The sequence below is a fragment of the Pseudomonas baltica genome, from assembly GCF_031880315.1.
GTDB lineage: Bacteria > Pseudomonadota > Gammaproteobacteria > Pseudomonadales > Pseudomonadaceae > Aquipseudomonas.
In genome coordinates this window covers 6,535,212-6,592,882 of record NZ_CP134771.1, presented here as the reverse complement: position 1 = coordinate 6,592,882, position 57,671 = coordinate 6,535,212, and the positions used below count along the sequence as shown (strand labels likewise).

The following is a 57,671-nucleotide window of genomic DNA, read 5'->3' as shown; positions in this document are numbered from 1 at the left end:
CCTGCGCCTTTGCCACCCTGGCCAGATAATCCTGCAAGGCGGCACGCTTGGCTTGATCGGCCAGCGCCGTGTCGGTCGCCGCCAGGAAGCTGTTGCCGGTGGTCAGCTGGCTGCCATTGACCAGCACCCTGCCCTGTTTGGTCAGCTCCGACAGCGCGGTATAGGGTTCCCATGTCGCCCAGGCGTCCACCGAGCCATTGGCCAGGGCCATCTTCGCGTCCACCGGGCCGAGGAAACGGAAGTCCACGTCCTTTTCACTCAAGCCGACGCTGGCGAGCGCCTTGAGGGCGACGAAGTGGCCGATCGAGCCGCGTCCGGTGGCGATGCGCTTGCCCTTGAGATCGGCCGCGGATTTGAGTGGTGAGTCCGGCGCGACCAGCACGGCGGTGCCGTAGCCGTCGGATTTGTCCACCGCGATCGCCTTTACCTGCGCCCCGGCGGCCAGAGCGAAGAGCAGCGGTGCGTCGCCGATGATGCCCGCGTCCACGGCGCCGGCATTCAGCGCTTCGGCCAGTGGCGCCGCCGCAGGGAACTCGGACCAACGAATGTCATAGGGTAAGTCGCGCAATGCATCGGCAGCTTCGAGTTGCGCGCGCATATTGCCTTTCTGGTCGCCGATGCGCAGTTCGACCCGATCAGCCGCCGCGGCCTGGCCAGCCACCAGCAGAGCGGCGCCAAGCGCCAGGAATCGTATAAAGGGAGGCATGTGCAGGTCCTTTCAAGGAAGTGAAATTAGAACTAAATCGTCTTAATCCGATTTTTTTATACTATAAATGGAATTAACACATCGGTGAAATGCATTTTATTCATATCCTAATATGCAAAATATGATCATTAGCTTAGATCCATAAAGCATTTCACACGGACCCACCGGTAGGCATAGGGTCATGGCCCCTACCCTTACGGACGAGCAGGTGAACGCTTGTTACCGATTGGCCCCATGGAGACGTGCCCGATGACCCTTTCCGCCGCCCTGTTCAGCCCCGCGCCACAATCACTGGACCTGGATGCCGTGCTGGCATCGGTTACCGAAACACTCGCCGCCACTGCCGCCGAGCAGGATCGACTGGGGACGTTCCCCGCCGCCAACTTTGCCCTGTTGCACAGCCATGGCCTGTTAAGCCTTACCGTGCCCAAGGCCTTGGGCGGTAGCGGCAGTGACTTGCCGACAGCGCGCAAGGTGATTGCTGCCGTGGCCAAAGGTGAGCCTTCGACGGCGCTGATCCTGATCATGCAATACCTGCAGCATCTGCGTTTGCAGGATGACCAGCGCTGGCCCGCGCCACTGCGCCAGCGCCTGGGCCGCGATGCTGTGGAGAACGGCGCGCTGGTCAACGCGTTCCGCGTCGAGCCGGATCTCGGTACCCCTGCCCGAGGCGGTTTGCCGGCCACCATTGCGCGGCGCACCGCCGAGGGCTGGCGCCTGAGTGGCAGCAAACAATATTGCACTGGCAGCCATGGCTTGACCTGGTACCTGGTGTGGGCGCGCAGTGATGATGCCGATCCGCTGGTGGGTGGTTTTCTGGTGCACAAAGACAGCCCGGGCGTACGCATCATCGACGAATGGGATCACCTGGGCATGCGCGCCACTTGCAGCCACCGCGTCGAGTTCGACGAGGTACTGCTGCCGCTCGATCACGCGGTGTCAGTCAATCCGGCCAGCGCGCCGCAGGCGGTGCTCGATGGCGAGGGCTTGCTGTGGATGTCGGTGCTGCTGGGCAGCCTGTACGACGCCGTGGCCCATGCGGCCCGGGACTGGCTGGTGTCGTTTCTGCAAGAACGAGTGCCGACCAACCTCGGCAAGCCGCTGTCGACGCTGCCACGCTTCCAGGAAGTGGTCGGGCGTATCGATACCCTGCTGTTTACCAACCGCCACGTGCTCGACAGCGCCGCTGCCGGGCATATGGCTTCGGGGCACGCGGGCCAGCTCAAGCAACTGGTCAGTACCAACGCGATCAAGGCGGTGGAGTTGGCCATCGAGGCCGCAGGCAACCCTGGCCTGTCGCGAAAAAACCCGCTGGAACGGCACTTTCGCAATGTGTTGTGTAGCCGGGTGCATACCCCGCAGGATGATGTGGTGCTGGCTGCCGCGGGGCGCAGCGCTTTTACCCAGTAGCGCGGGTACTGCGCGTGCGGTGCCGAAAACAGGCATCAAAACCTGGTCGGTGCGAAGGCACCGACGGTCGGAAGCAAGCCTCTCGCCAGAGAGGGTTTAGAAATCAGTTAATTGCATGTTTTGTCGGCCATAGATGCGGGCCGAGAATAATATGCATATTTCTAAATAGAATTTCACTGACATCTTTTATGCAAATATCATCGAGCGCAGACGACCGCGTCACGCCCACTAACCCACTTTAACGCTATCGAACCTGCACCCCTTCCACGGGCCAGCGTCAGACGCGATGGACTACGCTCGCTATGCTCATCCCCTTCCTGCACCGTTCCCTGGCCTGCGCCACCGCGCCCCGCACCGCAATGGCTCTGACCATGCTGCTGACGGGCGCCGCGGCCTTGCCTGGCTGCTCGCCCTCGCAGGCCGATGCGCAGGCTGCCAGTACCTTGAAGATCGCCTTCTTCTCGGACAACACCCAGTTGGTGAGCCTCGATCCCTTTCAGGTCTATTGGCTCGAGCACCGCGTCGTACTGCGCAACATTGCCGAATCATTGACCGACCAGGACCCGCAAACGGGCAAGATCATTCCTTGGCTCGCCGAACGCTGGGATATCAGCGCTGATGCTCGCGAATACACCTTCCACCTGCGCAAGGGCGTGACGTTCAGTAACGGTGAAGCCTTCGATGCCCAAGCGGTAAAAACCGCCTTCGATACCGACAAAGCCTTCGCAGCCGCCCTGCCCAGCGCCTTTGGCGCCACCTATCTGGCCGGTTATGACCACGCTGAAGTGATTGATCCGCTGACCGTCAAGCTGGTGCTGGCAAAGCCCAACGCCGGATTCCTGCAGGCGACCTCGACCACCAACCTGGCGATCCTGGCCCCGGAGTCCTATCGCAAGACGGCCAAGGAGCGCTCGCTGGGTGCGATCATCGGCACTGGCCCGTTCGTCCTCGACCACTACACCCCCGAATCCGGTCTGCGCCTGACCCGGCGCAAAGGCTACGCCTGGGCGTCGGCCAACGTACAGAACCAGGGCGAAGCGCACCTGGCCGCGATCGATGTCACCTATGTACCGGAAGAAAGCGTACGCAACGGCCAATTCGTACAGGGCCAAGTGGACATTCTGTGGCCGCGCGATCCGTTTTCGGAGGTCGATCTCAAGTTGTTCCAGAGCAAGGGCGCTACCATCCAGAGCCGTTCGCTGCCCGGCCCGGCGCTGAATCTGTACCCCAACACCAGTGGCACGCGCATTCTGGCGGACATCAACGTGCGCCTGGCGCTGCTCAAGGCCATCGACCGCAAGACCTACGCCAGCACCGTGTACAGCCAGGACTTCCCGGTGGTCGATGGCGTGTTCGACGTCAGCACCCCGTATTTCCGCAGTCAAGGCGCCAAACTCGGCTACGACCCGCAAGGCGCCGAACAATTGCTCGACAAGGCCGGCTGGCTCAAAGGTGCCGACGGCTACCGCGCCAAGGATGGCAAGCGTTTGACCCTGGTCGACAACCTGGCCATCAAAGAGACCCCAGGCGACGTGCTGATCCAGGACCAGCTGCGCAAGATCGGCGTCGACCTCAAGCTGCGCGTGCAGACCAAAGCCGAATGGGCGGCGGCCAATGCCTCAGGCAACTACGACCTGACGTCCACCTACATGACGCGCGCCGATCCAATCATCCTGCAAACAATCCTCGACCCACGCAGCGCCTACAGCGCAACCGTGGCCACCAACATCTACCCACCGGCGATCCTTGGCCAGGCGACCGCATTGTTCGACGCCGGCCTCACCGCGACCACCTCCGAACAACGTGCCCAGGCCTATGACGGTTTGCAGGATCTGTTGATCGACCAAGGCTCGGCGATTCCGGTCTACGAACGCGTCTGGCAGGCCGCCACCGCCAAGCGGGTGCAGAACTTCCACTGGAGCGCCGAGGGCTTCGCGTTCCTCAACGACATCGAGATCAAGCCATGAAGCGCTACCTGCTCGGTCGGATCGCCCAAGCCGGGCTGGTGCTGTGGGGCGCCTATACGGTCACCTATTTCATCCTGTACCTGCTGCCCGGCGATCCGTTGTCGATCATGCTCAGTGCGTCCGGAATGGAGGTCGACTCACTGTCGCCCGAGCAGTTGGCCAAGGCTCGCGCCTATTACGGCCTCGACCAAGGATTGATCCAGCGCTATGTGCACTTGCTCTGGGGCGTGTTGCACGGCGATCTGGGGCAATCGCTGACGCTCAATCGGCCGGTGACCTCGATCCTCGCCGAACGCCTGCCGCAGACGCTGTCGCTGGCCGGCTTCGCGATCCTCCTGTCGTTGTTCGGTGGTATCGGCCTGGCCTACCTGGCCGCCTATGTGCGCTGGCAGCCGTTGAAAACCGCGCTTGCCCGCTTGCCGGCCTTGGGCTTTTCGGTGCCGGTGTTCTGGATGGGCTTGTTGCTGATCCAGGTATTCGCATTCGGCCTGGGCTGGTTCCCGTCCACGGGCAGCATCGGCTTTTCGAGTCTGGTCCTCCCCGCCGTGACTCTGGCGATTCCCAGCGCCGCGGTGTATGCGCAAGTGCTGCAGCGCGGCTTCGCCGATGTGTCGCGTGAACCCTACATCGTCACCGCCTACGCCAAGGGCCTGAGCCGCGCGCAAGTGCAGGCACGCCACGGTCTGCGCAACGCTGCATTGCCGCTGCTGACCCTTATCGGCCTGCAGGTCGGCAACACGGTGTCCGGCGCCGTACTGGTCGAAACCATCTTCGCGCGCAACGGTGTCGGCCGCCTGGTCCAGGAAGCCGTGATGCGTCAGGACATTCCGGTGGTACTGGGGATCGTGACGGTGTCCGCCGCGGCCTTCGTACTGGTCAATCTGCTGGTCGACCTGCTCTATCCGGTGCTCGACCCGCGTATCACTCACGCCCCCAAGGTGACTTGAACCATGACCGCCTTCGATCAATTATCCAGCCGTGGCCACACCCAACCTGCCGAGTCAGCGCTGTGGCAGCCGCGCCGTCGTTGGCAGCGCCTGCTTGATGTAGCCGCGCCCCTGCTTCGCCGTCCGGGCTTCGTGCTGGCCGCAGTGCTCATCGCCTTTACCCTGTTGGCAGGGCTGATGCCGTGGTTGTTCAGCGGCCTCGATCCCTACGCCACTGCGCCCGCCGCCAAGCTGTTGGCGCCTGGCGCTGCTCATTGGTTCGGTACCGATGAGCTGGGCAGGGATCTCTACACCCGCTTGCTGTATGGCTCGCGGCTGTCGGTGGAGGCCGCGCTACTGGCGGTCGGCCTGGCGCTGATCAGCGGCCTGGGCCTGGGTATCGTGTCGGGCTTTATCGGCGGCCGGGTGGATGCGGTGATCATGCGTTTTATCGACGTCATGCTGGCCCTGCCCGGCCTGCTGCTGGCGCTGGCGATCGTCACGGCCATAGGTTTCGGTACGCTGCCGGTGGCGATTGCGGTCGGCGTCGGCATCATCCCCGGCTTCGCCCGCACCACCCGCGCTGAAGTGTTGCGGGTCAAGACCTTGCCCTATGTCGAGGCCGCGCGCCTGGGCGGGGCCAGCTGGGGGCGCACGCTGCTGCGTCATGTGCTGCCCAACGCCTGGGGCCCGGTGGCGGTGCTCGCCACTCTGGACTTCGGCGCGGCCATCCTCGCGACCGCCGGCTTGAGCTTCCTCGGCTTTGGCGCCGAACCACCGGCAGCCGAATGGGGCACTCTGATCGCCAACGGCCGGCAGTTCCTGATCACCGCGCCCTGGGTGTCGTTGTTGCCCGGATTGTATGTGGTGCTGGTGGTGTTCAGCCTCAACCACATAGCCCGTACTTTCGAGGAGCTGGAACGATGAGCACCTCGACAACACACCCTTTGATCGAAGTCGACAACCTCAGTGTCAGCTACCACAGCGGCGGGCGCGTGACTGCCGCGGTGCGCAACCTGTCCTTCAACTTGGTGGCCGGCGAAACCCTGGCCATCGTCGGCGAGTCCGGTTCGGGCAAGACCACCCTGGCCAGTGCGCTGATGGGCCTGCTGCCGGCAAGCGCGCGCGTCGATGGCGGCAGCTTGCGCGTCGCCGGGCACGATATCAGCCATGCCAACGACAAGCTCAAGCGCCAGTTGCGCGGCCGGGTAATCGGGCTGGTGCCCCAGGACCCGATGGTCAGCCTCAACCCGACCCTGAGCATCGGCCGGCAGATTGGCGAGAGCCTGATCCAGGCCCACGGCCGCCGTTATCCGGCGCTGGACGCCGACGTGCTGCAACTGCTTGAACAGGTGGGCCTGGACAACCCTGAGCTGCGCGCGCGCCAGTATCCGCACGAATTGTCGGGGGGCATGCGCCAGCGGGTGTTGATCGCTATCGCGCTGGCCGGCAACCCGCAAGTGATCATCGCCGACGAGCCCACCAGTGCGCTGGACGTGACCGTGCAGCGGCGCATCCTCGATCACCTCGAGCAACTGGTACAGGCCCGCGGTATCTCGTTGTTGATCATTACCCATGACCTGGGCGTGGCGGCCGATCGGGCCGACCGCGTGTTGGTGATGAAGAGCGGTGAATTGGTCGAGCAGGGGCCGGCCCGCCAGGTGCTCTCCAACCCGCGCCAACCCTATACCCGTGAACTGCTGGCCGCCGCACCGGCGTTCGGCAACCGGCCACGCCCAGTGCCGGTCGGCAACACCAGTCGCCAGCCGCTGTTGAGCCTGGAGAACATCAGCAAGCACTACCGGTTGCCCGCCCGTAAAGGCCAGGCGCAAAGCTTTAATGCGCTGCAAGGCCTCAGCCTGGAAGTGTTCCCCGGACAAACCCTGGCCATCGTCGGCGAGTCTGGCTCGGGCAAAAGCACCAGTCTGCGTATCGCCCTGGGCCTCGAGGCGCCCAGCGCGGGCCGGGTGCGCTTCGATGGCCAGGACGTCACCGACTTGAGCTGGAAGCAGTTCCGGCCCGTCCGCCAGCGCATGCAGCTGGTGCAGCAGAACCCCTTCGCCGCCCTGGATCCGCGTTTCACGATTTTCCAGAGCGTGGTCGAGCCACTGCAGTCCTTCGGACTGGTCAAAGGCGAGGCGTTGTACCAGGCGGCACGCAAATTGATGGATCAGGTGCAGTTACCGGCCAGCTACCTGGATCGCTTGCCTCGCGAGCTGTCCGGCGGTCAACGCCAGCGCGTCGCCATCGCTCGTGCCCTGGCGCTGCAGCCCGAGCTGCTATTGCTCGACGAGCCGGTTTCGGCATTGGACGTCTCGGTGCAAGCGCAAATCCTCGACCTGTTGCGCAGCCTGCAAGCCGACCTGGGCATCGCCTACGTGCTGGTGTCCCACGACCTGGCCGTGGTCGCCAGCCTCGCTCACCAGGTAGTGGTGTTGCGCCAGGGCCAGGTGGTCGAGCGCGGCGCTGCCAGTGAGGTGCTCGACACCCCGCAACACCCCTATACCCGCGAACTGCTGGACGCGATCCCTGGGCGCCGCCCACCGCAGGCCGCCACCCCACTTAAACAAGGAGTCCCCGCATGAGCACACGACAACTGCACCTGGGCGCGATGATTCACGGCGTCGGTCACGGCTGGGGCGAATGGCGCCATCCCGATGCGCTGGCCGATGCCAGCACCAATTTCGCGTTCTACAAGCAGGAGGCACAAACCGCAGAGGCCGCCTTCTTCGACTTCGCCTTTATCGCCGACAGCCTGCACATTCACGCCAAGTCCAGCCCGCATTACCTCAATCGGTTCGAGCCGCTGACCATTCTTTCGGCGCTGGCGGCGGTGACGGAACACATCGGCCTGGTGGCGACCATTACCGTCAGCTACACCGAGCCCTTCCAGGTGGCCCGGCAGCTCTCGTCGCTTGACCACATCAGCGGCGGTCGCGCCGGCTGGAACGTGGTGACCTCGTGGCTTTCCGGCACCGCCGACAACTTCGGCAAGGCCGAGCATCCGCCCCACGCGCAGCGCTATCGCATCGCCCGCGAGCACGTGCAGGTGGTCAAGGGCCTATGGGATTCGTGGGAAGACGACGCCTTTGTGCGCAACAAGGCCAGCGGCGAGTTCTTCAGCCCTGACAAGCTGCACACCCTCAATCACCAGGGCGAGTTCTTCAAGGTCAAGGGCCCACTGAACATTGCGCGTTCGCGTCAGGGCCAGCCGCTGATCTTCCAGGCTGGGGTGTCTGAAGACGGGCGTAACTTCGCCGCGCAGAATGCCGATGCCATTTTCGCCAGCCCTGAGACCTTCGAAGAGGCCCATGCCTACTACAAGGACCTCAAGGCGCGCGCTCAAGGCTTCGGTCGCGATCCGCAGCAGCTGTTCCTGCTGCCTGGCATCCGCCCCATCGTCGGCCGCGATGCCGCCGACGCCGAAGCCCGCTACCAACAGGCCGTGGCGCTGGTCAGCATCGAGGACGCGATTGTTGCCCTCGGCCGTCCCTTCAACGATTACGACTTCAGCCCCCACGACCTGGACGCGCCTTTCCCTGACCTCGGCGAGCTGGGCAGTAACAGCCACAAAGGCACCAGCGATGCGATCAAGCGCCTGGCGCAGGAAGAAAGCCTCACACTGCGCCAGGTCGCGCTGCGTTTCTCGCAACCGAACCGTGATTTCACCGGCACCGCCGAGCAGGTCGCCGATGCCATCCAGCACTGGTTCGAAAATGGCGCTGCCGATGGCTTCATCATCCGCTCGCTGTTGCCGGATGGGCTGGCGCGGTTCACCGAGCTGGTCGTGCCGGTGCTGCAGGAACGTGGTTTGTGGCGCAAGGAATACTCAGGCCAAACCCTGCGGGACAACTTCGGCCTGGCGGTGCCGGTCAATCGGCATACGCAGCATCGGGTGTCCTGACTGACACTTGCCGCCTGTACCTCCAGGGGGGTGATACGTCCATTGACCCGCATGGCTCATCCGGGCTTACCGCTCCCAATGCGCCTGATACAGGCGCAATTCGTTATCACCCACCTTGCGATCCTCAAGCAATTGCCATTGGGCCGGAATCGCATAGAAGTCGTCCGGTGGCTGCGCACTGCCTACCAGCCAGATACGATGGTCCTGGCGGGGCAGCTGGGTCAGCTCATCGACATAGATATGCGGTCCCTGCGCATCCACCAAGGTGCCGAAGCCATAGGCATTGGGCCGGCCGGCACCGCCTTCGGACTTGGGCAACGTCAGCAGTTGGGGCACCACCGGTGTGGTGTTGTAGTAGACATAGGTGAAGTACCAGAACAGGTCGCTGATCACCACGGTATCGCCGGGCTGGTAATGCCGGTTGACGTAATCGACCAATTGATCGAACTGCGGCTCGTCGATCCGATAGATCTCGTTGAGCCCTACCCTGTCCACGGCCAGCGTGGTGACCAGTACTGCCATCGCCAGCAGCCTGGATTTACGCCACAGCTGCGCGATGGCCAGCGCTACCAGCATCGGCAGCCCAATGGCCGCGAACATCAGATAACGCTCGACCAGCAGCGGCGAAATCAATGACAACAGAAACACCGCGACCATGGGCGCAAAGGTGTAGAGCACCAGGAAACGCGCAGAGCGCTGGGGGCTGCGGTCGGTACGGACCACCACGCCTGCAAGGGCGATAACCGTCAACGGCAGCAGGAAATACACTGCTCTGGGCATGGACTGGCCGTCGCTCAGGGTCCAGAACTCCCACATCGATGTGGCCAGCGACCACAACGTGACCGGAGCAATCCAGCCCACATCACCGCCGGCTTCCAACTGGGGCAGATGGGTCAGTTGATCGTACAGCTTGGGCACCCACGGCATGAACAGCAGCGCAATGGCGATATTGGCCAGCCACCAGGGGGCGCGCCTTAGTGGTCTATACGTCGCTGGGCGCTGGCCCTCGTGCCGCAGGCTGAGCGCGCCTACGTGCAGCCAGTGCACCAGCGCGCAGAAGATCGTGAAGTAGTGGGTATAGAGACTCGCTGTCATCAACAGCACGTAAAGGGCGAGCCACCCCTTGCGCTCGGGGTTGCGCAGCCAGTGCATCAGCGCCAGGGTGGCACTGAGCAACAGCAAGGTGAGCCACGAGTACATGCGTACTTCCTGGCTGTAGCGCACGGCAAACGGGAACAACGCCAGTAGCAGGCCGGCCAGCAGTGCGGCTTTAGGCGACGCCACCTGACGCACCAGCAGCGCCCCGACCAGGACGGTGGCTATACCGGGAATCGCACTGAGCAGGCGGATCGAGAACAGTCCCTCGCCGAACATCGCCATCCACAGGTGCAACAGCACGTAATAGAACGGCGGGTGAACATCGTGGGCAGCGTGGAACCACAGGTCCGGCAGCGGGTAGCGGCTGGTGATGATGCTGGAAGCCTCGTCGCACCAGATGGCCACCGCCGTCAAACCGTGCAAGCGCACTATCGTGGCCAAGATCAGTACGGCGCCCAAGGCGAGAATGAAAGCCAGGCGCGAACGCCGCGTCCGGTCAACGGTCGGCGACGGAGGTAGAGATTTCATTGCAGTCAATTCAGCTTCCCGGTCGACCCGTCCAGAGGGCATCGATGTCGCCAAGATTCCAGTCCTTGGCCGATTCGATGCGGATGATCTTGTCTTCCTCACCAAAGCGCGACAGGTCGACCACCTTGCGCTCCAGCGGCATTTTCGTGCGCGCGGACAATAGCATCATTACCTTGGGTTTGAGCAGGGATTTGTCGTCCTGATCGACGACCACCCCGATCCGCTGGCTTTGCAGGCGGACCAGCGCGCCGATCGGATAAATGCCCACTGTGCGGACGAACGCCTGGAAGACGTGTTCATCGAAATGCCCCCCCCAACTGGCCATCTCGCGGATCGAGTGCGCTGGGCCCCAGGCTTTCTTGTAAGGCCGCTCAGAGGTGATGGCGTCATACACATCGCAGATCGCCGCCATCCGCGACATGACGCTGATCTGCTCCCCTTGCAGCCCGAACGGATAACCGCTGCCATCAAACTTTTCGTGGTGATGCAGGCACACGTCGTACGCCGAGGCATGCTGCACCCCGCCTTGCTGCAGAATCCTGACGCCGCCCTCGGGGTGCAGGCGCATGGCGGCGAACTCGGGATCAGTCAGACGGCCGGGCTTGTTGAGGATGTCTGAGCCAATGGTCATCTTGCCGATGTCGTGCATCAGGCCGGCAATGCCGGCTTCACGCACCCAGTCCTGGGGCAGGTCCATCTGGCGCGCCAGGGCCATCATAAAGGCGCAGACCGCCACCGAATGCATGTAGGTGTATTCGTCACTGCTCTTGAGCCGCGACAGGCTGATCAGCGCATGGGGATTGCGAATCACCGAGTTGGCGATCTCTTCGACCAGCGCCTCGGATTCTTCGGTATTGATGGCGTGTCCCATGCGCGCATCGTTGAACATGCTGGCGACGGCTGCCTTGGCGCGATTGCACAGGATGAATGCCTTGGACATCTCCATGTCCATGGACACGCGCTTGAGCGGCGCGGGGCCGGTCTCCACGAGGGGCGCAGGTGCTTCGATGGACGATTGCACAGTGACATCGCGGCCTTTGTCGGTGTCGATCATCACCGCCTCGATTGCCGATTGCCTGATGCGCGCGATGTCCTGGGGGTCGCTCAACAGAAAGCGTTCCTTCCAGAACGGGTGGTCAATCCAGTTACCGCACAATGCATGGATGTACATGCCGACAATCAAGTCTGATGTCGCAATTTTCTTGATCATTCAACCGCCCCGCCACGCTACTCGCGCACGATTCCATCTTGCCACTATTCCCGCCAACCTCGATAACAAAATTAGGTGTATCTACGCTTAAAAGCCCGGTTTGTGCGACCGGTGGCCGGGCTGTGACCGAAATATGGACCGGTCCTGATATTTCGGTCACTCCCCGATCGGCTCAAGGCAGTGAAGTACTCACCACCCGCAGTGCTAAGCCTTCATATGGGTCCAGGGTAATGGTGAATTCGCCCTGCTCGGTCAGATCGCCTTCAACCCGTTCATTAATGATATCGACCACCGGCCCCGGTGCTACACCCGGCAATTGCAACGTCTCGACCAAAGGCTCGGCCGAAAAATTGAGTGCGGTGATCTGGGTGCCCTTGCCCGCCGGGAGTTCATGCACCATCACCAGCAGCCCAGGATGCTGAACGTCGGGGATCAGGATCTGCTTGCTCGCGGCGATATCGTAGGCGCGGCGCACCGCGAGGATCTTCTTCAACTGCGAAGCGAACGAGTCGGGACGCTGCAACTGCTCGGGCAAGCTGCCATACAGGGCGCGGGCCTTGGGCATCTGCCCGGTCGAGATCTCGGCGCTCGGATCGAGGTCGACCAGGTCGTAGGCGCCCCGGTGGATCCAGCGCGTGTCACCATCGGCCATCAAGTGCGCAACCTGCTCGGCGGGCAGTGGCAACGCCCCCACCAGGTCCCAGCCAGACAGCGCGAACACCCCGGGCTGCATGGCGTTGTACATGGCCAGCAGCAAGTGGATGTGCTGGATGCGCGCGATATCCTCGGCGGTCAGGCTATCGAGCTCACGAATACCCAGCGCTGCGGTGATGATGCTGGCGGTGGTGCACGACACGCCGTTAGTGACGAACTTGAGGTTGTAGGGCGCGTGTTCACCGGCCAGGCGTTCGTACATTTCCTCGCGAATGTGCTCGCGCAGAATATTGCCGGGGAAGGTCTGGCCTTGGTACAGGTAGGTGTCGTGGGCGTGCAGTGTCCAGAAGTGCACCAGCTCGAGGGTCAATTCGTCGTGATTCTGCAGGGCATGGATCAACGAGGCCGGGTCGATGCCAAACTGGTGTGTCTGGCGCAGCATCAGGCGCAGGAACTCGGTGTTACCGGTGAGCAGCGCGTGTTGATAGGCCGGACGCGTGATGAAGTCGTAGGACAGATCAGCACCACCATGGGACATGCTGGCGATGTCGTCGATGGTCAGGTTCAGCTCCTGGAAGCTGAAACCGCCGGCCTTGCGAATGGCACCGCCAAGCAGCTGGTTGCCGACCACCGACAACGGGTGGCTCTCGGACCAGGCGTTACCTTCGGGGCGGCGTTCGACGCCCAGAAAACCGTTGGCGTCCAGGCGCAGAATCCGCGCGCCGACCACGTCGATCGCATGCAGGGCGTCGCCGATGATCATCTGCTGGGCGGCGAAGCTGGGGTCGAGCCAGTTGAGCGACGGCTGGCCTTCCTTGAAATAGTGCAGGTACACCCAGCGCCGCGGTTTACCGTCGACGCCAACCACCACTGGCGTGGTACTCCAGTCGGTTTCCTTGACTCCGGGCTCGAAGAAGATCACCCGTTGCAATTGGCCGACGATGTAGTGCTTGTCGCGCAATTGGTCGACCACGTCGGGCGTCAGGTTGCAGGCATCGCGCCCGGCCCCCACGTCGGGCAGCAGTGGCCAGTCTTCTTCCTTGATTTCGACCATGTGATACAGGCCGGGATACTGCCCGTAGGCCATTTCCGCCAGGCGAAAGTCCGCGCCCTTGCCGGTGTGCGAGGGGATCGTGTCTTCGATGACCACGGCGTTGTGGGCGGCGGCGATACGGCTGAGTGCGCTGAGTTCGGCCTCGGTGCCCAGGCTCGGGTCGATGTCGAAGCTGATGCGGTCGAAGTTGCCGTCGATCGTTGGCGTGTAGTTCGTACCTTGCAAGCCGCCGGAGCGTTTCAGCGGGCCGTTGTGGATGCCCTGGATGCCGATCTCCGAGAGCGCGTGCCACAGCGCCTCATCGCCCAGCGCCTGGAGCACCGAGCCGCCTTCGCGGGTGATGATCGAGGCAGGATAGGCGGTGAACCAGACCGAGGCGATAGCCGAGGCGTCGCGCGGTCGGGCCTGGGCGAAGGGCCGTTGCCACAGTCGGGCCTGGCCTGAGTACAAGGTGGCGCGCTGTTGCGCGGCATGCAGCATCGACTGGTCGACCAGCCATTGCACGTGTTCCGGTGTCGGTTTGCTCATGGGGCAAGTTCGTCCATCTGGGTGGCTGCTGTCCCCCTTTATGATTGCCGTGGACGCTAACAGTTGCATCGCGCCTGCGGATTGCGCCGGTTACTTCGGCCTGTCAGGCGCAAGCGATGGGCGCGGGCCACCAGTTGGGCAGCAACGCCTGCACCTTGGCCTCGGCGAAACGATCGTCGATCAGCACGACCACGCCTTGGTCGTGCACGCCGCGGATCACCCGCCCGGCGGCCTGCACGACCTTTTGCAAGCCGGGGTACAGATAGGTGTAGTCGTAACCCGCGCCAAAGCGCAGTTGCAGGCGCTGCTTGAGTTGTTCGTTGACCGGGTTGACTTGCGCCAGCCCCAAGGTCGCCACAAAGGCGCCGATCAGGCGACTGCCAGGCAGATCGATACCCTCGCCAAAGGCCCCGCCCAGTACGGCAAAGCCGATGCCCTGGCCGCCAGCCTGGAAGCGCTCGATAAAAGCCCCGCGCCGCGCCTCGTCCATTTGCCGTTCCTGCAACCACAGCGCCAGCTGTGGATAGCGTTCGGCGACCAGTGCCGCGACCTGTTGCAGATAGTCGAAGCTGCTGAAAAACGCCAGGTAGTTGCCGGGCCGCTGGGCGAACTGCCGGGCGATCAGCTCGGCAATCGGTACCAGGGAGGCCTGGCGATGGCTGTAGCGCGTGGAGATATGCGCCGCCAGCTGGACCTCCAACTGCTCGGCGGCAAACGGCGATTGCACGTCGAGCCAGGCATAGTCGGCCGGCATGCCCAGCAGATCGGCGAAGTAGTGCCGCGGGCTCAGCGTGGCCGAGAACAGCACGCAACTGCGTGTTGCCGCCAGCCGCGGGCCTAGCAGGCGCGCGGGTACCGCGTTGCGCAGGCACAGGCGCGAATGGCTGCTCTGCCTGGGGCCCTGCTGCAGGCTGATATCGAAGACATAGCCATCGTCGAACAACTCGGCCACCTTGGTGAACTGCAGCGCCGTGAAGTAAAAGTCCATCAGTTCGGGGGCCAGGCCTTCGGGCTGTTCGTTGAGCAGGTCGCCGATCTTGGCGACGCAACGCTGCAACGCCAGTAACAGCAGGGTCGGCGGCGTGTCATAGGCCTGATACACCGCGATCTGGGCCTTGTGCAGCGCGTTCCACTCGCGATTAACCCGCTGCAGCACAGTCTTCAGCACCGCCGGGGCCTGCTTGCGCAGTGTCTGCAGGGTGCGCTGGTCGAGGCTGGCGCTGTACATCTGACGCCCGCGCTCGACCAGGTTATGGGCTTCGTCCACCAGCACCGCCAGGCGCCATTGATGTTCCTGGGCCAGGCCGAACAACAAGGCGCTCTGGTCGAAGTAATAGTTGTAATCGCCCACTACCACGTCGACCCAGCGCGCCATTTCCTGGGACAGGTAATAAGGGCACACGTCATGGCTCAGGGCGATGTCGCGCAGGTGGGCGCGGTCGAGCAGCGGCGCCTTGGCAGCCTCGGCTCTGGCCGCCGGCAGTCGGTCATAAAAGCCCTTGGCCAAGGGGCAGGCATCGCCATGACAGGCCTTGTCGGGGTGTTCGCACGCCTTGTCGCGGGCCACCAGTTCGAGCACTCGCAAGGGCAAGTCCGGTTGTGCGCTGTGCACTTGACGCAGGGCATCGAGCGCCAGCTGCCGGCCTGGGGTCTTGGCGGTAAGGAAAAAAATCTTGTCCAGTTGCTGCGGGACCATGGCCTTGAGCATCGGGAACAGCGTGCCCAGGGTCTTGCCGATGCCCGTGGTGGCTTGCGCCATCAGGCAGCGCCCGGTGCTGACCGCCTTGTAGACGGTTTCGGCCAACTGCCGCTGGCCGCTGCGAAAGCTGCCATGGGGGAACGCCAGCGCTTGCAGGCCGGTATTGCGCAGTGCCGTGCGCAGCATCTCCTGCCGTGCCCAGCCGAGGAACTGCCGGCACAAGCGCTCGAAATACTCGCGCAGATCCTCCGCCTGCCAGGTCTGTTCGAAGCGGGTCTGGCGATCGCTGTCGACATCCAGATAAACCAGCGCCAACTCGATCTGCGCCAGCTGGCGCTGTTCGCATAGCATCCATCCGTAAAGGCGCGCCTGGGCCCAGTGCAATTGCCGGTGGTTGTCGGGCTGGCGGCTCAGGTCGCCGCGGTGAGTCTTGATCTCTTCCAGGCAATGGGTGCTGGCGTCATAACCGTCAGCGCGCCCACGCACCTGCAGGTCTTCGAAATCGAGGCTGAGGCTGACTTCCCGTTCATAACCGGCCGGGCGCCCGGCGGTTACCCGCAGATGCCCCTGGATGCCTTCCAGCGCCGTCGGCGAAGGGGTGAAGCGCAAGTCAAGGTCACCGACCTTGGCGGTGAATTCGCACAGCGCGCGAACCGAAATACGGTAGCTCACGCATCGGCCTGCTGCGCCATGGCTGCGATCGCGGAGTCGATCATTGTGTCATCGGCGGTGGATTGCCAAGTCACATAGCAGACCTCCACGGGCATACGATGCTCGGCGCAGAAGGCCAGCCAGCGCACCTGGTTGTCCTGCAGCCGATCACCCGGCCCCTTGACCTCGATCATCCGGTAGCTGCCGCGCTCGGGCCAGAACTGGATGAGGTCAGGCATGCCGGCGCAGTTGGCCTTGAGGTCTTCGAGCATGCGCCGGAAACAGTGCGACAGGTGCGCAGCGGGCAGGCACTTGAGGGCCAGATCGAGCAAGGCTTCGTCCAGCATGCTCCAGTATACGAAGGGCGACTGCAGGCCGAATTTATCACGGTAGCGCTGGCGGATCGTCGCCGGGTAGCGGCCATCCTCCAGCTCCATGAGGCAGGCCTCGAACAGCGCCGCCCGGCGCGCGTGGAAGTCGGCCTGGTGCAAATCAGTGGGCCCGCTCTGGAATGGGTGAAAGAACGCTCCGGGCAATGGCGCGAAGATCGCAGGCCAACACAGCAATCCGAACAATGACGTGAACAGGGTGTTCTCGACATAGAACACCGGGCCGCCCTCCTCTTGCAGATGCGCCTGGACCCAGGCCTCGACGCTGCGCGCTGGCCCATCACGCAGCAGGCACAGGTCGAGACGTTGCGGCGGTGCGGCCTTGCGCTTGGGTTGCGCAGGTAACCCCAGGCCTCGGCGCAGGCGTGGCAGCATGCGTTGCAATTGCTGACGCTCGGCAGCGTTGTGCGCAGCCTGCAATGCATTTTGCGGCGATTGCAGGGCGCTTTGCGCCAATTCCACAGCTTGCTCCAAGCGGCCCATGCGTTCGAGTACGCGTACCTGCCGCGCGCGGCTTTCGGCGAAAGTGCTGGCCTGATAGATCACCAGCGCCTGATCCAGCAGCCCTTCGCGCTCATACAGATACCCCATCTGGAACAGCAGTTTGTCGCGTCGACTGCGCAGCCACGGGTTGTCGAGCTCGAGGCTCAGCACCCCAGCTACCAAGGGCTCGCGCTCAAGCCCTGCTTCCAACGCCTGGCGGGTCTCGTGCAAGACCATGTACTGGTCGATATGGGTCGCGTGATGCAGGCTGCGTGATTCCGCGTTCAGGGGCACTTGTTCGTAACGGTAGATCCCCAGGTCGGCCAGCACGAACTCCGACCAGTCCTGATAAAGATTGCCGAAAAACAGCAAGCGCATGCGCTCGCACAGCCCGCGGATCTGCAGCGCGTAGACTGCGTCGTCCAGCTCCGGCCACCAATGGGCGAAGGGCTGCTCATCGAGGTAGTGCTCGCACAGCTGTTCGAGCCATTGCGCCTTGCGTGCTCCCGAGAGCAGGCCGTGGTGACGAAAGCGCTGATAGAGTTCGGCCTTGCCCAGCAGATCGAACAACTGCCCCAGGCTGATGGGGTGCTGATCGTCGACCCAGCCGCGCTGCAGTAACGGGGCCACGGCAAGTTCGGTAGGACCGATTTCGGCATAGACCAGTTTGCTCGCGCGATACAAGGGGCCTTTGCGCATGATCATCCGCACCAGCAGCGCCTGGGCGGCCTTGTCGAGCAAGGCGAAGCCATCGACGAACGCCAGTTCTTCGTTGCAGAGCACATCGCTGTAGCGCTCGCGCAACCAGGCCAGTACCTGGCGAAAATTGCTCAGGTAGTAGAATGGGTCTTCGAGGGAGTTGGCAGGAATGGTCACGAGACGAGATATTTCAACGGAAAAAACATGGCCTGTTTATACATACAGTCCCTGCCGATGACAATGTCTGGCGACCAATGGATCGCCTCGATCAGCGACGGCCAGACTGCAACGCCTTGCGCAACTCGGCGATCACCCGCCCCGGCAGCCCCCGTCCGTTGACCGGACAGGCGATGCGCAGGCATTGAGAATGATGGCCCTGGCTGCTGAACACCGGCCCTGGAGCGATGAGGATGTGTCGTCTCAGCAGGTGGTCGTACACCTGTCGCACATCGATGGCGTGGCGGCTACTCACCCACACCCCGCTGCCACCCGCAGGCATCGGCGCGCAGAGCAGATCGCCCAGGCTGTCATCGAGTTGCTGCACCAGCCGACCAACATTGAGTTTCAGGCCGTTGCGCAGGGAACGCAGCTGACCATCGATGGCCCTGCGCTGGTAAAGGCGCGCGATGGCCTTCTGGCGTACTGGAGGCAGATGGAAGTCACGTTGCAACAAGCGCTGACGCACCGATGCAGTCATCGGCGAGCGCGCCTCGGGTGGAACCAGCAGGTAGCCATAGCGCGCTTCGGTGCCGATGGTCCGTGCGAACGAGCCACACACGAGCAAACGCTCCGGAGCTACCCAATCTCGCAAGGGAGTCTCATTGGAAAAACACAACTCGCCATGATCATCGTCCTCAAGCACCCAAGTGCCGTGGTGATCGAGCAGTTTTGCCAACGCCTGTCGAGTGGTGTCAGGCATGAGTGCGCCTTGTGGGCCATTGAGCGTGGAACTGAGGATCACCAGCGCCACCGCACGCTCGCGCAAGTAGTGGGCGGCCCGCTCGAGATCCAGGTCGCCGCCCATATCCAGGGGCAACTCGCAGACATCCAGCCCCGCAGCGTCGAGTGCCATCAGTAACACGGGGGACGCCGGCGTCGTGATCATCACCGTGCGGCCGCTGATATCCAGCGCGGCCAGGGTGATATCGAGGGTGGCGCGCAGATCGGCCGCCAGATAGACATCATCGGCACACCAGCGGTGATGGGTAGCCTGGGTATAGCGCGCCGCCAGTTCGCGTCGCAGCGCCGGCTCGCCTAGTGGATGGCTGTCGGGGCTGCGGTGCTGGCGCCGGATCTCCCGCTCCCGTGTGGTCAGGGCCTGGCCAAAGGCGTCGCCAGGCCAGGGGGCGCTGCGGTGCAGTGCCCACATGCCCGGGGTACAGGCATGGTGGTAGAGGCTTTGCAGCAGGTCGGGTTCGGCGGTGGGCGTGGCCAGTGCAGCGAGCGGCGGGCCCGCTGGGGAGGCGACAGCATAATAGCCGGACTTGGCCACGGACATGATCCGCCCCTCGCTTTCGAGTAGCTGGTAGGCATGCTGCACGGTCGATACGGAGACGTCCAGGCGGCTGGCCAGGTCGCGCAATGACGGCAGGCGGATCTTGTGCTCGCCGGTGGCTTCGGCAATCAGGCTCGCCAGATAGGCGTACACGGTTTGATAGGCATAGCGGCGGGCCGCTGCCCTGGTCATGATTCACGCTCACGTCGGCCGGCCGGGCTCAGGGCGGGCAAACCGGTCACCGGATGCAGGCCCCGCACGCCACGGCTGTTGAGCGGCCAGTGCGGCGAATTCGCTAACAATCCCTGGTCGTCGTCGACGTGCACCCGCGCCATCCTGTACAGCTCCCGCAATCGTTTCAATGGCAACCCGCTGCTCTCGGTCAACCATTGTTGGACGGGCATGGGCACCGTCTCGCCAGCCAGTGCGCTATGCATATAGGGCAGCGCCCGCGGCATGCTGTGATGGCAATGGCGCAGATAGCGCGCAAGTCCGGCGCCCTGATCGACAAAAGGCGCGAACAGCATGCACACCAGCTGCTTTTCACCTAGGCCATAGCGTGTAGTGAGCAGCGCATTGGCCCGTTTGCGGTGGGCGGTGAGGGTTGCTTTGGTGGCATAACCGGCCAACGCTGCACGAAGCAATTCCTGGGGCAACTTGCGCTGACGCAACAAAGGGCTTGAAAGGTTCAGGTAGTGTTCGATGCCGTCGCGGTAGTCGAGCAGTGTCAGGGCTTCGGATCGCAGCCCTGCGATATGCGCCAGCAGCAATGGATGAGCAAGATCGGCCTGGCCGATCACCGCGCCCAGATCCGTCAGCCGAAAGCCGAGGAACTCGAGCAATGGCATGCAAGGTGTGTCGAGAATCTCGTCCATAAGATCGTCCAAGGCCAACGACTTGACGGTCCGTGGCGGACGAGCGCCCTGCCCGAGCCCCGCACGCAACGCGCAGAACGATTGGAGCAAAGGGTCATCGACTTCGCGCTGTTGAGCCAGCGATTGAGCACGGCGCGCGACTTGGCGGGACCAGAGTTGATACTGATGGCGTTGGCGCGGTGACTCGAGCCGCACCAGCGCATTCACCGCGCCGCCCCAGTGCAGGCCGCGCTGCAAGGCATTGGCGTAGCGCTGGTGATCGAGATGGCAGAAGGTCGCGCGGACATCGCCCCCGGTGATCTGCCCTGCCATCAACAAGTTCATGCGCCGGACGGCGGATAATGGCTCCATGCCAACTTCCGGCAGGTCGAAGGGCGATACCTGATGATCGTCGGCCAGCAGAGTCTCTACGCGTGGGTCGTCCTCGACGAACAAGGCAGCGTAGAGGCGCCGTACATTACCCGCGGTGGGTTCGGTCAGGGTTTCCTGGCGACAGGTCACGATTCGCAGGAGGAAGGTCTGCCCACAGCGTACCGTCAGGCTTAACTGCGCAGCGCGCAGAAAGGCGACGGCCTGAGCACTCTCGCGACCGCCATTATGGGCGACCATGATCCGGTACTCACCCAACCGGCCCGGGCCACCCGCCGCCAGAATGATGCGCGGTATAAGCTGCTCTAGCGCCAGGCGCTGGCGATGGGAATAGTGGCACTGCAGTTTTTGTAACACCTGCAGATAGACGTAGTTGATGGCTTGTTGATGCAGCTCGCTCAAGATCGATCCCTGTCAAAACCGTCGGGCAACGCTCCACACCGGCGGGAGGCAATTGGCAGGAAGTATTATCGGGGCATGGGAATGTATTGAAAGATACAGATCAGCGCGGAAAACCAGTGCAGATTACCGGAATTTTCCTACACCGCGATCAAGCAAACGTAAGCGGGGATGTACAGATGGAGCGAGGGGGCCTGCCCCCGATAACACGTGTCAGCACCATCACCTTGCTGACACAGTTGATCGACGGCAAGCCCCCTCGCTACAGGGCTTGGCTCAAGCGGGTTCCACTTCCAGGGCCACGCGGGCGCCGCACGGGCACTCGTCCATGTAGCGGTGGGCTTCCACGAACTGGCCGAAGGGATAGACGCGAATCTCCTGGGGCAGCAGGATGCGGTCGGCGGTCATCTGGTTGATGTCCGCCAACGCACGCTGCAAGGCCTCGTGATCCTGAACGATGCCCAGCTCCGGCTTGCCGGTGAAATTGCTGATGCAATGCACATAGAACTGAATGTTCTTCTGGAACGCCGCGCACGCCGGGAACGGCGTCTGATTGCCGCCTTGCAGGCCGTACAGGATCAGGCTGCCACGGGGCGCAAGCACATCGCCCATCAATGACATCTGCGGGCCACCCAGGCCGTCGAAGACCATATCGACACCACGGCCATCGGTGAACTTGCTGATCTGCATGACCAGGTCCTGTTCCTCGGTGACGATGACCTTTTCCGCCCCCAGCGCCAGCAGGTAGTCGCGCTGCTCCGCTGATTTGGTCGCCGCGACCACCCGTACACCGAGCGCCTTGCCCAGTTGCACGAAGGCCGGGCCGGCGCAATGACTGGCATCGGTAACCAGCGCGACCTGACCGGGCTTGGTGCGCGCCAGGTCGCGATAGGCGAAGTAAGCGATCAGCAGCGGCGTGTAATGCACACTGGCCTGAACCGGAGTGAGCAATTCGGGATAACGGGTCAGGGCGGTCACCGGCAGCACGATGACCTCACCGTAGACCGGATATTGATTGGGACTCTCGGCCGGGAAGCTGGCGACCTTGTCGCCGACCGCCAGCACTTCGACGCCCTCGCCTACTGCCACGACCACGCCGGCCATTTCATGACCCAGGCCAGCAGGCAGACGAGCGTGGGATGACGCCAGGTTCTGGCGCCACAGAATGTCGTACCAGCTGATGCCGATAGCTTCGACACGAACCTGCACTTCACCAGGCGCAGGCAAAGCGGCTGCGTGCTCTTCGCACTTGAGCACATCTGCCGGACCGAACTTGTGAAAACGGATCGTGCGGGACATCGCAAACCTCGTCAAAGTGACCTCTAATGCCATGAACTTTATCCGGGCTTTCCCGCTAAGGCTATGGCGGCCTATTAATAGTCAACATGCCTGTGATTGATCGGCGATTCAATCAACTGGCGACAATTTTCATTTTCTCGGTGCAGGTTACCAGTCTTTGCCCTTAAGATTCACCCCGCCCCCTCGTCGTCACTGAACAGAAGCACTGAAGATGAACCGTAACGACCTGCGTCGCGTCGATCTTAACCTGCTCATCGTCTTTGAAACCCTGATGCACGAACGCAGCGTGACCCGCGCCGCGGAAAAGCTGTTTCTCGGTCAACCGGCCATCAGCGCGGCGTTGTCGCGCCTGCGCAGCCTGTTCGATGATCCGCTGTTCGTGCGCACCGGGCGCAGCATGGAGCCGTCGGCACGCGCCACGGAAATCTTCGCGCTGCTGTCCCCCGCCCTGGACTCGATCTCCACGGCCGTGAGCCGCGCCTCCGAATTCGACCCGGCCACCAGCACTGCGGTCTTCCGCATCGGGCTGTCGGACGATGTCGAGTTCTCGCTGTTGCCCCAGTTGCTCAAGCGTCTGCGCGGCGAGGCACCGGGGATCGTCCTGGTGGTGCGCCGCACCAACTATATTCTGATGCCGGCCCTGCTGGCCTCCGGCGAGATATCCATCGGCGTCGCCTACACCAACGACCTGCCCGCCAACGCCAAGCGCAAAGTGCTGCGCCGGGCGCGGCCGATGTTGCTGCGCGCCGACAGCATGCCAGGGAGCATGAGCCTGGACGACTTCTGCAGCCGGCCCCACGCGCTGGTCTCCTATGCCGGCGACCTCAGCGGCTTTATCGATACAGCCTTGGAGAAGATCGACCGCAAGCGCCATGTGGTGCTGGCCGTGCCACAGTTCAACGGGCTGGGCACACTGCTGGCCGGCACCGACATCATCGCCATCGTCCCCGACTATACCGCCGATGCACTGACCGCCGCCGGTGGCCTGCGCGCGGAGGAGCTGCCGCTGGAGATTCAGAGCTTCGAGATGCACATGGCGTGGAGGGGGTCGCAGGACAATGATCCCGGTGAGCGGTGGTTGCGGTCTCGGTTGCAGATGTTTTTTGGTGACCCCGATAGCTTGTAACGGAGTTCCAATAAATTCCATAAAACTGTCTCATAACAGCTGCTTATTGGTAATCTCAGTCCACCGCCGCCTATCTACATCCAATGGATTCCACGCCTCCTGGGGGCAAAAAATGGGTGTCCGTTCATCAGAACATTACACAGGCACTCTATATACAGAACGGTTCTCGACCATTACGAATCAGTCAATGTCCGCGAGTAGATCCACTGGAAGGGCCAACCTGCCCCGGGTGGAATTATGTAGTGATAGCCAACGTCCAGAAACTGAACACTCATCCTGGCGTCCATGTCCAGTATCTGGACATGGACGCCAAGGCCTGAGCCGCTAACACCCGCTACAACCCCTGCCCGTCCGCGCCTGCGGCAAAATGGCACGCCCTCTGCTATGCCAAGACAGCGCCGCAACGCCAACTCGGCTTTGCGCATACGTCAAAACAAGAGGGACACCCACAATGAGCACCCCTGCCTCAACTGCCGAATTTCTTCCGAACGCCCTGTGGCACCAGCGCCTGTTCACCGGTTCCTGGCAACCCGGCAACGCTGCATCCAGCGCGGTGGTCGAACCGGCCACCGGCAATGCCCTGGGCGAAATCGCCAATGCCGACGCGGCGCAGATTGCCAGCAGCGCCCAGCAGGCCGCCGACGCTCAACGTGGCTGGTACCAGCTGCCTTACGACGAGCGCTCAGCGCTGTTTCGCAAGGCCGCGCAACTGGCTGAGAGCAATTTCGATAGCATCGTCGGCTGGCTGGTCCGCGAAAGCGGCTCGACCCAGGCCAAGGCTGCCTTTGAAACAAACATCACCATCAAGGCCCTGCACGAAAGCGCCGCTCTGCCGTCACGCAGCCAGGGCGAAGTGCTGCCCTCCAGCGCTGGCCGCCTGAGCCTGGCGCGGCGCCGGCCGCTGGGGGTGATCGGGGTGATCTCGCCCTTCAACTTTCCGCTGTACCTGGCCATGCGCGCGGTCGCCCCGGCCCTGGCCACCGGCAACGCTGTGGTACTCAAGCCGGACCCGCGCACCGCAGTGTGCGGCGGCCTGGTGATTGCCCGCCTGTTCGAGTTGGCCGGCTTGCCCAAGGGCGTGCTGCACGTACTCCCTGGCGGCGCTGACGCAGGCGCAGCACTGACCAGCGACCGCAACATCGCCATGATCCAGTTCACTGGCTCCACCGGCGCGGGGCGCAAGGTTGGCGAAGCCGCTGGAAAACACTTGAAGAAAGTGTCCCTGGAGCTGGGCGGCAAAAACTCACTGATCGTGCTGGACGACGCCGACCTAGACCTGGCGCTGGCCAACGCCACGTGGGGCGTGTACTTGCACCAGGGGCAGATCTGCATGTCCACCGGCCGCTTGCTGGTGCAACGCGGCATCTACGACCGGTTCCTGGAAAAACTGGTGGCCAAGGCCGACAGCCTCACGGTTGGCGATCCTGCCAGCAGCCAAGTACACCTGGGGCCGTTGATCAACGCCGCGCAGCGCGACCATGCCGCCAAGGTGGTCAAGGCCGCCGTCGATGCCGGCGCCAGCCTGGACGCCGGCGGCACCTATGAAGGCCTGTTCTTCAAGCCTACCGTGCTCAGCGGCGTGACCCGCGATAACCCGGCCTTCCATGAAGAAATCTTCGGCCCGGTGGCCGTGGTCATCCCCTTCGACACCGACGCCCAGGCCATCGAACTGGCCAACGATACCGACTACGGCCTCTCCGCCGCGGTGCTGTCGCAGAACGTCAGCCGCGCCCTGAAGCTCGGCGAGCAGCTGCGCGTGGGTCTGCTGCATATCAACGACCAGACCGTCAACGACGAGGTCATCAACCCGTTCGGCGGCGTCGGCGCCTCTGGCAACGGCACCAGCATCGGCGGCCCGGCCAACTGGGAAGAATTCACGCAATGGCAGTGGCTGACCGTCAAGGGTGACGCCCCGGCCTATCCGCTTTAAACCAGGAGAACAATAACAATGAACGCAACCGTCTACCGTCCCGTTACCGCCGCCGTCACCCGCGGCAAAGGCGCGCCCTTCGCCCTCGAAACCGCACAGATCCGCAACCCGCGCGGCGATGAAGTGTTGGTACGCATCGTTGCTACCGGCATGTGCCACACCGACATGATCGTGCGCGACCAGTACTACCCCGTGCCGCTGCCGGCGGTGCTCGGCCATGAGGGCTCGGGCATCGTCGAAGCCGTGGGCCCACTGGTGCAGGGCCTGCAGGTGGGCGACCACGTGGTGCTGACGTACGGCTACTGCGGCCACTGCCTGTCATGCGGCGGCGGCCATACCGCCTATTGCCAGGAGTTCTTCGGGCGCAACTTCAGTGGTGGCGACCCGCAGGGCGAAAGCGCCTTGCAAGACGACGCCGGGCAACGGCTCAACGATCACTTCTTCGCCCAGTCGTCTTTCGCGACCTTGGCCTTGAGCCGCGAGAACAATGCGGTCAAGGTCAGCCGCGAGGCGCCGTTGGAACTGCTCGGGCCGCTGGGCTGTGGCATCCAGACTGGCGCCGGTGCGGTGATCAACTCGCTGAAAGTCACCCCGGGCAGCAGCTTCGCCGCCTTCGGCGGTGGCGCCGTGGGCTTGAGCGCGGTACTCGCCGCGCGGGTGGCAGGGGCCACGACCATCATCGCCGTCGACGTGGTGCCCTCCCGCCTGGCCCTGGCCAGCGAGCTAGGCGCCACCCACGTGATCAACAGTCAGGACACTGACCCGGTGGCGGCCATCCGCGAAATCACCGGCGGGGGCGTCAACTTCGCCCTTGAGTCCACCGGCCGCCCGGCCGTGTTGCGCCAAGCCGTGGACGCCCTCGGTAGCCGTGGCGCTCTGGGTGTGGTCGGCGCACCCGCGCTGGGCACCACCGCCGAGTTCGACGTCAACGACCTGCTGCTAGGCGGCAAGACCATCCGCGGCATCGTCGAAGGTGACAGCGTGCCTCAGAAGTTCATCCCCGAGCTGGTCAACCTGTACCTGCAAGGCCGCTTCCCGTTCGACCGCCTGGTGAAGTTCTACAACTTCGACGAGATCAACCAGGCCGCCGCCGACAGCGAAAAGGGCGTGACCCTCAAACCCATCATCCGTATCGGCCAATAAGATCACGCCCGGGGCGCCTGCCGCCCCGGGCCCTGTGCCGACAACCACCGGCGCACACAACAATAATAAAGGACCTTCCATGCACATCAATTCCCGCTCACGCCTGGGCGCGCTGGCGCTCGCCCTCGGTTCGACCAAAGCCATGGCCGTCGACGTCAACGCGGGCGACTACACCGCCCTGCCCGCCGGCACCAACATCGCCGCCTGGTACCAGCAATACAGCCACTCAGACCGCTTCAACGCCGACGGCGGCGCCGACAGCACCCGGCAAACCAGCCTCAAATCCAACATCAGCATACTGCGGCTGATCCACTTCATGGACATCGGCGGCATCACCGTCGACCCGCAGATCCTGCTGCCCTTCGGTCACGTCTACGACGCGCGCATCGGCGGGCAATCGCTAGGCAGCGCCAGCGGCATGGCCGACCCGATCGTCGGCGCCACTTTCTGGCTGGTCAACCAGCCCAGCGCCGGGGTCAGCGGCCGCTACTTCGGCATCACCCCGCTGCTGTACCTGCCGTGGGGCAGCTACGACCGCCACGATGCCGTTAATCTGGGCGAAAACCGCTTCAAGGGCGACCTGCAACTAGGTTGGGTCGAACCGCTGTGGGGCCGTTTTTCCATGGAGCTGTACGGCGACGCCGTGGTCTACGGCCACAACGACGACGCCGGCAGCGGCCGCCAGACCCTCAAGCAGGACCCCACCTATCAGCTCCAGGGCAACCTGCGCTACGACTTCAACCCTACCCAGCGCGTGGCCTTGGGCTACAGCGCCAGCACCGGCGGCAAGCAGTACCTTGACGGCGACTACACCGGCCAGAAGACCGAAGTGCAGCAAGTGCGCCTGGAATTCCAGCAGATGGTCGGCCAGCGGGTGCAGCTGAGCGCGCAGCTGACCCACGACGTGCGCACCGTCGGCGGTTTCCAGGAAGATGCCGGCATCAATCTGCGCGCGCTGTTGGTGTTTTGAACTTGACGCTGCCGGGGGGAAGGTATATCTGAGAAAGGGTCGTGGCCGGTGCCTGTGCCGCCACGGGCCCTGTGCTTTACCCCCAATAATGATTAGAGGTATCTCCATGGATGCCCTTGCAATGGTGGACCAGCAACGGCTGAGCCACGCGCGCCATCGCTTTATCGAAGGCGCCTCCTTGCCCCTTGGGCTGTTGCCGGAACCCATCGCCCAATCCTGGGCTCGCTCGCGGGCCAGCGGCCTGCTGCCGTGGAATACCTGGCAGGCCGAGCGTGATGACCAACTGCAGATTCTCGACGCCGCCGACCTGCGCCTGGCCGATTGCGTGCGCCCGGAAATCGACCGTTTGTGGCAGCAGATCGGTGGTTCCTCATGGACGCTGTTCTGCGTAAACCCACAGGGCGTGATCGTCCATGCGCGGCAATCGCAGCAACTGGATGGGCCGCTGCTGCCGTTACAGATCGGTCGACGCATCCAGGAAGCCGACATCGGCACCACTGCCCCGGCCTGCACCTTGGCCGAGGGCGTGCCGATGGTGGTGATCGGCAACCAGCACTACCTCAGCGAGCTGGAGCATGTGTTCTGCGTGAGCGTGCCGGTGCGCGGCCTGGGCGGGGAAATCATTGGTGCGCTGGACATCACCGGCGTGGGTGAGCGCCAGGCGGGCGCTGTGCTGGAGCAACTCAGCCACGCCGCCATGGCCGCCGAGAACCGCCTGTTCGCCGGGCTGGGCGACTGTCGCATCCTCTCTCTGCAGCACGACCCGCGCCTGCTCGGCACGCCGCTGCAAGGGCTGCTGGCAATCGACCACGCCGGCCGCATCCGCAACGCCAACCGCGCGGCGCAGCGGCTGCTGGGCCTGGCACAGTATCAGCCGGATGGCCGCCACCTCGACCAGCTGTTCGAAGCCAGCACCGCCATCGATCTGCACCGCGCGCCCCAGCAATTGACCCTCAACGACGGCTCGCGGCTGTTCGCGCGGGTGCTGGAACAGCATCGCCCGGTGGTCAGCCGCAACACGCGCCTGAACCAGCCTGCGTCGCCGCTGGGCTCTGATACCGGGCTCAACCGCCAATTGCAGCAGGCTCACAAAGCCTTCGCCGCCGGCGTGCCGATTCTGTTGCAAGGCGAGACCGGCACCGGCAAGGAAGTGTTCGCCCGCGCCCTGCACGAGCACTGGAATCCACAAGCGCCGTTCGTGGCGATCAACTGTTCGGCGATTCCCGAAAGCCTGATCGAGGCCGAGCTGTTCGGCTATGCCGAAGGCACCTTCACCGGCGCGCGCAAGGGTGGCGCCAGCGGCCAGCTGGAAGCGGCCCATGGCGGTACCTTGCTGCTGGACGAGATCGGCGACATGCCGGCGGCCCTGCAGACGCGCCTGTTGCGGGTTTTGCAGGAACGGGAAATCACTCGGCTGGGTAGCAGCCAGCGCCGGCCATTGGATGTACGGGTGATCAGCGCGACGCACTGCGATCTGCCCCAGCGCATGGCCGCGCGGCAGTTTCGCGAAGACCTGTACTACCGTCTCAACGGGCTGAGCGTGTCGTTGCCGCCCCTGCGCGAGCGTGAAGACCTCGACATCCTGATTGAGCGCCTGCGGCTGCGCCACGCCGGCCCACCGCTGAACAGCCTCGCCCTGCAAGCGCTGCGCCGGCAGAACTGGCCCGGCAATGTGCGGCAGCTGGAACAGATCCTGCGCCTGGCGTCGGCACTGGCCCAGGACGAGGCCATGATTCGCCTCGAGCACTTGCCCATGGAACTCCAACAACTGCCCATGGCGGCGCCTGACGGCGACCTCGAGGCGACGCTGCGGCGCACCGTAGAAAACGCGCTTGTAGCCAATGGCGGCAACATCTCCGCCGCGGCCGCGCAATTGGGGATTTCCCGTACCACGCTTTACAAGAAGCTGGGGCGGTGACTCAGCTCAGCTGAAGTCGCCGCCCCCACCGCCCCACGGCGCTGTTTTGTGAAAACGACGAGATGGCCATCGGTGCGCTGATGCGAATCAAGCCAGCACGGCTGCGAGTGCCCACGGATGTATCAGTGGCAGGCTTCGACGAGTTCTCCATGGCCGCCTACTGCGATCCGCCGTTGACGACCCTAGAGCAACCGGCCGAAGACTTTGGCCGCCACGCCGTACACAGGCTGGTCGCCCTGATCGAAAACAAGCCGTTGGCCGAACGCCACGTACAGCTGTCATTCACGCTGAAGATTCGTGCAAGTGCCTGCGCGCCAGATGGCGCCGGTCGATAGCAGGGCAGCATGGCGTATGATTGGCGCTGCACTTTCTTTCAGCCACAGGACCTCCATGGCCACTCCCAATTCCGGGCTGCGCAGCCAACAAGCCGAAGAAACCCGCGCACGCATCCTCAAGGCCGCCACTAAGGTGTTCAGCCAGGACGGCTATTCGGGCGGACGCATCGAAAAGATCTCGCGGCTGGCCAAGTCCAACGACCGCATGATCTATTACTACTTCAAGAGCAAGGAGCAGTTGTTCATCCGTGTCCTGGAGGGCATCTACGCGGGCTTCAACGAAGCCGAGAGCCGCCAGCGCTTCGACCTCGCCCAGCCGGTCGCGGCCCTTGAGCAACTGGTGGGGTTCGTCTGGGACTACTACGGGCGCCACCCCGAATTCATCAGCATCCTGAACAGCGAAAACCTGCACAAAGGCAAGCACTCGCGCAAGTCGCCCCATCTGTTGGCGCTGTCGGGCGCGGCGCTGGATACCCTCGCGCCAATCATCCAGGCGGGGCAGGCGCAGGGACTGTTTCGCATGGATGTGGATGTGATCCACACCTACCTGATGATTTCCTCGCTGTGCTACTTCTATAACTCCAACCTGCATACCCTGGGCGCCTTCCTCGGCACCAACCTGGACAGCAAGGGCGCCCGCGAAAGCTGGCTGGACTACGCTCGCGACCAGGTACTGCGCGGGCTGGCGGCAGGCTGACAGGGTTCAGTGGCTGCCGGGATTGACGCGCAGCCAGGCCACTTGCTTGCCCAGCGGTGGCCAAGGGGCCTTGTCGGCCGCAAAGGTGCTGCGCAGATAGGCCACCAGGTCGCTGACCTGAGTATCGGAGAGGCTGTCCTTGAACGCCGGCATATAACCCAGTTCGCTGACGGCCGGGTTGCCGATACCGTGAAGAATGACCTTGATCAGATTGTCGGGACGGTCGCTGTGCACGTTGGTATTCGCCGCCATCGATGGGCTCACGCCGAACAACTCGGGACCGCCGTCCAGGGCACTATGGCAACCGGCGCAGGCGCCTTCGAACACCCGCCGCCCATTGGCCAGGTTCGCCGTAACGGGCAGGCTGGCGACCGTCTTTTGCGCTTGGGCCACCGGCTCGCCCTCGAGGCTGGCGAGGTAATGGGCGATCGCCCGCAGGTCATCGTCGGGCAAGGTCGACAGCTCGCTGACCACCGGTCCCATCGGCCCTGCCGCAACGCCGTGTTCGGCGCTGAAGCCGGTGCGCATGTAGCTGAACAACTGGTCTTCGGTCCAGGGCGTGGGCGCCTTGGACAAACCGGTCAGGGCGGGCGCTTCCCAACCGTCGACCATCGCCCCGGACAAGAACTTCGCCCCGCCCTGCTCCGCGCCCATCAGGTTGCGCGGCGAGTGGCAGGCGGCGCAGTGGCCCAGGCCGTTTACCAGATAATTGCCACGGTTCCACTGCGCGCTGCGTGCCGGATCGTCCTGATATTCGCCCTGTTTGAGGAACAGCGTATTCCAGCCCGCCATCAGCGCCCGCACATTGAACGGAAAGCGCACCTGGTTGGTCGGCGGCGTACTGGGCACTGCGGGTTGTGACATCAGGTAGGCATAAAGTGCCTGCATGTCTGCTTCCTTGATGTTGCGAAAGGCGGTGTAGGGAAATGCCGGGTAGAGGTGTCGCCCATCACGGCTGATGCCTTGGCGCATGGCCCGGTCGAACGCGGCGAACGACCAGTTGCCGATGCCCGTCTGTGCATCAGGCGTGATGTTGCTGCTGTACAGCGTCCCGAACGGCGTATCCATGGCCAGCCCGCCCGCGTTGTTCACGCCACCGTGGGCGGTGTGGCATACGGCGCAGTCGCCGGCGGCGGCCAGTTGCCGGCCGCGTTCCAGCGTCGCCGCGCTCCAGGTGCCGGCCGGTGGCGGCGTCACGGCGGCGATTTCCGCGCGCCAGGGCATGGCACTGATACCCAGGCCCAGGGCAGTGCCGAACAGCCCTGCCAGGCCGCCGAACAGCCATTTGCGCTTCTTGCTTTTGACCGGCGCAGCGTAAGGCAGCCCGACCGGGTCCTGGGGCTCGGCAGCCTTGAGCGCCGCCAGCACCCGCTCGGCGGTGATCGGCAGCTCGCGAAAACGGATGCCGGTGGCATCGAATACCGCGTTGGCGATCGCCGCAGCGCTGGGCACCGAGGCCGACTCCCCTGCCCCCAACGGCGGTTCATGCTGGCGCTGCATCATCATCACATCGACTTGCGGCACCTCGGGAAAGGTCAGGATCGGATAGCCGCCCCACTCCTTGCTGACCACCCGCGATTCCTCGAACGTCACCTGCTCCTTGAGCACACGGCTGGTGGACTGCATCACGTTGCCGTGAATCTGGTGCTGCACCCCGGCCGGGTTGACCATCATGCCGGCGTCATGGCCGACCACCACGCGAGTCACCGCGATGTCGCCGGTCTGCTTGTCGATGGCCACGTCGGCCACCCAGGCGGCCCAGGCAGCACCAAAGCCGGGGAATTTACTGTGGATGTATCGCGCGTAGGCGAAGCCGCGGCCACGCAACACACCGTCTTCGCCAGGGGTCTGACCGGGCTGGGTGTGTGGCGTCCATTGCGCGCGCTCGGCGGTGGCGCGCACCAGTTCGGCGGCGCGTTCGTCAGGCAGATAGCGCAGGCGGTATTCCACCGGGTCGACGCCCGCCTCGTGGGCCAGCTCGTCGATATAGGATTCGTGGGCGAAGACGTTGGGCAGCGCCGATACGCCACGCAACCAAGAGGCGCGCACGATCGGCGCCATGTCCTCGATGCTGACTCGTAGCTCCGGGTAGCTGTAATGGGGCACCGCAGTGCGGTCGCCCATCTCGTAGGCCACCGGCACCGGCTCGACGCGGCCGGTCAGCAGCAGTGCCAGGGTCGGCGCGCCGTTGGATGGGTAGCGGGTGCGGAAGTCGTAGACGGCCAGGTCGCCGGCAGCGTCGATACCGCCGTCGACGTCCATCAACTGCGCGGTGCCCTTGGGCTCCCAAGCGTGCTCCTGCTCGCGGGTCAGTTGCACGCGCACTGGCTTGCCGACCGCGCGGGACAGCAGCACCGCGTCGGCGCATACATCATCGGCACAGTTGCGCCCGTAGCAGCCGGACGCCTCCATGCGGATGATCTCGATGCCGGTTTCATCGACCTCCAGCAGCCAGCCCAAGTCGGCGCGCAACGCGTGGGGATTCTGGGTGCCGGACCAGATGCGGATCGCCTGGGGCTGGTAGTCGGCCACCGCGCAGGCCGGGCCGATGGAACCGTGCAGTTGGTACGGCCACAGGTAGCGGCGATTCAGGCGAGTCGCGACGCTGGCCAACGCGGCATCGACGCCGCCGGTGTCGTGCACGACCCGCTTGATCGACGGGTTGTCGCGCAGTGCTTGTTCAATATCGTCGAGGTTGGGCAGATGTTGCTGCCAAGGCTTCCATTGCACCTTGAGCTCACGTGCGGCTTTGATCGCCTGCTCCTCGCGCTCGGCCACCACGCCGATAAAGTCGCCGATCACCACTACGCGGACAATGCCGGGAAGATGGGCGATGGAGCTTTCATCGACAGCGATCAGGCTGGTGCCGACGAACACCCCGGTGTCGTAGCCGTCATAGGGTGGGCGCACCACGCGGCCGTGGAGCATGTCCGGCACGCGCATGTCGTGCACGAAGGTCAGCTCGCCGGTGGCCTTGGCCGGGATATCGACCCGCGCCGAGCTTTGCCCTACCAGTTTGTAATCGGCCAAAGACTTCAACGGTGCGTCGCCGCTGAGGGTCAGCTCGATGCGCTGGCCCTGGATCAACTCGGCGAAACTCAGCGCCCGGCCATCGCGACTATGCACCACGCCGGCTTCGATGCGCAGGTCGTCACTGCCCAAGCGCTCGGCCGCTGCCGCCAGCAACCAGCGGCGCGCTTCGGCGGCGGCGTTGCGCAGCGGCACGGCGGAGATCTGCAAGGTGGCACTGGCGATGGTTGCGCCCTGGTTCGGCGCCCGGGCGGTATCGCCCAGCACCACACGCAACTGGTCCATGCGCAGGTCGAGTTCTTCGGCGACGATCTGCCCCAGGGAGGTCTGGATGCCGGTGCCCAGGTCCACATGGCCGTTGAAGGCGTAGTACTCGCCGGTATCGCACAGGGCGATGAACAGCCCCAGCTCTTTAGGTTTGAGAATGGGCGTCTTGCCCTTGGGCACCAGTCCGGGCGGCGGCTGGATCTGGTCGACCACCAGCAACACGCCTTCGCGCGCCAGCAGTTCGGCCTGGGTCGGAACGGCACGGTCAGTCATTGCGACGGCTCTCACGATAAAGCTGGGCGGCGCTACGCACCGCAGCGAGGATTTCGAGGTGCGTGCCGCAACGGCACAGGTTGGCCGACAGCGCGCGGCGTATCTGCGCTTCGCTGGGGTCGGGGTTGCGGTCGAGCAAGGCCTTGGCGGTCATGATCATGCCATTCAGACAATAGCCGCACTGCGCCGCCTGGGCGTCGATGAAGGCTTGCTGTACCGGGTGCGGGCGATGGCGGTCGCCCAAGCCTTCGAGGGTGGTGACGTTACGATTCGCCACCCCACTCCAGGGCATCACGCAGGCACGCGTGGCTTTGCCGTCGACGATCACCGTGCACGCCCCGCATTCGCCCAGGCCGCAGCCGAACTTGGGGCCGTTAAGGTGCAGATCGTTGCGCAGCACCAGCAGCAAGGGCGTGTCGGCCATGGCGCTGCACGTCACCGGTTGGCCGTTGACGGTGCAACTGATGCGAGTCGACGCGGTAGGCGCAAGAGGTGTGTTCATGCCGCTCTCTATTTTCGTGTAGTACTTACTACATCAAAAGGCAAGAACGGTGCCAAGCGGCCGACTGACGCTCAAAGACTCGCGCCAGGTTCGCCAGGTGCGGTGAATCAGGCAGGGTCGTCGATCATCTTGCGCAGCAGGAACAGCATCGCCACTCGCTCTCCGGGGTTGAGGTTGCTCAGGGTCAGCTCGCTGATCTGCTGGGCGCACGGCACGGTCTGCTCCACAGCCACGCGACCGGCCTCGGCCAGGTGCACGATGACCTTGCGCCGATCCTGGGCGTCATGCCCCAGCGCTACCAGTTCGCGCGCCTTGAGACGCTCGACGATGCCGCGGATGGTGGCCTGGTCGACGGCAGTCAGCGCCACCAGTTCGGTGAGCGAGCTGGGGCCATGGTCGCGCACGGCGCAGAGGGTGATGAACTGCACTGCGGTGAGCTGCGACTCGCCGACGTTCTGCTGGAAGATCGCCATATGGCGCTGATAAGCCTTGCGCAGCAAGTGCCCCACCTGTTCGGTGAAGGCATAGGAAGGATCGGTGGAACTCATGGGCAGGACAGGTCCGCGGCAGCTGGAAAACACATACGATAACTCAAAGCCCACCCCCACCGCGCGCCCGGACCTAGCATCACGGACGCCAGCGGTACGCGGTCACTTGGCGATAGAAGCCGCCGGGGCGACGACATCACCGGCCAATACCACGGCCTGATCGTCCAGGTAGATGTCGCAGTGACGCAGCGGGATATCCATGTGGCACGGCGTCTTGCGTTTGCCGCCCACCTCGGTGTTAGGGCCGGTGGAGAACAGGAAGTTGCCGTAGAACGCACGGGCGTCCATGCACATGCCGTCGTTCTTGTCGTGCAGACCCATGGCGGTCCATTGCGCGCGCGGCTGCAGGCCCCAGCCGATATGGGAGATGCCGTACACCTCGGGATCGTTGAAGTACTTCATGTATTCGCGCAGGTACTCCGCCTCGAAGCCGCCGTGAATGCGGGTGATGAAGCCTTTTTCGATCTCCAGGGTGATGCGCTCGCGGCAGTAGGTCTTGAACGGCAGCAGGATATCCCCCACGTCCAGCGCCAGAATGCCTTCAGCGGTTTCCTCGTTCGGCCAGGTGAACAGAAAGCCGCTGGGCCAATGGTCCCAGCGCCCAGGTTGATCAACATAGCCATACTCGGTGACCGCCGGGTACTGGCCTAGCGCCGCACGGAAATCGCTGCCGGCGCGGGAACGCACGGTCATGGTACGGGCCTGCTTGAGCACGGCTTCGGCGGCCATCACCCGTGCCTTGTCGGCCTCGCTCGGCAGCATGCGGGCCAGCACTTCCGGGGGCTCGACGGCCAGCAGGATGCGCGTGCCGGTCTTGAGGATCTGCTCCTGTTCGGGGGAATGCAGCAGCATCATGGTGTCGACGATCAGATCAGCGGCTTCCAGCGCGCGCTGGGCCGCGAGGTTGCCGGTGAGCGCGGTGTCGCCGCAGTAGGCGGTCATGTCGTTGCCCATGGCCACCGGGGCATTGAAGGCCGGCAACTCCACGGCATACACCTTGGCGCCCAGCCGCTGCGCGGCCTCCATCGCCGCACGCACGGTGCGCGGGTTGGAGTAGTGGGCCTTGAGGATGGCCACGCTTTGGGTGGCGTCCACTTTCGACAGCGTGAGCACATGTTCGAACATCTGGGTCAGTTCAGCGTCGCTGACAGCCATTGCATTTTCTCCTGAGCCGGTGGGTTAAATATGCACCGCGATGGCGCGGCGCGCTTCGTGATGGTGCACATTTATAATGTATACGCTACTTAATGACACATTCAAAAACTATGAAGCGGCGTCTGCAAAGTGCGAGCCAATGATTAGAAAACTGATAAATCCCATATTCTGCCAGGGTAATACGCTGGATTAGCCCCTTGGACGCTTTTTCAACTATTTTTCGACAAGCCCCTTCACAGCGAAAAATAATAGTGCATACACTGTAAATGCGTTCCGATCCCACGTTCCGGAGATCGGCCATCGAGGAGACAACACCCATGGGGGCAACACAACGAATCGCCATCGTCGGCGCCGGCCTGGGCGGCGCCGCAGCTGCCGCCTCGCTGCAGCAGGCAGGCTTCGAAGTCGATATCTACGAACAGGCGCAGCACTTCTCACGCCTCGGCGCCGGGATCCACATGGGCCCCAACGTGCTGAAGATCTTCCGCCGCCAAGGCATCGAGAAGCAGCTTGAAGCCATGGGCTCGCACCCGGACTTCTGGTTCAGCCGCAGCGCTGACGGCGAATACATGTCGCGCATCCCCCTGGGTGATTTCGCCCGCAAGGAATACGGCGCTGCCTACCTCACCGTGCATCGTGGCGACCTGCATGCCTTGCAGATGACCGCCCTCAAGCCCGGCTCGGTGCACTTCAACAAACACCTGGCCAGCCTCGACGAAAGCGGCAGCGACGTGCTGCTGAAGTTCGCCGACGGCACCCAGGCCCGCGCCGACATCGTGATCGGTGCCGACGGCATCAACTCCCGCGTTCGCGAACACCTGCTGGGCGTCGAAGCGCCCACCTACAGCGGCTGGGTCGGCCACCGCGCGTTGATCCCGGCGCACAAGCTGGCCAAATACGACTTCAATTTCGAGGACTGCGTGAAATGGTGGTCGGGCGACCGCCACCTGATGGTCTACTACACCACCGCCAAGCGCGACGAGTACTACTTCGTCAGCGGCGTGCCCCAAGCCGAATGGGAAGGCGGCAACGCCAGCTACGTCGACTGCAGCCGCGAGGCCATGTTCGATGCCTTCAAGGGCTACCACCCCAGCGTGCAGGCCTTGATCGAGAACGCCGAGGACATCACCAAGTGGCCACTGCTCAACCGCCAGCCACTGCCGGTCTGGAGCAAGGGCCGCATGGTGTTGTTGGGCGATGCCTGCCACCCGATGAAACCGCACATGGCCCAGGGTGCCGCCATGGCCATCGAAGACGGCGCCATGCTCGCCCGCTGCCTGATGGAGACCGGTCTCAGCGACTACAGCACCGGCTTTCGCTTGTATGAGGCCAACCGTAAAGAGCGAGCCTCCCGCGTGCAGGCCGTGTCCAACGCCAACACCTGGCTGCGCACCCAGGAAGACCCCTCGTGGGTATTCGGCTACGAGTTGTTCGACCACCCGCTCAAATCAGAGAACGCAGCATGAGTCGCTTCCTCTACGGCGCCAACGTGCAGGCCAACGGCATTCGCCAGCACTACTTGCGCTATGGCGGCAAAGGCCAACCGCTGTTGCTGATCCCGGGCATCACCAGCCCGGCCATCACTTGGGGTTTCGTCGCCGAGCGCCTGGCTGAGCACTTCGACACCTACGTACTGGATGCCCGCGGCCGCGGCTTGTCATCGACCGGGCCGGCACTGGACTACGGCACCGACGCCTGCGCCGACGACATCGCCGCCTTCGCCCAGGCCCTGGAGCTCAAGGACTGCGTGCTGGTGGGCCACTCCATGGGTGCACGCTTCATCCTGCGCGCCGCCACCCGCCATCCCGAGGCACCGTTCAGCCGCCTGGCCTTGATCGACCCGCCAGTGTCCGGCCCGGGCCGTCGCGAATACCCCGGCAAGCTGCCGTGGTACATGGACTCGATTGCCCAGGCCGAGCAAGGCATGAGCGCCGCCGACATGCTCGCCTTCTGCCCGACATGGACCCTGGAGCAACGCGCCCTGCGCGCCGAATGGCTGCACACTTGCTATGCGCCGGCAATCCTCAAGGCCTATGAGGATTTTCACCAGGTGGACATCCATCAGGACTTCCCCCTTGACCGCCTCCCTACCCTGCTGATGATTGCGGGCAAGGGTGGCGTGATCGGCGCCGAAGACGAAGCCGAAATCCGCGCCCTGCAACCGTCGATCGAAACCGTGAAGGTGGACAACGCCGGGCACATGATCCCTTGGGACGACTTCGAAGGCTTCTTCCGCGCCTTCGGCAGCTTCCTCGGCCACCCCCTGAGCTGAATCCGGAGACCCACCATGAGCAAGCTCTACCGCATCGGCCAGATCGTGCCGAGCTCCAACACCACCATGGAAACCGAGATTCCGGCGATGCTCACCGCGCGCCAGTTGATCCGTCCCGAGCGCTTCACGTTCCACTCGGCGCGCATGCGCATGAAGCACGTGAAGAAGGAAGAACTGGCAGCCATGGACGCACAGTCCGACCGTTGCGCCCTGGAGCTGTCCGACGCCCGCGTCGATGTGCTCGGCTACGCTTGCCTGGTGGCGATCATGGCCATGGGCCGTGGCTACCACCGTGAATCCCAGCAGCGCCTGGGCCAAGTGGTGCTGGACAACGACTGCGAGGCCAAGGTGATCACCAGTGCCGGCGCTCTGGTAGACGGCCTCAAGGTGCTGGGTGCCAAGCGCATCGCCCTGGTGGCGCCCTACATGAAACCGCTGACCGAACTGGTGGTGGACTACATCCAGCACGAAGGTATCGAGGTGAAGGTGTGGCACGCCCTGGAGATCCCCGACAACCTCGACGTGGCTCGCCATGATCCGTCCCGTTTGCCCGGTATCGTCGCCGGCCTGGACCTGACCGATGTGGACGTGATCGTGCTCTCCGCCTGCGTGCAGATGCCCTCGCTGGGCGCCGTCGCCAAGGTCGAGGCACAAACCGGCAAGCCTGTGCTGACCGCCGCCATCGCCACTACCTACGCCATGCTCAAGGCCCTGCAACTGGAGCCGATCGTGCCCGGTGCCGGGGCCTTGCTGTCTGGCGCCTACTGAGGAGCACGCTCATGAGCAGCGCAGAAGACAATTACGCCGGGGTGTGGGGTAATCGCGTCGGCTTCGGTCGGCGCCCGGCATTGCTGCTGATCGACTTCATGCAGGGCTACACCACCGAGGGCGCACCGCTGTTCGCGCCCGGCGTAGTCGATGCCGTGTCCCATAGCGTCGAGCTGCTGGCGGCCGCACGCGCCATCGGCGTTCCGGTGATCCACACCAATATCCGCTACCATCCCGGGCACTTCGCAGACGGTGGCATGTGGGTGAAAAAGGCGCCGGTGATGAAGGACATGATCGAGGGTAATCCCTTGGCCGCGTTTTGCCCTGAAGTGACGCCACTGCCGACCGAGGTGGTGCTGACCAAACAATACGCCAGCGCCTTTTTTGGTACCAGCCTGGCACCCATGCTGCATGCACTGGGCGTAGACACGCTGATCATGCTGGGCTGCTCCACCAGCGGCTGCGTGCGCGCCACCGCCGTGGACGCAGTGCAATACGGCTATCGCGGCATCGTCGTGCGCGAGTGCGTCGGCGATCGGCACCAGGCACCCCACGAGGCCAACCTGTTCGACATCGATAATAAATACGGGGATGTGGTTTCCCGAGCACAAACGCTGGACTATCTCGCCACGCTGTAAGGGCTCCCAGGGAGGCGTCCATTCAAGAGACGCCCCTCGCCCACTGATTCCTGTCTGCCCATGAACATAGCCCGTAGCGCCGCAAAAGCGGCAGAATCAGGAGACACGACATGTCACTCAGCGAAACCGGAGCCCTTGAAATGCCGCGTGCGCAGGCGTCCGACAGCTACCGCAAGATCATCTGGAGGCTGATCCCCTTCCTGTGTTTCTGCTACCTGGCCTCTTACCTGGACCGCATCAACGTCGGCTTCGCCAAACTGCAGATGCTCGACACACTGCACATGAGCGAAACCGCCTACGGCCTGGGCGCAGGCCTGTTTTTCGTCGGCTATATCCTGTTCGAGGTGCCGAGCAACCTGGTACTGGAAAAAGTCGGCGCACGCCTGTGGATCGCCCGCATCATGATCAGCTGGGGCCTGCTCTCGGGGCTGACCATGTTCGTCACCAGCGAGTGGCAGTTCTATACCCTGCGGTTTCTGCTGGGCGCGGCCGAAGCGGGCTTCTTGCCGGGGGTGCTGTACTACCTCAGCCAGTGGTTCCCGTCATACCGTCGCAGCCGCATCATCGCGCTGTTCATGATCGGCCTGCCGTTGTCGAGCCTGCTAGGCAGCCCCCTGTCGGGCTGGATCATGGGCCACTTCGGCGGTGTCGGCGGGCTGGCCGCGTGGCAGTGGCTGTTCCTCTTGGAAGCGGTGCCGACCGTGGTGCTGGGTTTCCTGTGTTTCGCGGTACTGCCCAACGGCATCGGCGACGCAAAATGGCTGAGCCACGCGGAAAAGTCCGAACTCAGCGCTGTGCTGGCCAAGGATGAAGGCGAAAACCCGGGCGGCCACTCGTTCCGCGACGGCTTCTTCAACATCAAGGTCTGGATGCTCGGCGGCATCGACTTCTCGATCCTGCTCAGTGCCTACGCCATGGGCTTCTGGCTGCCGACCTTCATCAAAAACGCCGGGGTGTCCAACCCCGCAGATATCGGCCTGCTGGTGGCCATTCCGAGCCTGGCCGGGTTGATCGGCATGCTCGCCATCGGCGCCAGTTCGGACAAGCACCGCGAGCGCCGCTGGCACATCATCGTGCCCTTTATCGTCGGTGCCGCAGCGATGTTCCTGAGCACCTTCTTCACCCAGAACGTGGCGGCGACCGTAGCGTTGTTCTCGGTCGCTTCGCTGACCATCATCGGCGCCGTGCCGGTGTTCTTCAGCCTGCCCGCGACCTTCCTCAAGGGCACCGCGGCCGCTACGGGCTTCGCCCTGGCCTGCTCGGTGGCAAACATCGCCGGGCTGGTAAGCAACTCACTCATGGGCGTGGTGATGGACCACTTCCACAGCCCGCAAATAGCGCTGTGGATCTTCGCCGGGTGCTTGCTGCTGAGTTCATTGCTGGTGGTGGCGCTACCTGCAAAAGTCGTCAACCGATAAAACCACCGCGCTCCACCCAGTGGCTTCAGCGATAGCAATATCACTGAAGTCCACGACCACTACCGCTTTCGAGCGAACATCAAACGCCCCAGCACCCACCTTGATGCAGCCCAGAACCTTTAGGAGCAAGCGGTTCACCTCCTCAGGCCGTTGCAGTCCGAGATGTATTGAACGCTCAAGCCCGGCCCAACTCCAAATCATGCCCAGATGCTCAACGCCGGCGTATCGCCTAGGTGGGTGTTTGAATCATTTACCCAATCGAGGAATTTTCATGACAGATCCACGTAACGTCGCTCACGACAAAAAAGTCCAGCAAGAGAAAAAGAACCACGGCGAAGAAATCGCGCCCGATGCCGAGCACGCGCCTCAGCCAGGCATGAAGCCACCCCTCAAGCACGACGATGACAAGCAGAACGAGCAGGCTTGACCCGGCACTGATCTGACCTGGAGCTTGCCGTATGGGTTGCTGGCGCAAGTCAGCAGCCGCTCGGTCACCCACGGATGAACGCAGCGTCCTGGAAATACGTGATGCAGCCTGCTTGAAGACATCGAATCATTACCCATATCCTCTTCCGACCGACCAAGGATTTGCCAGGTAAGGATTGCTTATCCAGTCCCTGTTGACCAAGGTACGTCACCCAAACGGCACCCACAGGTACCGTTCGAGTAGCGTTAGCGATTACTTCTTGCCCGCCTCCCAGCTCTTGAGCAATTCGTTGTAACTGATGGTTTCGCCTTTAGGCTTCTCGTTCTCGAGTTTGCGTTGAGGTGCCAGGAACTGGCCGCCGCTGGATTCAGCCTTTTTGTACCAGGCCTCCGCCGAGGTCTCGGGGTTCATCTTCGGCGCGCAACCGCTGGCGTCCTGCACCTTGGAGCGCTCGATGCGCGTCATGATCGCGTCCTGGTCTTTCGCCAACCCGTCCAGCGCTGCCTGGGCCGACTTCTCGCCCGTGACCGCTTCGGCGACATGGCTCCACCACAGCTGCGCGAGCTTCGGATAGTCCGGTACGTTGGTGCCGGTGGGCGACCACTGCACACGGGCCGGGCTGCGGTAGAACTCCACGAGGCCGCCCAGTTTAGGCGCCAACGCGGTCATCTCCTTGGAATTGATGTCCGACTCGCGAATGGGGGTCAGGCCGACGATGGTTTTTTTCAGGGACACGGTTTTCGAGGTCACGAACTGCGCATACAGCCAAGCGGCCAAGCGCTGTTTCTCCGGCGTGGCCTTGAGGAAGGTCCATGAGCCCACATCCTGATAGCCCAACTTCATGCCGTCCTTCCAGTACGGGCCTTTTGGCGACGGTGCCATGCGCCATTTCGGCGTGCCGTCAGCATTCATCACCGGCAAGCCCGGTTTGGTCATGTCGGCGGTAAAGGCGGTGTACCAGAAAATCTGCTGCGCGACATTGCCCTGTGAAGGCACCGGCCCCGACTCCGAGAAGGTCATGCCGGCCGCTTCAGGTGGCGCGTAGGCCTTGAGCCAATCGATGTATTTCTGCGTCGCGAATACCGCCGCAGGGCCATTGGTGTCGCCGCCGCGGGTGATGCTCGAACCCACCGGGTGGCAATCCTCCACGCGGATGCCCCACTCGTCCACGGGCAAGCCGTTGGGCAGGCCCTTGTCGCCGCTGCCAGCCATGGAGAACCAGGCATCGGTAAAGCGCCAGCCGAGCGAAGGGTCCTTCTTGCCGTAATCCATGTGGCCATAAACCTTCTTGCCGTCGATTTCCTTGACGTCTTCGCTGAAGAACTTGGCGATGTCTTCATACGCCGACCAGTTCACCGGCACGCCCAGTTCATAACCGTATTTGGCCTTGAATTTTGCTTTGAGGTCGGCGCGTTCGAACCAGTCGGCACGAAACCAGTAAAGGTTGGCGAACTGTTGGTCGGGCAACTGATAGATTTTCTTGTCCGGGGCGGTGGTAAACGAGATACCGATGAAGTCCTTGATATCCAGCGTCGGCGAGGTGAAATCCTTGCCTTCATTGGCCATCAAATCACTGAGGGCTTCGGCCTTGCCATAGCGAAAGTGGGTGCCGATCAAGTCGGAATCGTTAACCCAGCCGTCGTAGATACTTTTGTCCGACTGCATCGCGGTCTGCAACTTCTCGATCACATCGCCTTCCTGCAGCAGGTCGTGCGTCACTTCGATGCCGGTAATTTCAGTAAAGGCCTTGGCCAGGGTCTTGGACTCGTACTCATGGGTGGTCAAGGTCTCGGACACGACCTTGATCTTCATGCCGCGAAAGGGTTCGGCTGCCTTTATGAACCACTTCAGCTCGTCGAGCTGCTGCTCACTGGTCAGTGTCGATGGCTTGAATTCGTTGCCCACCCATTTCTTCGCCGCGTCTTCATACGGGTCCGCCCAGGTCGAGAGACTCAGCCCGCTGAGGGTCAGCAGGGTTGAAATCGTCACGCTATGTCGCAGCTTGTTTTTTTTATTGAACATAGACACCTCCAGTGATGCTTGTTATTAGTCCGCTGTTCGTGCGCTGGATGGATTGAAAGGGCTCAGCCCCAGCGCATGACCACCACCAGCCATACCAGGGAAACCCCGGTGGCTATCCAGATACTCCAGTCGGTCGCGCCGATCACCAGCAGATGCAGGTAGGCACTTCCCAGTAGCCCGATGAACAACCGATCACCACGCGTTGTGGAAATCGGCAGGAAACCCCGACGAGGGACGCTTGCCGAGCGCAGTTCCCAGGCGGTCATTGCCGTGAGCAGCAAGGCGATGCCGGCAAAGAAAATCGCGGTGGGCAGTGTCCAGGCCATCCAATCCATTTTTACCACTCCTCAGACACGGCCAAGAGCGAAGCCCTTGACCACATGGTTGCGAACGAACCAGATCACCAGCATGCCCGGCAGGATGGTCAACACCCCCGCCGCCGCCAGCACGCCCCAGTCGATGCCAGAGGCCGACACCGTGCGCGTCATCACTGCGGCGATAGGCTTGGCATTGACCGAGGTCAGGGTGCGCGCCAGGAGCAATTCGACCCACGAGAACATGAAGCAGAAAAACGCCGTGACGCCGATACCCGAGCCAATCAGCGGGATGAAAATCTTGACGAAAAACTTGGGAAAGCTATAGCCATCGATGTAGGCCGTTTCATCAATCTCTTTCGGCACCCCGGACATGAAGCCTTCCAGAATCCACACTGCCAGCGGTACGTTGAACAGGCAGTGAGCCAGGGCGACCGCAATGTGCGTGTCAAACAGACCAATGGACGAATACAGCTGGAAGAACGGCAGTAGAAACACCGCAGGTGGCGCCATGCGGTTGGTCAACAACCAGAAGAACAAGTGCTTGTCGCCGAGAAACCGGTAGCGCGAGAACGCATAGGCGGCAGGCAGCGCGACACTCAGCGAAATTACAGTGTTCAAGCACACGTAATACAGCGAGTTGATATAGCCGCTGTACCAACTCTCATCGGTAAAGATCACCTGATAGTTGGCCCAGGTGAAGTCCCGAGGGAACAGCGTCAAACCGCTGAGTATCTCGGTGTTGGTCTTGAACGACATGTTGACCAGCCAATAGATGGGCAGCAGCAAAAACAGCAAGTAGAGCCACAGGGGCACGAGTTTTCTGAACGACACGTTCTTGCGCATGCTCATGCTCTCCCTTAGTTCGTTTCGCCGTGGGTCATCGCGGTATAGAACACCCACGACACCAGCAGAATGATCAGGAAATACACCAGCGAGAAGGCCGCCGCCGGGCCGAGGTCGAACTGCCCCAGCGCCATGGTCGTGAGCGTTTGGCTGAGGAAGGTCGTGGAGTTGCCGGGGCCGCCACCGGTCAGCACGAAGGGTTCGGTGTAGATCATGAAGCTGTCCATGAACCTGAGCATCACGGCAATCAGCAGCACGCTTTTCATTTTTGGCAGCTGGATGTGCCGAAACACCGCCCAATCCGACGCGCGATCGATCCGCGCCGCCTGGTAGTAGACATCCGGGATGGCACGCAAGCCCGAATAACACAGCAGCGCCACCAGCGATGTCCAGTGCCAGACATCGATGATCAGCACCGTCACCCAGGCGTCCGAGGCGTTAGCCGCGTAGTTGTAGCTGATGCCCAGCACGTTGTTGAGAAACCAGCCCATCAGGCCAATGTCGCCACGCCCGAAGATCTGCCAGATGGTGCCCACCACGTTCCAGGGAATCAGCAGGGGGATGGTCATGACGATCAGGCACAGCGACGACCATCGGCCCTTGGTCGGCATGCTCAAGGCGATGCCGATACCCAGCGGGATTTCGATCAACAGCACGCAGCCCGAATAGATGAACTGGCGCAGCAGCGAGTCGTGCAGGCGCGGATCCTGTAGCACCTGCCTGAACCAATCCGTGCCGACGAAGTAGCGGCTGGACTGATCGAAGATGTCCTGCACCGAGTAATTGACCACCGTCATCATCGGAATGATCGCGCTGAAGGCCACCAGCAGGAATACCGGCAGCACCAGCCACCAGGCCTTGTTGTTCTGCACTTTACGCATGGGCTACCCCTTGGGCCGAGTCACTGGCAAGCGGGACGTCGCCTTCGACGAGGAAATCATCGGCATAGACCATCAGCCATTGTCCCGGAAAGCTGATCCAGGCCTGCCCCTGCGGCACCGGTTTGTCTTCTTGCAGGCGCACCTTCAGCAACTGACCGGCGAGCTTCAAGGTAAGGATCTTGTAGGTCCCGAGGTCTTCGACATAGGTCACGTCAGCGCACCAGGCTTCGTCATAAGGACCGTCCCAGACATGCACGAATTCGGGGCGGATCCCCAGGGTCAGGCGAGTCCATCGAGTCGCTGCCAGGCGCTGTTGCACGCCCTCGGACAGTGGCACGACAACCTTGGCAAGACCGGCCTCACCAAACCCCACCCCACCCGGCTGCAGAGTGACCTCGATCAAGTTCATGCCAGGGCTGCCGATGAAATAGCCCACAAAGGTGTGCCGGGGCTTTTCGAACAGTTCACGCGGCGTACCGAACTGCACGATCTGGCCGCCGTACATCACCGCGATCTTGTCCGCGAAGGTCGAAGCCTCCAACTGGTCATGGGTGACGTAGACCATGGTGATGTTGAATTGCTCGTGGATCTGCTTGAGCTTGCGCCGCAGTTTCCATTTCAAATGCGGGTCGATCACCGTCAGCGGCTCATCGAAGAGGATCGCCGACACGTCGTCGCGCACCAGCCCACGGCCCATGGAGACCTTCTGCTTTTCATCAGCGGTGAGGTTCCTGGCCTTCTTTTTGAGCAATGGCTGGAGATCAAGCACTTCGGCAATTTCACTGACCTTGGCGTGTATCCTTTTTTCATCCATGCCTTGGTTGCGCAGCGGAAACGCCAGGTTGTCGTACACCGTCATGGTGTCGTAGACCACCGGGAACTGAAACACCTGGGCGATGTTGCGCTGTTCCGGCGACAGCGCGTTGACCACCTTGGCATCGAACATGACCTGGCCCTCCGACGGGCTCAGCAGGCCGGAGATGATGTTGAGCAATGTGGATTTGCCGCAACCGGAAGGGCCGAGCAGTGCGTAAGCGCCGCCCTGCTCCCAGATATGGCTCATTTCGCGGATCGCATAGTCGTCGGGGCCTGTGGGCGCGGCGACGTAGCTGTGGGCCAGGTTCTGCAAGCGGATCTCAGCCATCAGGCAACCCTCGCCATGCGCAGGCCAGGCGCCTGAATCAGGCCGCCTTGCGGGTCAAATACAAACAATTTGTGGGTGGGGATGTACACCCGGATCGGTGCGTCCACCTCGTATCCATGCACGCCCGGCAGATGTAGCACTAAGGCGAAATGCTCGTTGCGCACATGCAGGAAGGTCTCGGAACCACTGATCTCCGCCAGTTCGACGGTGACCGCGAGCTCCAGGTCGTCATCGTTGGAGGGCACCAGGCTCAAGTGGCTGGGCCGTACACCGAACTGGTAATCACCATCACCGATTTTGCGCAGGTCAACGTTGAGCGGGAAGTGGGCGAAGTTGGCAAAGCTGACCTCGTTACCCTTGATGCTGCCTGGCATGAGATTGATAGGTGGCTCGGAAAACAGCTCGGCGGCCAGTACTGTCTTGGGCTGATGGTAGACCTTGGGAGTCAGGCCGCTCTGGATCACCCGCCCTTCGTGCAGGATGGTCGTGGTGCCGCCCAGCGCCAAGGCCTCGTTGGGCTCGGTGGTGGCATAGATGGCGATGGTGTGGCGAGCTTCAAAGAGCAGGCGCATTTCCTGACGCAGCTCTTCGCGCAGTTTGTAGTCGAGGTTGACCAACGGCTCGTCGAAGAGGATCAGCTCCGCGTCCTTGACCAGTGCACGGGCCATGGCCGTGCGTTGTTGTTGGCCTCCGGACAACTCGAGAGGATAGCGGCTCAAGAATTTTTCGATCCGCAGCATCGTGGCGGTTTCCAGCACCTTGCGCTGGATTTCGTCTTTCGAGACACCGGCCTGACGCAGCGGCGAGGCGATGTTGTCGTAAACGGTCATGCTCGGATAGTTGATGAACTGCTGGTACACCATGGACACGTTGCGATGGCGCACGGCAACCCGGCTGACATCGTTGCCATTCATCAGGATGCGCCCGCTGTCGGGCTTGTCCAGCCCGGCCATCAAGCGCATCAAGCTGGTCTTGCCCGACAAGGTACGCCCCAGCAAAACGTTGAATGAGCCAGGTTCGAAGCTCAGCGATGCATCATCGATCCAGATCTGGCCGTCGATCGAGCGGCTGACGTGCTCCAGCGTGAGAGACATGGGGTGCCCTTTGGTCAGTGGCGATTTTTATTAGAAGGCGGATACTGGCCGACACGTTCGTCGACTGCTGGAGAGATAGCGACAATCGTGCCAAGCGCAGCCTGCCGACCTTCATTCGCCTGGGAAGCTTGCGCCAGAGCGGTGTCGGCAAACCATCGCGTGCCGGGAGCGTTCGTTGGCGAACACAAATGAACAGAAATAGCTGAACACTTGAACACAATGAACATTGACTTTGAGCAATACTGAACAACACTGCACAGAAGTTTTCAGGGCGCCTAAGCCCGGCCTACGCAGTACCCCATAACAATAAAAACACGCTGCACGGAGCGATCTCCACATGGCCACACCCGGCATTGCCATCGCGCACGACACCATGATCAAGGATTCCTGGGCACGCTGCAGGGAGTTCGGCCTGGACCACCGTTCGCTCCCGGCCTTCGGCCAGTTGCCGCCACAGCAGGTTTGCCAGTTGCTCGAACGTCACCGGGTGCTGTCGCTGACGGCGCACCAGCAAGTGTTGCCGTTCTACGAAAACATCCTGAGCAATGCCAACTGCCTGATCCTGCTCGCCGATAACCAGGGCCAGGTGCTCAACTCGTGGGGCACTCAGCGCTTCGTCGAACCGGCCCAGGGCTTGGGCTTCGTAGCCGGTGCATGCTGGGTCGAACAGGCCGCCGGCACCAATGCCATCGGTACCGCGCTGGCCGGTGAGCAAGCAGTGCACATCGAGCACGACGAGCATTTCCTCAAGGCCAATCGCTTCATGACCGGCTCTGCAGCGCCGATCTTCGACGCCTCACGGCGCTTGGTCGGGGTGCTGGACCTGTCCAGCGACAGTTTCTTGCCGCCCTCCTACACGTTGGGGATGGTGAAGATGATCAGTCAGACCATCGAAAACAGGCTGATCCTTGACCAATTTCAGAACACCCATTTTCAGCTGACCTTCAACACGGGCCTGGACAACCTCGACAGCCAGTGGGCTGGCCTGCTGATTTTCGATGAGAGCGGGCACATCCTTTGCGCCAACCGCCGCGCTGACAGCCTGCTGGGGACGAGCCTGTTGCAGGCAAGCATCGACGAGCTGTTCAGGACAACGCTGGCCGAGCTGCTCGATCAATCAAACGGGCAACCTTTCGCCCTGCAGGCGTCACGTGACAACCGCTTTTACGGTCAGCTCAAACGTCCCAAAGCCCCCGTTCTGCCCTTGGCAAGTCTGCCTCGGTCAGGGCAACCGGTGGCCGGCGCGTTACCAATGGCCGTGGGTTTTGGCGACGCGAAGATCGAAAAAGCTTTCGAGCAGGCGCAACGATTACTTGAAAAGAACGTGCCGCTGTTGATTCATGGCGAAACCGGTGCAGGCAAGGAAGTGTTCGTCAAGGCGCTGCATCAGGCCAGCTCCCGGGCCAAGCAGCCGTTGATCGCGGTGAACTGCGCGGCGATTCCTTCAGAGTTGGTGGAAGCGGAGCTATTCGGCTATGAAAAGGGCGCTTTCACCGGCGCGCACCATAAAGGCAGCATCGGGCTGATTCGCAAGGCGCACAAGGCCACACTGTTCCTGGACGAAATCGGCGACATGCCGCTCGCGGTGCAGGCACGCTTGCTGCGGGTTTTGCAGGAACGTTGCGTACAGCCTTTGGGCAGCAGCGAGCAACACCCGGTGGACATCCGGCTGATCTCTGCAACCCATTGCTCCCTGCGCGATCAGGTGCACCGCGGGCTGTTCCGACAGGATCTGTATTACCGCATCAGCGGTTTGAATCTCGAACTGCCCCCGCTGCGCGAGCGCACTGACTTGCCCGCGCTGGTGCGCAGCCTCTGGAACCAGCACCGGGAACCCCGGCAAACGGCGGGCTTCGATTCGCACGTGATGGCACTGTTCGAACGCCATCCCTGGCCCGGCAACCTGCGCCAGCTGAGTAATGTCATTCAGGTAGCGTTGGCTTTGGCCGACAGTGAGTTGATCGGTACCGCGCATCTACCGGAGGATTTCTTCGCCGACCTGGAGGTCTACAACAACAGCGGCGTGGCTGTCAAAACCGCTGACAGCCCCGCTGTTTCGGGCTCATATGGCAATCTGAACGAGCTGTTGCAAGCCTGTGGCGGCAATATTTCCCAGCTTGCCAAGCACTTGGGCGTAAGCCGCAATACGGTTTATAAGCGGTTGCGCGCGCAGGTATGAACGTCCCTGACTGTGTGCAGGCCAACGTCTGTGCCACCTGCGTGTGGCAGTTTTTTAGCAATTCGCCAAGGCAACTCACTGCTCAGGGCAAAACCTGATCCGTGCGTTCTTGCTCAGGCGCGCGATCAAGGCTTCGTTCAGCGCCGCCGCCGGCGTCCAGCAGCCACCGGGCGTCTGCTCGCGATCGACTTCGAAGGCCAACGCCAATGCCGACTCGGCGAGCATCTTGGAGGTGGACAGGTAGCCGGGGTCTTCATCACAGCTGACCGAGGCCTTCACCACCCTGCCCTCACCCAGTTCGGCATAAAACACCACGTCGTAGAAACCGGCGTCGATTTCAGCCTGGCTCGGCCCTTGTCCGGGTTGCGGATGACCCCCTTCGTTGTAGGAGAACCCTGCCAGGCCCGGCACCTCGTCCTTGGCAGGCGCAGCGGCGAGCATCAGCATTTCGTCATACTGGAAGTCTTCGCCCCACGGGTGGCCCTGCAGGTAGTTGGTACGGTGCACGGCCTTGGTATTGATGGTCGACATGATGAATGGCCCCACCCAGCTGCCCGCCACGTCATCGACGTAGGGCGTCTGCCCGTCCGGTTGCTCGACACCCTCGAAGCCGGGCGTGTAGGCAAACGGATCGTTCAGTAAGGCGGCCAGGGCCGAATCCGTGGCTGCGGCCGCCTCGACAGCGCCGACGCTGGCGAAGGTGCCGCCCGACAACACACCGTGCATCTTGCGCATGCGCGCTCGCACACGGGGGGCGTACTGGCCGAACTGCTGCATGGCCTGCTGCTGGACGAACCATACGCCGAGGTCGAAAGGCACCGAGTCGAAACCACAGGAGAACACCAGTCTGGCACCGCAGGCGCGTGCGGTGGCCTGATGGCGCTCGATCATCTGCGCAATCCACGGGATCTCCCCGCACAGGTCCACGTAGTCCGTGCCGAGCTCGGCGCAGGCGGCGACCAGATCAGAGCCGTACAGCGAAAACGGCCCCGCCGTATTGATCATCACCCGGGTCGCCGACGCCATGTCGCGCAGGGTGGTCGGCTGTTCGGCATCAGCCATGATCAACGGCAAGGCGTCAGCGTCGGCCCAGGTGTCGCGGATGGCTTGCAGCTTGCTCAGGTTACGGCCGGCGAGCGCCCACTTGACCGGGCCGCCGACCCCATGGGTGGCGAAAAAATATTCGGCGACCAGGCGGCCGGTGTAGCCGGTGGCGCCAAAAATGATCACATCAAAGGACCGAGAGCTCATGTCGTGGTGTTTCCTGCGAAGGGTTGAAAACAAGTGCGTCACTCTAGCAACCCAGGGTAATAATGATTAGCGGGTATGATAGGAATGGACCTATAACCTCAAGGCATCAATCATGCGTGACACGGTAACCGATCTGGTGGCATTCCTGAGGGTCGCTCGCGAAGGCAGCTTCACCAAGGCTGCGGCGCAGTTGGGTATCTCGCAACCAGCCCTGAGCCGTACCATCCGCAAGCTCGAGACACGGCTGGGGGTGCAGTTGCTGACGCGCAGTACCCGGAGTGTCGCCCCCACCGAGGCTGGGGTGCGGCTGATGGACACCATCGGGCCGCACTTCGATGGCATAGAAGCGGGCCTGGGCGAACTGGGTGAACTGAGCGGCAAGCCGACGGGTAATCTGCGCATCACCTCCCTCGAACATGCCAGTCCCTGGGCCTTGGCACCCGCAATCAGCCGGCTGATGGCCGACTATCCGGACATCACGGTTGAAATCAGCGACAACTATGCCCTCGTCGACATCGTCGCCGAACGCTTCGACGCCGGTATTCGCATGGGCGAACAACTGGCCAAGGACATGATCAGCCTGCCGGTAGGCCCCGCGTTTCGTATGGCCCTGGTGGGCAGCCCCGCGTATTTCGACCACAGGACAAAACCGCTCACGCCTGAAGATCTGACCGAGCATGAGTGCATCGACTTGCGCCTGCCGACATCGGGGGGCTTGTGGTCATGGCCGTTTGCCAAGGACGGTCGGGAAATCAAAGTGCGCGTCGACGGGCATCTGGTGTGCAACAGCCTGGCGCTGATGCTCGATTTCGCTCGGGCAGGTAGCGGTCTAGTGTACGTACCAGAACATGTCGTAACGCAGGACCTGGCCCAAGGTCGGTTACTGAGAGTGATGGAGGATTGGTGTGCGACGGCCTTGGCTTACCATCTTTATTATCCGAGCCGACGCCAGCACAAGCCGGCTTTTCGGCTGTTGCTGGAAATCCTGCGTCGGGAGCCTGTCCGTTGAAGGCTGCTGCAACGCAGGCAACCACGCAGGAAGAGAGAACAACAGAGTCTGGCCAGCGGGCCGCCAGATTCTGCCTTATGGTGCGCGATGGCTAGAATTTGAAAGCCTGCCGCCCAATCAATAGCCACTTGCCGCCACGCTGCTGCCACACTTGAAAATTCTCGATCTCGGTCGGCACCACTTGGCCACTGTTCACCGCTTCAGCCGAGAAATGGTTTCTGACGAGGGCGACATCACCATTCATGACGATCTTCTGGTTGAGCATCTTCAAGGTGTTGAAGCCGCTTCTACCGGTTTTGATATCGTCGATAAAAGCCTGTTTGTCTTGAACCTTGCCGCTGGAATGGCCGTAGCTGACGTTATCCGCCGTCAAGGCTTCGAGTTCGGCGATATTCTTGTGCAGCATCGCCTGCGTCAGACGATCCACCGCCGCCGTGACGGCGGCTTCATCCGACGCCGGTGATGCATTGACCAGACCGCTGAACAGGCAAAGAAAAATCAGGCTGCGCTTGAGTGCGTGCATAGTGGTGTTCCTTTTATTGTTGTTGGAGGGGGCATTCCTGCCGCCGGGTCGTACGATATCATACAAAGGCAATGCCCCTCATCCGGGTGACGTCAAGTCCTGCGGCGCTTGAATCAAATGCCCGTCCTGGCCATCGACCCTTGCCGTCAGGCACCCCACTGAAACTTCTTGCCCCTCGCCCAGTCGGAAATTCTGAGTCCGCTTTTCTCCCCCAAGCGGCTCTGGCGTAAGCCGCCCGACGCTCGCTGCCTGCCAAGGCACGACTGCGAATGACCCGCCAGGAGCTTTACTCATGCACACCCAGGATCTCGCCGACGCCGCCCATGCGACGCCAGCCACGGCATTGCCCACGGACGCCCCTGCGGTCACCGTCTTGCGGGTATTGACGGTCAACACCCATAAAGGCTTCAGCCCCCTGAACCGACGCTTTGTACTGCCCGAGCTGCGTGAAGCTGTGCGGGCGCTGTCCGCCGATGTGGTGTTCTTGCAGGAAGTGCTCGGTACTCACCGTCAGCACGGTCAGCGCTACGACAATTGGTCCGACGTCCCGCAATACGAGTTCCTCGCCGACAGCATGTGGCCGGTGTTCGCCTACGGGCGCAACGCGGTGTACCCGGATGGCGAGCATGGCAATGCCTTATTGTCGAAATTTCCCATCCTGCGCCACGACAACCTCGACGTGTCGGTAAGCGATGGCACTGAAGAGCGTGGCCTGCTGCATTCAGTGCTGGCGGTGCCAGGCCAGGGCGAAGTACACACCATCTGCGTGCACCTGGGCCTGCGCGAAGCCCAGCGCCAGCAGCAACTACGCTTGCTCTGTGAGCTGCTGCAAAGCATTCCCGAGGACGCGCCGGTGATCGTCGCGGGGGACTTCAACGACTGGCGCCAGCGCGCTGACGGCATGCTCGCCGAAGCGGGGATGCACGAAGTCTTCGTCGACACCTTCGGTGCGCCGGCTCGCAGTTTTCCGGCCCGCTGGCCGCTGCTGTGCCTGGATCGCATCTACTTGCGCAATGCCAAGGCCTTCATGCCCCAGGTGCTGTCGCGCAAGCCTTGGTCCCATTTGTCAGATCACGTGCCGCTGGCTGTCGAGGTGCACCTATGAGCCCGCCTGGCAAGGACGCGTCGATGCAGGATTTCATCGCTCACCCCGGCGAACACTGGCGCAACGACAACGAAGCGCAGCTGCTGATCAACGGCGAGGAGTTTTTCCCGAGCGTGTTCGCCGCGATTGGCGGCGCCCGTGAAGAAGTCTTGATCGAGACCTTTATCTTTCGCGACGACAAGGTCGGCCGCGAACTGCAGCAGGCGCTGATCGATGCCGCGCAGCGCGGCGTACGGGTGGAGATGCTCGTCGATGGGTACGGCAGTGACGAGTTGCAAGCGCCTTTTATCCGCGCCATGACCGATGCCGGCGTCCATCTGCTGGCGTTCGATCCGCAACCACGGCGGTTCGGTGTGCGGACCAACCTGTTCCGCCGCTTGCACCGCAAGCATGTCGTGATCGACGGCGAGATCGGCTTTGTCGGCGGGATCAATTATTGTGCGGATCATTTGGCCGATTACGGCCCGATGGCCAAGCAGGATTACGCCATGCGTGTGCGGGGCCCTATCGTCGCCGATCTGCACCGCGCGACCCTCAAGCTGATGGACGAAACCAGCCGCCTGACCCGCGCAGCCAGGCCTTGGCTGTCCCGCAGCCCGGCGCCGGATGCCGATACCGCCAAGGCGAGGATGTTGCTGAGCGTGCGCGACAACACCGAGCACACCAACGATATCGAGCAGCACTATCTGCATGCGGTGACTCACGCACGCCAACGCATCATCATTGCCAACGCCTATTTCTTCCCGGGCTATCGACTCCTGCGCGAACTGCGCAATGCGGCGCGGCGTGGCGTCGATGTCACGCTGATTCTGCAAGGCATGCCGGATATACCGCTGATGCGCTTGTGCTCGCGCCTGCTTTACAACTACCTGCTGCGCGACGGTGTGGTCATTCGTGAATATACCGAGCGCCCTTTGCACGGCAAGGTCGCCCTGGTGGACGAGCGTTGGGCGACGGTAGGGTCGAGCAATCTCGATCCCCTGAGCCTTTCGCTAAACCTGGAAGGTAACCTGATCATTGATGATCGCGCCTTCAACGCCCGACTCCATGAGCACTTGCACGAACTGTCGCAAACCAAATGCAAGTCCATCCCTCTGGAGCGCGTATTGCGCGGTTATTGGTGGCGTGCGCCGATCATCTTTGTGTGCTTCCACTTCTTGCGTCATTTTCCGGCGATCGTCGGCCTGCTGCCTGCTCACTCACCGAAACTCAAGCCGATGTTACCGACGCCTGGAGTGACGCCTGTCACGCCAGCGTTCGATCAGGAGAAAGCCTCATGAAAGCGAGCGCCGCTGAACACGACGGCGCAGCCACCGCGCCCACTACGGGCCGCCAGCGCACTTTGTGGCGCTGGCTCAAGCGCGGTATGGCCGTGTTTTGTTTCGTCATGGTGCCGGTGCTGTTGTTCATGCTGGTGCGCAACATGGATTGGCAGGAAGTCAGCCACGCTCTGCGCTCTTACAAACTGAGCACCTTGGTGCTGGGGGCGGCCATCATGTTGGCCAGCTATCTGGTATTCGCCAGTTATGACCTGCTGTCCAAGCGCTATACCGGTCACGATGTACCGGCCCCTAAGGTGCTGGCGCTGGCGTTCGTGTGCTATGCGTTCAACCTCAACCTGAGCAGTTGGGTGGGCGGCATCGCTCTGCGTTATCGGCTGTACGGCAAGCTGGGCCTCAAGGCGGCGACTATCACTCGGATACTCAGCCTCGGGCTGATCACCAATTGGCTGGGCTATCTGCTGATCGGCGGAACGGTCTTCGCATCAGGATTCCCCAACCTGCCCGAAGGCATGAAGCTAGGTTCCACTGGCTTGCGCCTGATTGGCGTGGCGATGGTGCTGACCGGGGTGGCCTATCTGCTGGCCTGCGCCTTTGCGCGCAAACGCACCTGGCGTGTGCGTGGCAACGAGATCACCTTGCCGTCGTTTCGCTTTGCCTTGCTGCAAGGGGCGACCGGAGCATTGAACTGGGCCTTGATGGGCTCGCTGATCTATCTGTTGCTGCCAGCCAAGGCGAGCTGGTTCGAGGTGCTGGCGATTCTGTTGATCAGCAGTATTGCCGGGGTCATCACCCATATCCCGGCCGGGCTGGGAGTGCTGGAAACCATCTTTATCACGCTGTTGCAGGGCGAGTATTCCAAGGGCGCGCTACTGGCCGCGCTGATTGGGTATCGGGCGCTGTATTTTCTGCTGCCGCTGGCGATTTCCTGTGTGATGTATCTGCTGTTGGAGCAGCGTACGCGCAAGTCAGGCTAGCGCTGTGGTGATGTTTATGGGCCCTTCGCGTTCGGCTGCGAAGAGGCCCGATCCAAGCCCGATCAAACACTGTGCAGTTCACAGTTCAAACCGGTACCCCACACCATAAATCGACTGAATTGGCGTGCAACTGGGATCGATCTGTTCCAGTTTGCGGCGCACATTCTTGACGTGGCTGTCGACCGTGCGGTCGGTCACCACGCGGTGATCCGGATACAGCCGATCCAGCAACTGATCCCGGGAAAACACTTGGCCCGGCGCGCTGGCCAGGCAGTTGAGCAGACGAAATTCCACGGGGGTGAGGTCCATCTCGACCCCACGATAACTGGCCTTCCAGCTAGCTTCATCAAGGGCAAGCGCGCTACTCGCGCTGGCACCGCGCGGCTCGCGGCGGCGCAAAATGGCCCGCACCCGCGCCACCACCTCGCGCGGGCTGAAAGGCTTGCAGATGTAATCGTCGGCGCCACTGTCGAGCCCCAGCAGCCGATCGATCTCCTCGACCCGGGCGGTGATCATCATGATCGGCACGTCACTGAACTCACGCAGTTCACGGCACAACGACAGGCCATCGCGGCCCGGCAGCATCAGGTCGAGCAGGATCAGGTCCGGTTCGCGGGCCTGCACGGCGGGGATCACCTGCAAGCCGTCGGCCAGGCACTCCACGCTGTGACCGGCGGCCAGCAGATAGTCACGCAACAGCGCGGCCAGCTTGGGTTCATCCTCGACCACCAGAATATGCGCGGCGTCCATTACGCGGCTCCTTTGGGCAAACGAATACTCAGCCATAACCCGCCGAGCGGCGAGCGTTGGGCCGTCAAGGTGCCGCCGTGGGCCGCCACGATGCTCTCGCAGATCGCCAGGCCCAGGCCCGCCCCGCCGCTCTCGCGGTTGCGCGAGCCTTCCGTGCGGTAGAAACGCTCGAACAATCGCGGCAGTTGCTGATCGTCTACACCAGGCGAAGAATCGATGAAGTCAATGCGAATGAGCGTGGGGTCATCGTTGAGGATCACCCGCAGCTCGCCACCGGGATCGGTGTAGCGCAGGCTGTTTTCGAGCAGATTGGTGAACAGCTGCTGCAAGCGATCGGCGTCGGCGGCCAGCCATTGCGCCAAGGGCGGCGCCTCGATGCTCAGGTGCAGTCGGCGCTGACGAAACCGTTCGACCTGAGACGCTACCGCGCGGCGGACCTCTTCCTGCACGTCGATGATTTCCTTGCGGTAGCTCAGGGCGCCCACGTCGGTCAGCGATAACTCGTAGAGGTCATCCACCAGTTTGCCCAGCCGCGC

46 protein-coding genes and 1 pseudogene (2 of these 47 cut by a window edge) are annotated in these 57,671 nt (G+C 62.7%); 24 read left to right on the top strand and 23 right to left on the bottom strand.

Annotation, left to right across the window (positions count from 1 at the left end; all coding sequences use genetic code 11):
- Positions 1–706 carry the 5' portion of an ABC transporter substrate-binding protein gene (locus tag REH34_RS29840; protein ID WP_311970256.1) on the bottom strand. Its footprint begins 254 nt before the window's first position, so the window shows 706 of its 960 coding nt (coding positions 1–706); it begins with the start codon at positions 704–706; its stop codon lies beyond the left edge, outside the window.
- A 249-nt stretch (positions 707–955) separates the two neighbouring features.
- Here REH34_RS29840 and REH34_RS29835 point away from each other — a divergent pair, with 249 nt between their 5' ends.
- The 6 genes from REH34_RS29835 to REH34_RS29810 all read left to right on the top strand — a co-directional run bounded on the left by REH34_RS29835 (position 956) and on the right by REH34_RS29810 (position 8,913).
- Positions 956–2,116 (top strand): acyl-CoA dehydrogenase family protein, encoded by a 1,161-nt coding sequence (locus tag REH34_RS29835; protein ID WP_311970255.1) that lies wholly within the window; start codon positions 956–958, stop codon positions 2,114–2,116.
- Between the two features lie 359 nt (positions 2,117–2,475).
- The gene (locus tag REH34_RS29830) at positions 2,476–4,083 is read left to right on the top strand and encodes an ABC transporter substrate-binding protein (RefSeq protein WP_311972192.1); all 1,608 of its coding nucleotides are present in this window, start codon (positions 2,476–2,478) and stop codon (positions 4,081–4,083) included.
- A complete protein-coding gene (locus tag REH34_RS29825; RefSeq protein WP_311970254.1) occupies positions 4,080–5,030 on the top strand; it encodes an ABC transporter permease in 951 nt (316 codons plus the stop codon). Before REH34_RS29830 ends, REH34_RS29825 begins: the two co-directional genes overlap by 4 nt.
- Positions 5,031–5,033: 3 nt before the next feature.
- Positions 5,034–5,936 (top strand): ABC transporter permease, encoded by a 903-nt coding sequence (locus REH34_RS29820; RefSeq protein ID WP_311970253.1) that lies wholly within the window; start codon positions 5,034–5,036, stop codon positions 5,934–5,936.
- Positions 5,933–7,594 carry an ABC transporter ATP-binding protein gene (locus tag REH34_RS29815; protein WP_311970252.1) on the top strand — a complete coding sequence of 554 codons (1,662 nt, stop codon included), beginning with the start codon at positions 5,933–5,935 and terminating at the stop codon, positions 7,592–7,594. Before REH34_RS29820 ends, REH34_RS29815 begins: the two co-directional genes overlap by 4 nt.
- On the top strand, positions 7,591–8,913 hold the full coding sequence (locus tag REH34_RS29810) for an LLM class flavin-dependent oxidoreductase (RefSeq protein WP_311970251.1): 1,323 nt from the start codon (positions 7,591–7,593) through the stop codon (positions 8,911–8,913). Before REH34_RS29815 ends, REH34_RS29810 begins: the two co-directional genes overlap by 4 nt.
- A gap of 66 nt (positions 8,914–8,979) precedes the next feature.
- Here REH34_RS29810 and REH34_RS29805 read toward each other — a convergent pair whose 3' ends face one another.
- The 8 genes from REH34_RS29805 to REH34_RS29770 form a co-directional block, all read right to left on the bottom strand.
- Complete coding sequence (locus REH34_RS29805; RefSeq protein WP_311970250.1) at positions 8,980–10,539, bottom strand: glycosyltransferase family 39 protein; 1,560 nt, start codon at positions 10,537–10,539, stop codon at positions 8,980–8,982.
- Positions 10,540–10,549: 10 nt separating this feature from the next.
- Entirely contained in the window at positions 10,550–11,749 is a 1,200-nt protein-coding gene (locus REH34_RS29800) for an HD-GYP domain-containing protein (RefSeq protein ID WP_311970249.1), read from the bottom strand.
- A gap of 172 nt (positions 11,750–11,921) precedes the next feature.
- Entirely contained in the window at positions 11,922–13,985 is a 2,064-nt protein-coding gene (gene treS / locus REH34_RS29795) for a maltose alpha-D-glucosyltransferase (RefSeq protein ID WP_311970248.1), read from the bottom strand.
- A gap of 103 nt (positions 13,986–14,088) precedes the next feature.
- On the bottom strand, positions 14,089–16,356 hold the full coding sequence (locus REH34_RS29790) for an ATP-dependent DNA helicase (protein WP_311970247.1): 2,268 nt from the start codon (positions 16,354–16,356) through the stop codon (positions 14,089–14,091).
- Complete coding sequence (locus REH34_RS29785; protein ID WP_311972191.1) at positions 16,353–18,077, bottom strand: VRR-NUC domain-containing protein; 1,725 nt, start codon at positions 18,075–18,077, stop codon at positions 16,353–16,355. The genes REH34_RS29790 and REH34_RS29785 overlap by 4 nt, the downstream gene beginning before the upstream one ends.
- A gap of 97 nt (positions 18,078–18,174) precedes the next feature.
- Complete coding sequence (locus REH34_RS29780) at positions 18,175–19,593, bottom strand: PLP-dependent aminotransferase family protein (RefSeq protein ID WP_311970246.1); 1,419 nt, start codon at positions 19,591–19,593, stop codon at positions 18,175–18,177.
- Positions 19,590–21,047: a hypothetical protein gene (locus REH34_RS29775; RefSeq protein WP_311970245.1), complete on the bottom strand. Its 1,458-nt coding sequence runs from the start codon at positions 21,045–21,047 to the stop codon at positions 19,590–19,592. The genes REH34_RS29780 and REH34_RS29775 overlap by 4 nt, the downstream gene beginning before the upstream one ends.
- A gap of 273 nt (positions 21,048–21,320) precedes the next feature.
- Complete coding sequence (locus REH34_RS29770; RefSeq protein ID WP_226502657.1) at positions 21,321–22,343, bottom strand: zinc-dependent alcohol dehydrogenase family protein; 1,023 nt, start codon at positions 22,341–22,343, stop codon at positions 21,321–21,323.
- A 211-nt stretch (positions 22,344–22,554) separates the two neighbouring features.
- On the opposite strand from REH34_RS29770, the gene REH34_RS29765 reads away from it, so the two are divergent.
- From REH34_RS29765 to REH34_RS29735, 7 genes and pseudogenes are all read left to right on the top strand, one after another.
- On the top strand, positions 22,555–23,469 hold the full coding sequence (locus tag REH34_RS29765; RefSeq protein ID WP_311970244.1) for a LysR family transcriptional regulator: 915 nt from the start codon (positions 22,555–22,557) through the stop codon (positions 23,467–23,469).
- Positions 23,470–23,920: 451 nt separating this feature from the next.
- Positions 23,921–25,399, top strand: a complete 1,479-nt coding sequence (locus tag REH34_RS29760; RefSeq protein WP_311970243.1) for a benzaldehyde dehydrogenase — start codon at positions 23,921–23,923, stop codon at positions 25,397–25,399.
- Positions 25,400–25,417: 18 nt separating this feature from the next.
- Positions 25,418–26,542 carry an NAD(P)-dependent alcohol dehydrogenase gene (locus REH34_RS29755; RefSeq protein WP_311970242.1) on the top strand — a complete coding sequence of 375 codons (1,125 nt, stop codon included), beginning with the start codon at positions 25,418–25,420 and terminating at the stop codon, positions 26,540–26,542.
- A gap of 79 nt (positions 26,543–26,621) precedes the next feature.
- The gene (locus REH34_RS29750; RefSeq protein WP_311970240.1) at positions 26,622–27,512 is read left to right on the top strand and encodes a transporter; all 891 of its coding nucleotides are present in this window, start codon (positions 26,622–26,624) and stop codon (positions 27,510–27,512) included.
- 106 nt (positions 27,513–27,618) lie between these two features.
- Positions 27,619–29,430 carry a sigma-54-dependent Fis family transcriptional regulator gene (locus REH34_RS29745; protein ID WP_311970238.1) on the top strand — a complete coding sequence of 604 codons (1,812 nt, stop codon included), beginning with the start codon at positions 27,619–27,621 and terminating at the stop codon, positions 29,428–29,430.
- 23 nt (positions 29,431–29,453) lie between these two features.
- A pseudogene (locus REH34_RS29740) lies at positions 29,454–29,765 on the top strand (substrate-binding domain-containing protein); the annotation flags it as partial.
- Positions 29,766–29,820: 55 nt separating this feature from the next.
- Positions 29,821–30,462: a TetR family transcriptional regulator gene (locus REH34_RS29735; protein WP_311970237.1), complete on the top strand. Its 642-nt coding sequence runs from the start codon at positions 29,821–29,823 to the stop codon at positions 30,460–30,462.
- 6 nt (positions 30,463–30,468) lie between these two features.
- Here the strand turns inward: REH34_RS29735 and REH34_RS29730 are convergent, their stop codons facing one another.
- The 4 genes from REH34_RS29730 to REH34_RS29715 form a co-directional block, all read right to left on the bottom strand.
- Entirely contained in the window at positions 30,469–34,032 is a 3,564-nt protein-coding gene (locus tag REH34_RS29730; RefSeq protein WP_311970236.1) for a molybdopterin cofactor-binding domain-containing protein, read from the bottom strand.
- Positions 34,025–34,534 (bottom strand): (2Fe-2S)-binding protein, encoded by a 510-nt coding sequence (locus REH34_RS29725; RefSeq protein ID WP_226502647.1) that lies wholly within the window; start codon positions 34,532–34,534, stop codon positions 34,025–34,027. Before REH34_RS29725 ends, REH34_RS29730 begins: the two co-directional genes overlap by 8 nt.
- Before the next feature lie 107 nt (positions 34,535–34,641).
- Complete coding sequence (locus REH34_RS29720) at positions 34,642–35,082, bottom strand: MarR family winged helix-turn-helix transcriptional regulator (RefSeq protein WP_226502646.1); 441 nt, start codon at positions 35,080–35,082, stop codon at positions 34,642–34,644.
- Between the two features lie 102 nt (positions 35,083–35,184).
- A complete protein-coding gene (locus tag REH34_RS29715; RefSeq protein WP_311970235.1) occupies positions 35,185–36,237 on the bottom strand; it encodes a 2,5-dihydroxypyridine 5,6-dioxygenase in 1,053 nt (350 codons plus the stop codon).
- 317 nt (positions 36,238–36,554) lie between these two features.
- Here REH34_RS29715 and REH34_RS29710 point away from each other — a divergent pair, with 317 nt between their 5' ends.
- The 6 genes from REH34_RS29710 (at position 36,555) to REH34_RS29685 (ending at position 41,760) form a co-directional block, all read left to right on the top strand.
- Positions 36,555–37,703, top strand: a complete 1,149-nt coding sequence (locus REH34_RS29710; protein ID WP_311970234.1) for an FAD-dependent monooxygenase — start codon at positions 36,555–36,557, stop codon at positions 37,701–37,703.
- Positions 37,700–38,509: an alpha/beta hydrolase gene (locus REH34_RS29705; protein ID WP_311970233.1), complete on the top strand. Its 810-nt coding sequence runs from the start codon at positions 37,700–37,702 to the stop codon at positions 38,507–38,509. The genes REH34_RS29710 and REH34_RS29705 overlap by 4 nt, the downstream gene beginning before the upstream one ends.
- A gap of 15 nt (positions 38,510–38,524) precedes the next feature.
- Entirely contained in the window at positions 38,525–39,277 is a 753-nt protein-coding gene (locus REH34_RS29700) for an Asp/Glu racemase (RefSeq protein WP_311970232.1), read from the top strand.
- 11 nt (positions 39,278–39,288) lie between these two features.
- Entirely contained in the window at positions 39,289–39,915 is a 627-nt protein-coding gene (locus REH34_RS29695) for an N-carbamoylsarcosine amidohydrolase (protein WP_311970231.1), read from the top strand.
- Positions 39,916–40,025: 110 nt separating this feature from the next.
- Positions 40,026–41,333, top strand: coding sequence for an MFS transporter (locus REH34_RS29690; protein WP_409373209.1), 1,308 nt, complete (start codon positions 40,026–40,028; stop codon positions 41,331–41,333).
- Between the two features lie 271 nt (positions 41,334–41,604).
- On the top strand, positions 41,605–41,760 hold the full coding sequence (locus REH34_RS29685; protein ID WP_226502635.1) for a hypothetical protein: 156 nt from the start codon (positions 41,605–41,607) through the stop codon (positions 41,758–41,760).
- A 252-nt stretch (positions 41,761–42,012) separates the two neighbouring features.
- Here the strand turns inward: REH34_RS29685 and REH34_RS29680 are convergent, their stop codons facing one another.
- From REH34_RS29680 to REH34_RS29655, 6 genes are all read right to left on the bottom strand, one after another.
- A complete protein-coding gene (locus REH34_RS29680; RefSeq protein ID WP_226502634.1) occupies positions 42,013–43,782 on the bottom strand; it encodes an ABC transporter substrate-binding protein in 1,770 nt (589 codons plus the stop codon).
- A 62-nt stretch (positions 43,783–43,844) separates the two neighbouring features.
- Complete coding sequence (locus REH34_RS29675; RefSeq protein WP_226502633.1) at positions 43,845–44,117, bottom strand: DUF2160 domain-containing protein; 273 nt, start codon at positions 44,115–44,117, stop codon at positions 43,845–43,847.
- A gap of 12 nt (positions 44,118–44,129) precedes the next feature.
- A complete protein-coding gene (locus tag REH34_RS29670; protein WP_226502853.1) occupies positions 44,130–44,930 on the bottom strand; it encodes a carbohydrate ABC transporter permease in 801 nt (266 codons plus the stop codon).
- 26 nt (positions 44,931–44,956) lie between these two features.
- Complete coding sequence (locus tag REH34_RS29665; RefSeq protein WP_226502632.1) at positions 44,957–45,823, bottom strand: carbohydrate ABC transporter permease; 867 nt, start codon at positions 45,821–45,823, stop codon at positions 44,957–44,959.
- On the bottom strand, positions 45,816–46,967 hold the full coding sequence (locus REH34_RS29660; RefSeq protein WP_311970230.1) for an ABC transporter ATP-binding protein: 1,152 nt from the start codon (positions 46,965–46,967) through the stop codon (positions 45,816–45,818). Before REH34_RS29660 ends, REH34_RS29665 begins: the two co-directional genes overlap by 8 nt.
- Complete coding sequence (locus tag REH34_RS29655; RefSeq protein ID WP_226502630.1) at positions 46,967–48,061, bottom strand: ABC transporter ATP-binding protein; 1,095 nt, start codon at positions 48,059–48,061, stop codon at positions 46,967–46,969. The genes REH34_RS29660 and REH34_RS29655 overlap by 1 nt, the downstream gene beginning before the upstream one ends.
- Before the next feature lie 337 nt (positions 48,062–48,398).
- On the opposite strand from REH34_RS29655, the gene REH34_RS29650 reads away from it, so the two are divergent.
- Positions 48,399–50,240 (top strand): sigma-54-dependent Fis family transcriptional regulator, encoded by a 1,842-nt coding sequence (locus REH34_RS29650; protein WP_311970229.1) that lies wholly within the window; start codon positions 48,399–48,401, stop codon positions 50,238–50,240.
- A 75-nt stretch (positions 50,241–50,315) separates the two neighbouring features.
- Here the strand turns inward: REH34_RS29650 and REH34_RS29645 are convergent, their stop codons facing one another.
- Positions 50,316–51,491, bottom strand: a complete 1,176-nt coding sequence (locus REH34_RS29645) for a saccharopine dehydrogenase NADP-binding domain-containing protein (RefSeq protein ID WP_311970228.1) — start codon at positions 51,489–51,491, stop codon at positions 50,316–50,318.
- 112 nt (positions 51,492–51,603) lie between these two features.
- On the opposite strand from REH34_RS29645, the gene REH34_RS29640 reads away from it, so the two are divergent.
- Entirely contained in the window at positions 51,604–52,500 is an 897-nt protein-coding gene (locus REH34_RS29640; protein WP_311970227.1) for a LysR family transcriptional regulator, read from the top strand.
- A 91-nt stretch (positions 52,501–52,591) separates the two neighbouring features.
- Here the strand turns inward: REH34_RS29640 and REH34_RS29635 are convergent, their stop codons facing one another.
- Complete coding sequence (locus REH34_RS29635) at positions 52,592–53,023, bottom strand: nuclear transport factor 2 family protein (protein ID WP_226502852.1); 432 nt, start codon at positions 53,021–53,023, stop codon at positions 52,592–52,594.
- Between the two features lie 292 nt (positions 53,024–53,315).
- Between REH34_RS29635 and REH34_RS29630 the strand changes: the two genes are divergently transcribed.
- Genes REH34_RS29630 through REH34_RS29620 form a run of 3 tightly spaced genes read left to right on the top strand, consistent with a single transcriptional unit; the run spans position 53,316 to position 56,385 of the window.
- The gene (locus REH34_RS29630) at positions 53,316–54,128 is read left to right on the top strand and encodes an endonuclease/exonuclease/phosphatase family protein (RefSeq protein ID WP_226502626.1); all 813 of its coding nucleotides are present in this window, start codon (positions 53,316–53,318) and stop codon (positions 54,126–54,128) included.
- Complete coding sequence (gene clsB / locus REH34_RS29625; RefSeq protein ID WP_409373208.1) at positions 54,125–55,408, top strand: cardiolipin synthase ClsB; 1,284 nt, start codon at positions 54,125–54,127, stop codon at positions 55,406–55,408. Before REH34_RS29630 ends, clsB begins: the two co-directional genes overlap by 4 nt.
- Entirely contained in the window at positions 55,405–56,385 is a 981-nt protein-coding gene (locus REH34_RS29620) for a lysylphosphatidylglycerol synthase domain-containing protein (protein WP_409373207.1), read from the top strand. The genes clsB and REH34_RS29620 overlap by 4 nt, the downstream gene beginning before the upstream one ends.
- 78 nt (positions 56,386–56,463) lie before the next feature.
- Here the strand turns inward: REH34_RS29620 and REH34_RS29615 are convergent, their stop codons facing one another.
- A complete protein-coding gene (locus REH34_RS29615) occupies positions 56,464–57,135 on the bottom strand; it encodes a response regulator (RefSeq protein WP_311970226.1) in 672 nt (223 codons plus the stop codon).
- Positions 57,135–57,671, bottom strand: the 3' portion of a protein-coding gene (locus REH34_RS29610) for an ATP-binding protein (protein WP_311970225.1). It continues 861 nt past the right edge of the window; the window shows 537 of its 1,398 coding nt (coding positions 862–1,398); the start codon falls outside the window, past its right edge; it ends in the stop codon at positions 57,135–57,137. Before REH34_RS29610 ends, REH34_RS29615 begins: the two co-directional genes overlap by 1 nt.

Bases quoted from the DNA above. Each gene is read 5' to 3' on its own strand.
- REH34_RS29770 (WP_226502657.1), bottom strand. From the start codon at position 22,343: ATGTCCCGCACGATCCGTTTTCACAAGTTCGGTCCGGCAGATGTGCTC.
- REH34_RS29755 (WP_311970242.1), top strand. From the start codon at position 25,418: ATGAACGCAACCGTCTACCGTCCCGTTACCGCCGCCGTCACCCGCGGC.
- REH34_RS29725 (WP_226502647.1), bottom strand. From the start codon at position 34,534: ATGAACACACCTCTTGCGCCTACCGCGTCGACTCGCATCAGTTGCACC.
- REH34_RS29695 (WP_311970231.1), top strand. From the start codon at position 39,289: ATGAGCAGCGCAGAAGACAATTACGCCGGGGTGTGGGGTAATCGCGTC.
- REH34_RS29735 (WP_311970237.1), top strand. From the start codon at position 29,821: ATGGCCACTCCCAATTCCGGGCTGCGCAGCCAACAAGCCGAAGAAACC.
- REH34_RS29835 (WP_311970255.1), top strand. From the start codon at position 956: ATGACCCTTTCCGCCGCCCTGTTCAGCCCCGCGCCACAATCACTGGAC.
- REH34_RS29800 (WP_311970249.1), bottom strand. From the start codon at position 11,749: ATGATCAAGAAAATTGCGACATCAGACTTGATTGTCGGCATGTACATC.
- REH34_RS29635 (WP_226502852.1), bottom strand. From the start codon at position 53,023: ATGCACGCACTCAAGCGCAGCCTGATTTTTCTTTGCCTGTTCAGCGGT.
- REH34_RS29825 (WP_311970254.1), top strand. From the start codon at position 4,080: ATGAAGCGCTACCTGCTCGGTCGGATCGCCCAAGCCGGGCTGGTGCTG.
- REH34_RS29690 (WP_409373209.1), top strand. From the start codon at position 40,026: ATGTCACTCAGCGAAACCGGAGCCCTTGAAATGCCGCGTGCGCAGGCG.
- REH34_RS29640 (WP_311970227.1), top strand. From the start codon at position 51,604: ATGCGTGACACGGTAACCGATCTGGTGGCATTCCTGAGGGTCGCTCGC.
- REH34_RS29730 (WP_311970236.1), bottom strand. From the start codon at position 34,032: ATGACTGACCGTGCCGTTCCGACCCAGGCCGAACTGCTGGCGCGCGAA.
- REH34_RS29750 (WP_311970240.1), top strand. From the start codon at position 26,622: ATGCACATCAATTCCCGCTCACGCCTGGGCGCGCTGGCGCTCGCCCTC.
- clsB (WP_409373208.1), top strand. From the start codon at position 54,125: ATGAGCCCGCCTGGCAAGGACGCGTCGATGCAGGATTTCATCGCTCAC.
- REH34_RS29760 (WP_311970243.1), top strand. From the start codon at position 23,921: ATGAGCACCCCTGCCTCAACTGCCGAATTTCTTCCGAACGCCCTGTGG.
- REH34_RS29645 (WP_311970228.1), bottom strand. From the start codon at position 51,491: ATGAGCTCTCGGTCCTTTGATGTGATCATTTTTGGCGCCACCGGCTAC.
- REH34_RS29705 (WP_311970233.1), top strand. From the start codon at position 37,700: ATGAGTCGCTTCCTCTACGGCGCCAACGTGCAGGCCAACGGCATTCGC.
- REH34_RS29650 (WP_311970229.1), top strand. From the start codon at position 48,399: ATGGCCACACCCGGCATTGCCATCGCGCACGACACCATGATCAAGGAT.
- REH34_RS29655 (WP_226502630.1), bottom strand. From the start codon at position 48,061: ATGTCTCTCACGCTGGAGCACGTCAGCCGCTCGATCGACGGCCAGATC.
- REH34_RS29765 (WP_311970244.1), top strand. From the start codon at position 22,555: ATGAACCGTAACGACCTGCGTCGCGTCGATCTTAACCTGCTCATCGTC.
- REH34_RS29680 (WP_226502634.1), bottom strand. From the start codon at position 43,782: ATGTTCAATAAAAAAAACAAGCTGCGACATAGCGTGACGATTTCAACC.
- REH34_RS29810 (WP_311970251.1), top strand. From the start codon at position 7,591: ATGAGCACACGACAACTGCACCTGGGCGCGATGATTCACGGCGTCGGT.
- REH34_RS29820 (WP_311970253.1), top strand. From the start codon at position 5,034: ATGACCGCCTTCGATCAATTATCCAGCCGTGGCCACACCCAACCTGCC.
- REH34_RS29630 (WP_226502626.1), top strand. From the start codon at position 53,316: ATGCACACCCAGGATCTCGCCGACGCCGCCCATGCGACGCCAGCCACG.
- REH34_RS29675 (WP_226502633.1), bottom strand. From the start codon at position 44,117: ATGGATTGGATGGCCTGGACACTGCCCACCGCGATTTTCTTTGCCGGC.
- REH34_RS29715 (WP_311970235.1), bottom strand. From the start codon at position 36,237: ATGGCTGTCAGCGACGCTGAACTGACCCAGATGTTCGAACATGTGCTC.
- REH34_RS29700 (WP_311970232.1), top strand. From the start codon at position 38,525: ATGAGCAAGCTCTACCGCATCGGCCAGATCGTGCCGAGCTCCAACACC.
- REH34_RS29745 (WP_311970238.1), top strand. From the start codon at position 27,619: ATGGATGCCCTTGCAATGGTGGACCAGCAACGGCTGAGCCACGCGCGC.
- REH34_RS29720 (WP_226502646.1), bottom strand. From the start codon at position 35,082: ATGAGTTCCACCGATCCTTCCTATGCCTTCACCGAACAGGTGGGGCAC.
- treS (WP_311970248.1), bottom strand. From the start codon at position 13,985: ATGAGCAAACCGACACCGGAACACGTGCAATGGCTGGTCGACCAGTCG.
- REH34_RS29830 (WP_311972192.1), top strand. From the start codon at position 2,476: ATGGCTCTGACCATGCTGCTGACGGGCGCCGCGGCCTTGCCTGGCTGC.
- REH34_RS29665 (WP_226502632.1), bottom strand. From the start codon at position 45,823: ATGCGTAAAGTGCAGAACAACAAGGCCTGGTGGCTGGTGCTGCCGGTA.
- REH34_RS29815 (WP_311970252.1), top strand. From the start codon at position 5,933: ATGAGCACCTCGACAACACACCCTTTGATCGAAGTCGACAACCTCAGT.
- REH34_RS29615 (WP_311970226.1), bottom strand. From the start codon at position 57,135: ATGGACGCCGCGCATATTCTGGTGGTCGAGGATGAACCCAAGCTGGCC.
- REH34_RS29660 (WP_311970230.1), bottom strand. From the start codon at position 46,967: ATGGCTGAGATCCGCTTGCAGAACCTGGCCCACAGCTACGTCGCCGCG.
- REH34_RS29780 (WP_311970246.1), bottom strand. From the start codon at position 19,593: ATGACCAGGGCAGCGGCCCGCCGCTATGCCTATCAAACCGTGTACGCC.
- REH34_RS29710 (WP_311970234.1), top strand. From the start codon at position 36,555: ATGGGGGCAACACAACGAATCGCCATCGTCGGCGCCGGCCTGGGCGGC.
- REH34_RS29620 (WP_409373207.1), top strand. From the start codon at position 55,405: ATGAAAGCGAGCGCCGCTGAACACGACGGCGCAGCCACCGCGCCCACT.
- REH34_RS29805 (WP_311970250.1), bottom strand. From the start codon at position 10,539: ATGAAATCTCTACCTCCGTCGCCGACCGTTGACCGGACGCGGCGTTCG.
- REH34_RS29685 (WP_226502635.1), top strand. From the start codon at position 41,605: ATGACAGATCCACGTAACGTCGCTCACGACAAAAAAGTCCAGCAAGAG.